Consider the following 56896-nt stretch of genomic DNA (forward strand, 5'->3'; position numbering starts at 1 on the left):
CTGTCGAACCGCACCACCCAGGTCGTCTACGAGGGCACACCGAATTTCCCGGACGAGCACCGGCACTGGAACATCGTCGAAAAGTACGGTGTCACCATCTATTACACGGCACCAACACTCGTGCGGACCTTTATGAAGTGGGGCAAGGAGATTCCCGGCGCCCACGATCTGTCCAGCATCCGGCTGCTCGGCAGCGTCGGCGAGCCGATCAATCCGGAGGCCTGGCGCTGGTACCGAGAGGTGATCGGCGCGAGCACCGCGCCCATTGTGGACACCTGGTGGCAGACCGAGACCGGTTCGATCATGATCTCCCCACTGCCCGGCGTCACCGCCGCGAAGCCGGGCGCCGCGATGACACCGCTGCCCGGTATCTCGGCCAAGGTCGTCGACGAGGAGGGCAGGGCGGTCCAGCTCGGCGAGACCGAGGCCAATGGCTATCTGGTGCTCGATCAGCCGTGGCCGTCGATGCTGCGGGGCATCTGGGGCGATATGGAGCGCTACCGGGCCACCTACTGGGAGCGCTACGCCGAACGGGGATGGTACTTCGCCGGTGACGGCGCCAAGCTCGACGCCGACGGCGATCTGTGGGTGCTGGGCCGCGTCGACGATGTGATGAACGTCTCGGGTCACCGCATCTCCACCGCAGAGGTGGAGTCCGCGCTCGTCGGCCACTCCGGGGTCGCCGAGGCCGCGGTCGTCGGTGCCAGCGACGTCACCACCGGACAGGGGATCGTCGCATTCGTAATACTCACCGCCGAGGCCAAGGACACCGGCGACGCCCTGGTCGACGAACTGAAGGCGGAGGTGTCGCGGGAGATCAGCCCGATCGCGCGGCCGCGGGAGATCCACGTGGTACCGGAGCTGCCCAAGACCCGCAGCGGCAAGATCATGCGGCGACTGCTGCGTGATGTCGCGGAGGGGCGCGAACTGGGCGATACCTCGACGCTGGTCGATCCGAACGTCTTCGAGGCGATTCGGGCCAGTCGCGCCTGAGTCGGCGCACCGAAAACGGCACATCGTACGGCCGGTGACGGACTTCGTCACCGGCCGTACCCGTTAGAATTGCGTAAGGTGTGCCGGGAAGCCTGGTCGGCATGCGGTCGTGTAGCTGAAGGCCGAATCGGTTGGATTGCGCGTCCGCAGCCACGCCCACCCTGCCGGAAGGTTTCCCGTGATCACCCAAGTGCGCTCAGAGCTCACGCGCTACCTACGGACCGAAACCGTTGGTGGTGCAATACTTCTGATCGCGGCCGCGGCCGCGTTGCTGTGGGTGAACTCGCCGTGGGGCGCCAGCTACGTCACCATCACCGAAACCGTCCTGCCCATCAGGGCACTGCATCTGAACCTCACCGTCGCGGAATGGACCAAGGACGGTCTGCTGGCGGTCTTCTTCTTCGTCGCGGGGCTGGAGCTCAAACGCGAGCTGGTGGTCGGTGAACTCGCCGATCCCAAGCGGGCCGCGCTGCCGATCATCGCCGCGGTCGGTGGCGTGGTCACTCCGGCACTGATCGCGCTGACGGTCGGATTCGGCATCGAGGGTATGGACCGGGGCTGGGCCATTCCGGTTGCGACCGATATCGCCTTCGCGCTGGCCGTGCTCGCCATGACCGGTTCCAGGATTCCGGCGAGTGCGCGGGTGTTCCTGCTCAGTCTGGCGGTGGTCGACGATCTGATCGCCATCATCCTGATCGCGGTGCTGTTCACCACGACGCTGTCGGCGCTGTGGCTGCTGGCCGCGGCGGCCTGTTTCGCGGGCTGGGCGCTGGCCCAGCGCAAGCGGATCTCCACTCCCCTGGTGTATCTGCCGCTGGCGCTGGTCTCCTGGTACGCGCTGCACGAGGCGGGCATCCACCCGACCCTGGCCGGTGTCGCGCTCGGCCTGCTGACCAGGGTGCGCAAGGATCCGGGTGAGGCACAGGCTCCGGCAACGCGGCTCGAACACCTGATCCAGCCGATCTCGGCCGGACTGTGCGTACCGCTGTTCGCCCTGTTCGCCTCCGGAGTTCCGTTGGACGGCAAGGTCTTCCAGCAGCTGGTCAGCGACCGGCTGGCGCTGGCCATCATTCTCGGATTACTGCTGGGCAAGACCCTCGGCATCTTCGGGATCAGCTGGGTGGCAATCCGATTGGGCATCGCCAAGCGTCCGGCGAGTCTGGGCTACCGAGACATGTTCGCCCTCTCGGTGCTCGGCGCGATCGGCTTCACCGTTAGCCTCTTGGTGGCAGAACTCGCGCTGGCGGACGTAGGCGATGGCTCGGCCGTCGAATTGGCGAAGGCCGCGGTGTTGGTGACATCAATGACGGCGTCGCTCGCGGGTTCGGCGCTACTGTTGCGGCGTGGGCGTGTCCACCAGGCGCGGCGGGATGCGCGTGCGATAGAACGAGAGAGCGAGGCCGATACAGTGCCGGGACAGGGAGAAGGGTCGACCAAGTGAGTTTCACAAACGGCGGTAACGGGGACGAGTCGCGTCGCGGCCGCACTGTCACCTCGATTCCCCTCTCGGATACCGATCCCGTCGGATCGGCGAGCTTCGGCACCCTAGTCCGTGATGCCACCGAACAGATGTCGACGCTGGTGCGCGCCGAGGTCGAACTGGCCAAGGCCGAGGTGACCGGTGAGATCAAGAAGGGCCTGCAGGGCAGCGTCTACTTCATCCTCGCGCTGACCGTCCTACTGTTCAGCACCTTCTTCTTTTTCTTCTTCCTCGGCGAGCTGCTCGATGTGTGGCTGGCGCGCTGGGCGGCGTTCCTGATCGTGTTCCTGTTGATGATCGTCGCGACGCTGGTGCTCGCATTGCTCGGCTATCTGCGGGTCAAGAAACTGCGGGCGCCGGAGAAGACGATCGATTCGCTCAAGCAGGCGCGCAGCGTGCTGCCGAGTGGGTTCGGCTCGCATGAGGAACACCTCACACTCGAGCAGCCGACGAAGTAGAACCCGAGGCGCGGCCGGGTCCGGCTGCGCCGACTAGGCGGCGAGGCAGCCACCACACTAGGCTCGATCGGCGTGTCGTCGAACTCGTTTCCCGATCCGTCCAGCGTCCGTTACGACGGACCGTGGACGCATCGGGACGTGCACGCCAACGGCATTCGCTTCCACGTTGTCGAGGCGGTGCCGGACCGCAGGGATGCACCGCTGGTCGTGCTGCTGCACGGATTCGCCGACCTCTGGTGGTCCTGGCGACATCAGCTGACCGGACTCGCCGATCTGGGCTACCACGCGGTCGCGGTGGATCTACGCGGCTACGGCGATAGCGATAAACCGCCGCGCGGCTATGACGGCTGGACGCTGGCCGGCGATATCGCCGGACTCATCCGCGCCATGGGCTACTCCGAGGCCACACTGGTCGGCCATGCCGACGGCGGGTTGGTCTGCTGGACGACCGCGGTGCTGCACCCGCGGCTGGTGCGCTCGATCGCGCTGGTGAGTTCCCCGCATCCGGTCGCGCTCAAGAGCGCGGTGCTGCGGGATCGGCGTCAGCGCCGGGCCTGGCTGCCGAATTTCCTGCGCTATCAGCTGCCCCGGTACGGCGAACATCTGCTCACCACCGGCAATGGCTTCGAGGTCGAGCGGCTGCTGCGCCAGCGGGTGAGCCGAAACTGGTCGGACAGCGCCGAATTCATCGATACAGCCAACCGGATGCGCTCGGCCATCCAGATCCCGGGCGCGGCGCACTGTGCGCTGGAATATCAGCGCTGGGCCTTCCGCAGCCAGTGGCGTCCGGACGGGCGCCGCTTCATGGCCACCATGCGCCAGCCGATCCGCATCCCGGTTCTCGCGATGCGCGGTGAACTCGACGGCTACCTGCTACCGGCGACCTTCCAGGCCGGCCGACGCTGGTCGCCACAGCGGCGGCAAGTCGTGATCCCGAGTGCGGGCCACTTTGCCCACCAGGAGAATCCGGACGCGGTCACCGCCGAGCTGGCCAAGTTGCTCGGCTGACACCGATCCCAGGGGCCGATCGCACGGACACAGGGGCGGTCGCACCCCTGTGTCCGCCGTCGATCAGCTCAGGACACACGCACCGGTATCCACCGCCATCACCGAGGCCGTTGCGGCATCGAGTTGCGGCCGGACCTCGGCCAGTGTCAGGACATATCCGGTGTCGTCGTCGGTCACCGCGGCACCGAATACGATGCCGAGCGCGCGGCCATCGGTATCCACCAGCGGCCCACCGGAATTGCCCGCGCGCACCTGTCCGCGGACCGTGTAGACCTCGCGTTCGACGGTGCCGTTGCGGTAGATCGTCGGTCCGGTCAGGTCCAGCGTTTCGCGGATGCGGGCCGCGCTGGCGGTATACCGGCCGCCACCCGGATAGCCGAGCACGATGGCATTCTCACCCGAGCGCGCGGGCGTCGGCGCCTGCTCGACCACCGGGGCGTTGAGCCCCGGCACCGCGAGGATCGCGACGTCCTTGGAGGGATCGAACAGCACGACCGAGGCGTTCAGCGGACCGGCGACGGCATCCACCGTAATGCTGGTGGTTCCGGCGACCACATGGGCGTTGGTCACTATCCGCTCGGGCGCGATCACGAAGCCGGAGCCCTCCAGTGCGCGCTGGCAGCTCGGGGCGACGCCGCGGATGCGCAGGACGCTCTGCTGTAGCGAAGCCGCCACCGGACTGGTCAGGACGCTGGGGTCCGGGGGTTCGACGGCCGCGATCGGGGCGCGGCCGAAGGGACCAATGACGTCCGGGAGCCCGGAAGTGTTGAGCAGCTTGGAGAATTCGTTGGGCAGGCGGCGCAACCAGTTCGGGGAGACCTCGTTGACGTCGGCCAGCACCTTCGAACCATTGATGGCCGAGGCGATGGCGGGCTGTGAGGAGGTGGCCAGCGGCAGTGCCAGCAGCCATGCGGTGACCAGCACCGCCACCGCTTGCAACAGCGCACCGATGACGCTGTCCACGCTGCGGGTGAACGGATGGCGCATACCGCCGCGCGCGGCCCGGCCCAGGACCATGCCCGCGACCTCGCCGACAATGACCAGCAGCACGATCAGCAGCACGCCGGTGAGCACCCGCGGTCTGCCCTCGTTGACGTGGATCAGAATGTGCGGGGCAATGAGAATGCCCGCGACCGCGCCGAGCACGACGCCGAGGAAGGCCAGGGCGGAGGCCACCGCGCCCTGCCGCCAGCCAGAGGAGGCAGCCAGCAGTGCGAGCAGGACCACCGCGATATCGAGCCAAGCCGATGAGGTCATAACGTCATCCCTACGGCCGCAAGCGCGGTCTCTAGATCACGGACATCGCTGTGGTCCCATTCCCGTTCCCACCCGGCGGCCTTGCAGATTCCGGCCAGAATGCCGCCGGTCAGCCCCCACACCAGCATGCCGTCGACCTGGAAAGCCGCGCTCTGATAGCCGAGGCTGCCGCGCACCATGAAGCGGTTCGCCGGTTCCAGCAGGTCGGCCAGCGGCACCCGCACAACCCGTTCGGTCTCGGTCTGATTGACCACCTGGACCGCCCGCGGGGTGTGCCAGTAGGCCACCACCGGGGTCACATCGAAGCGGGACGGGGGCACGAACAGTTTCGGCAGCACGGCGAAGGGTTCTACGCCATCGCGCGCCAGCCCGGTCTCTTCACAGGCCTCGCGCAGCGCGGTGTCGATCGGTCCGGAGTCGCCGGGATCGACGGCACCGCCTGGAAAGGCGACCTGACCGCGGTGCTGGCGCATGGTCGACGCGCGCTGGGTGAGCAGCACATCCGCGTCGGCGGGCAGGCCGCCGGGGGCGTCGGGATCCGGTTCGGGCGAGCCGCTGAACAGCACGAGGACGGCCGCTTGGCGTGGCGTGCTGTTGACGATCATCGCCCGTCGCAATGCGCGTGCCAAGGTCAACGTGTCGGTGGCGTCGGTATTCGGGTCCGCCGCCCGACGCAGCCACTTCGGGATGCTGTCGGGCGTGGGGCTCTCGGTCATGCCGCAACTCCCAGCTTGTTCGCGACCGTATCGGCGATATCGTCGACGCCGGTGAAGGCGCGCACGACCACCTCGGCGACCGAACCATCGGCACGCAACAGCACCGATACCGGTAGCACCGCGGGCGCGCCCACCGCGGCGCGGACCTTGGCGCGCGGATCGAGCACGCCGGGCAATGTCACCCGCAAATCGGTCAGCAACGCGAGCGCCCTCGCCTCATCAGGATCGCTGTGCACGGTCAGCACCGTAATCGCGTTTCCGGCGCGTCGCGCGTACTCCTGCACATCCGGCAACTCTTTGGCGCACGGTCCACACCAGTACGCCCACAGGTTCAGCAGTGCCGGCCGACCCGCAAGCGCGGCCGCCAGATCGACCGGCTTTCCGTCGGCCAGACAGCCGAGGCCGAGTCCGGCAAGCGGCCCGTGCCCCACCGCATCCGCCGCTGGCACCGGACATTGGGTGAGTCCGGCGGCACTGCGGGCGGTGAGTGCGGCCGTTGTCCCGGAATTCGCCGGATGGTCGCTGCCTGCCGCGGTGTCGTCGCCATGGCGCGGCCACAGCGCGACCGCCGAGGCCACCACGATGATCAACCCTGCCAGCGCCAAGCGCGCCCAGACAGGTATCCGTCTCACCGGCCCACCAGCTCGAGCAGATGCTCCGCCTCCGGACCCTTCACCAGCTTGGCCGCGGCCTCAGGATCGGTCGGCCCGGCCCCGAACGACGGGCAGTCCTTGGCCAGAATGCAGGCTCCGCATGCGGGTTTGCGGGCATGACAGACCCGGCGCCCGTGGAAAATCACGCGATGGGACAGCATCGTCCATTCCTTGCGCTCGATCAGCTCGCCGATGGCGTGCTCGACCTTCACCGGATCTTCCTCGGTGGTCCATGCCCAGCGGCGCACCAAGCGGCCGAAATGGGTGTCGACTGTGATGCCGGGCACCCCGAAGGCGTTGCCGAGGATGACGTTGGCAGTTTTGCGGCCGATGCCGGGCAACTGCACCAATTCCTCGAGGGTGTGAGGCAATTCACCGTCGTGACGTTCGACCAGTGCCTGTCCGAGCCCGATCAGGGAACTGGTCTTATTGCGGAAGAAGCCGGTCGGCCGGATGTATTCCTCCAGCTCAGCGCGGTTCGCCTCGGCGTAGGCGCGGGCATCGCGGTACTTGGCGAACAGCGCGGGTGTGGTCAGATTCACCCGCTCATCGGTGCACTGTGCGGAAAGTATTGTGGCGACCGCCAATTCGAGCGGAGTGGTGAAGTCGAGTTCACAGTGCGCGTTCGGAAAAGCCACCGCGAGCGCACGGTCCATCCGGCGGGCTCTTCGGGTCAGGCCCAGTTGGGTTTCCGCTTGTCGCGCTCGGGATTTGCGTTTCGGAACGGGGACCGCGGCGGGTTGCGCATCGGTCGCCTCGGCGGCAGGGGAAGGCCCGCTGACGGCGGCTGTGGAGGGGGAGACACGCACCCGTCCACCATACGGAACCACGCGACAACGGTGCCCTCCTAGATCTCTTGCCGTGTTCCATCTGAGACCTAGACCGTGTTTACTGCTCGTCATGCAAGGACTCGCTGTGGTGCTCTTCCCAGTGGTGCTGATGCTGTTTGCACTGGGCATGGAGCGGGTCGAGAATCGGCTCCGCAAACTTCTCGAACCCGACGAAGAGGTTCAGCAGTACCTGGACAAGGCAAGCAACGCCGAAGTGAAGGAGCTGACGAAGCTCGGACTGCCCGCCGCGGTGGCACGGATGCGCAGGCGCCGGTCCCGTAGTGAAGAACTGGACGTCGCACGCGCCAGCTGAAAGCCCTACCAACCGGTACCTGGCACGGCGCGCAATCCACTCGTTACGTGGTGTCTGTCACTACGCTGCTCTGATGCCGCGTAGACTGCGCTGTTGGCCGATTCGCTTCGGTCCAGGACAGAGCCATTTCCCATAAGGAGCACATTCGTGGACGAGGCCCTCGCCAGAGCAGGCATCTTCCAAGGCGTAGAGCCCACCGCGGTGGCGGCTCTAGCCAAACAACTGCAGCCCGTGGATTTTCCGCGCGGGCATGTCATCTTCAACGAGGGCGAGCCAGGCGACCGGTTGTACATCATCACCTCGGGCAAGGTGAAGATCGGACGGCGTTCCCCGGACGGCAGGGAGAACCTGCTGACCATCATGGGCCCGTCGGACATGTTCGGTGAGCTGTCGATCTTCGACCCAGGTCCGCGTACCTCGACCGCGACCACCGTGACCGAGGTGCGCGCGGTCACCATGGACCGTGACGCACTCAAGTCCTGGATCGACCAGCGGCCCGAGATCGCCGAGCAGTTGCTCCGCGTCCTCGCCCGCCGTTTGCGCCGCACCAACAATAACCTTGCCGACCTGATCTTCACCGATGTTCCCGGCCGGGTCGCCAAGGCATTGCTGCAGCTCGCACAGCGGTTCGGTACCCAGGAGGCCGGTGCGCTGCGGGTCACCCATGACCTCACCCAGGAGGAGATCGCCCAGCTGGTCGGCGCCTCCCGCGAGACCGTGAACAAGGCGCTGGCCGACTTCGCGCATCGCGGCTGGCTGCGGCTGGAGGGCAAGAGCGTGCTGATCTCCGACTCCGAGCGCCTGGCCCGCCGCGCGCGCTGACGCTCGACCGATATCGGCGACCGGATATCCGGCCGCCGCATTGGCGTGCTGCGGCGGATGTACGCGATGGCACAAATACGAAAGCACGCTGAGTTCAGCGCTCCACTGAACTCAGCGTGCTGTTGTGCTCTCCAGTTCTCCCGACGCCTAGTTCTACTCGGCGCGCAGATACTCGAGCTGCGCCTCTACCGAACTGCGCGCGGCCAGCCACAGTCGCTTGTCGACATCGGCATAAACCTTGCGCACCACCGCCATCGCACCCGCGTTCGGACCGAGGACGCGCAGCGCCTCCCGCACCTGGTCGAGACGCTCCTGCCGATGCGCGATGTAGTACCGGGCGACCGGCTCCAGATCGGGGTGGTCCGGACCGTGCGCCGGTAGCAACGCACGTCCCGCGCCCACCTCGACCAGTCTGTCCAGCGATGCCAGGTAGTCGGCGAGGGTGCCGTCGCTGGAATCCAGCACCGTGGTGCCGGAGCCGAGGATGGTGTCACCGGTCAGCACCGCGTCGTCGAGGACGAAGCTCACCGAATCCTTGGTGTGGCCAGGGGTGTCGAGAACGGTGATCCGGAGACCGGCCGCCTCGATCACCTCGCCGTCGAGCAGCGGTGCGTCGGCGCCGTGCAGGAAGTCGGCGGTCCTGGCCCGCACCGGAGTACCCGTCAGCTGGACCAGCCGGTCGATGCCGCCGGTGTGGTCGTGATGCCGATGGGTGATCAGGGTGAGCGCGATATTGCCGTCGGTGGCGCGGGCGATGGTCTCGCTGTGCGCCGTATCCTTCGGTCCCGGATCGACGACCACATACTCCGATTGCCCCGGGGCGCGCAACAGCCAGGTGTTGGTGCCCTCCAGCGTCATCTGGCCCGGATTGTCCGCGAGTACGACCGCCGCGGTCGGCGTGACCTGGCGCAGCTGGCCGTATGCGGGATGGGTGAGCGTCATAGGAGTACCCCAGTCGATCGAAAACCTTGCCTGCGAACCTGTCTAGCGCACTTCCGCGATCAGTTCGACCTCGACGGGGGTGTTGCGCGGCAGCTCGGCAACGCCGACCGCGGAACGCGCGTGCACGCCCGCATCACCGAAGACCGCACCGAGCAGCTCCGAGGCACCATTGATGACCTGCGGCTGATCGGTGAATCCCGGTGCAGAGGCGACGAATCCGACAACCTTGACGATCCGCACCACCGCATCGAGCCCGACCAGATCATGTACTGCGGCGATCGCGTTCAGCGCGCAGAGCTTCGCCGCCTCCTTGGCCTGCTCGAGCGAGACCTCGGCGCCGACCTTGCCGGTCGCCGAGAGCTGCCCGTCCACGAACGGCAGCTGCCCGGAGGTGTAGACGAGCGAGCCGGTCCGGATCGCCGGAATGTATGCGGCGACCGGGGCCACCACCGGCGGCAGGGTCAGGCCGAGCTGGGCGAGATTCTTCTCCCACTGTGTCATTGCCGAATCCTTTCGCTTACTTGGGGCGCTTGAGGTAGGCGACATGCTGTTCGCCGGTCGGACCCGGGAGCACGGTCACCAGCTCCCAGCCATCGGCGCCCCACTGGTCCAGGATCTGCTTGGTCGCATGCGTGAGCAGCGGAACGGTGGCGTATTCCCACACCTTCGAATCACTCATGTCCGAGACTGTATCTTTGGCCGCGCGGGCGCGGCGTGTTCGCGGCCCCTAATGTCAGCATCGCGTAGCGATTCGATGAGGGGTGATGGTCGGGCGACGGGGCGGTCGCTCGTAAGACTCGCTCCGTGGTGGTCACCGAGGTGCGGATCGTTCACTTGCTTCGAGCGCTCAGGCGGTTGGTGCGAAGGTGTTCGGGCGCCGTCGACTATGCATGTGCCCGAAGTACACCGGCCTCGAGCAAGCCACTGGTGGGACCGACTCCCCGACGGTCGAAAAGGGCGAGGCTGTCACGGTGCCGTAAGAAGTGCACGTCTCACTGTCTGGGACGGAGCGGCTCAAAAAGCGACCAGTAACCATATCGCTGGGGCGTGATCTGAGGACGGGTTATAGGCTCGCGATCGTGGGAGTACCAACAGCAGTGCCCATTTCGGCGGAGCCGGGGCCAGAGACGGGTTGGCCGGAGCGCGCGGATAAGGCCCGCTTGCACTATGTCTCCGGCAAAGGGGGAACCGGCAAGTCGACGGTCGCTGCGGCGCTCGCGCTTGCGCTGGCCGCGGGCGGACGGCGGGTGCTGTTGGTAGAGGTGGAGAGCAGACAGTCCATTGCCCAGCTCTTCGATCTGCCGCCGTTGCCGCCCACCGAGACCAGGATCGCTACCGCGGACGGTGGCGGTGAGGTAGTCGCGCTGGCACTCGATATCGAGCACGCCTTTCTCGAATACCTCGATATGTTCTACAACTTAGGCTTCGCCGGACGGGCCATGCGCCGGGTCGGCGCTATCGAATTCGTCACCACGATCGCACCCGGTCTGCGCGATGTCATCCTGACCGGCAAGATCAAGGAATGCGCGGTCCGGGTGGATAAGCAGGGCAAGCCGGTATTCGACGAAATCGTCGTCGACGCACCGCCGACCGGACGGATCGCCAGCTTCCTCGATGTCACCCAGGCCATGGTCGAAGTGGCCAAGGGCGGGCCGATAGCCTCGCAGGCCGAGGGCGTTTCGAATCTGCTGCACTCCGATCAGACGATGATCCACCTGGTCACCCTGCTCGAGGCGCTGCCGGTGCAGGAAACCGCCGACGCCGTCGCCGAGCTCACCGCCAATGACCTGCGCATCGGCACCGTCATCGTGAACCGCACGACCAAGGGCCAGCTCCCGGCCGAGGTGCGCAATAGGGCCGCGCGCGGTGATATCGACCGCGACGCCATTCGCGCCGGACTCACCGAGGCCGGAATCTCGCTGCCGGATCAGGACTTCCAGGGTCTGATCACCGAAACCATCGAGCACGCGGCCACTCTGCAGGCACAGGACGATAGCGCCGCCGAACTCGCGAAGGTCGATGTGGCGCGGATATATCTGCCCGCACTCGCCGACGGCATGGATCTGGGCGGCCTATACGAACTGGCGGAAAATTTGAGTAAGCAGGGGGTCCGATGAGCAGTCCGAATGTGGCAGCGCCACTGGATATTTCGCGGATCATCGAGGATCCCACGGCGCGGGTGGTGGTCTGCTGCGGCTCCGGCGGCGTCGGCAAGACGACCACTGCGGCCGCCATCGGACTGCGCGCGGCGGAACAGGGCCGCAAGGTCGTGGTGCTCACCATCGATCCCGCGCGGCGACTGGCCCAGTCACTCGGTGTCGCCGATCTGGACAATAGCCCGCAGCGGGTGGTACTCGGCCCCGAGGCCAAGGGCGAACTACACGCGATGATGCTCAATATGCGTCGCACCTTCGACGATATGGTGCTCGAGCACACCAGTCCGGAGAAGGCGGAGCAGATTTTCGCCAACCCCTTCTATCAGACGGTCGCGTCCTCCTTCGGCGGCACGCAGGAGTACATGGCGATGGAAAAGCTCGGCCAACTGGCCGCGCGCAAGGAGTGGGACCTCATCGTGGTCGACACTCCCCCGTCCCGCAACGCACTGGACTTCCTCGACGCGCCCAAGCGTCTCGGAAACTTCTTGAACGGCAGGATGATCCGGGTCATCATGGCCCCCGGCCGCGGTGTCACCCGATTGGTTACCGGTGCAATGAGCCTGGCCGTGCGCGCTGTGTCGACCATTGTCGGCGGGCAGATGCTCAAGGACGCGTCGAACTTCCTGCAGTCGCTGGAATCGCTGTTCGGCGGCTTTCAGGATCGTGCGGACCGGACCTACGCGATGCTGTCCAAGCCGAGCACACACTTCCTGGTGGTCGCGGCGGCCGAACCGGACGCACTGCGCGAGGCGTCGTTCTTCGTCGACCGCCTCTCGACCGAACGCATGCCGCTGGCCGGATTGGTACTGAATCGAACCCATCCGGTGCTCAGCGCATTGCCCGCCGATCACGCGCTCACCACCGCCGATCAGCTGGCCGAATCCGATCCGCTCACCGCCGCGGTGCTGCGCATCCACGCGCAGCGAGTCGCCACCGCCAAGCGCGAACAGCATCTGCTGCACCGGTTCACCGGCGCGCATCCGCGGGTGCCGATCGCCTCGGTGACCGCGCTGCCCTTCGAGGTCTCCGATCTGGAGGCGCTGCGCGCGGTGGGTGTTCAGCTCACCGATGCGCATACGGTCGAGGTAACCGCCTGATCGTGACGTTCGAGCCGAAATCGCTTGGGCCACCGTGGCATTCTGATGCTGGATTGATATAGACCCACTAACGGAACCGAGCCCGCAAGCGCGGGCTCGGTTCCATTTTCCAGGGTTAGATTGCCACTTGATGCTGACGCTGGGCCTGGAAAAAGTCCGCCCAGGACGTCACCTCCGGGTGCTGCTTGAGCAGCGCACGACGCTGCCGTTCGGTCATTCCACCCCACACGCCGAACTCGACTCGATTGTCGAGCGCATCGGCCCCACACTGCATCAGCACCGGGCAGTGCCTGCAGATCGTCGCCGCCTTGCGCTGCGCTGCGCCACGCACGAACAGTTGATCAGGGTCTACTTCCTTGCATCGAGCCTGGGCAACCCAGGCGATCCTTGCTTCGGCCTGCTCCACGTCCAATCGAGCGATGGGGGTTGTCATGTGCATTTGGTGTGCCCCTTTGCAGTCCGAACACCGGGTCAACGGCGCTCCAGAATCGCGTGTCAGTACGCAGCAACCCAAACCCCGCTGCGAACTGCACCACATTCCACTTTGAGTGTTAGCTCTATCACACTGGGTTCTCAATCTAGGTAAAGGTATGGCCTCTGCGCAAGACCGTCCCGAGACTTTTTGGTACGTCCGTCCATGCAAACGTGATCGAGAACCGGGCGGTCGACCCGACAGGTGGTTCGCCCTTCAACGACACGCGGGATTCCATCCCACGACACGCCGATTCAGGCAGGCGAACCGCCAGATCCGAGGGACTGACAAACACACCCGAGAGCGCTGGATCGGCACCCCGTAGTCTTGGCATCGTGCCGATCACACATACGCTCGCGAGGCTGTGCGGCAGCTGCGCGCTGGCCGCCGTGCTCGTCGCCGGGTTGTTGTTCCCTCTCGCAGGCGGTTTCGGGTTCGTCTCCAACCGTGCCGCCGACGCCGTCGACAATGTGTCCTCAGAACTGGTGGAGGGCACCGTCCCCGCCGTCTCGACCATGGTCGATATCAATGGAACGCCCATCGCCTGGCTGTACGAGCAGCGCCGTTTCGAGGTCCCAAGCAACATGATCTCCAACGACATGAAGTTGGCGATCGTCTCCATCGAGGACCGGCGCTTCGCCCAACACGAAGGCGTGGACTGGCAGGGCACGCTACGCGCGTTCCTCACCAATACGAGCAGCGGTGAGGTGCAGCAGGGTGCGTCGACCCTCGATCAGCAGTATGTGAAGAACTTCCAGCTGCTCGTCGTCGCGAAGACCGATGCCGAGCGCCGGGCCGCCATCGAGACCACCCCGGCGCGCAAGCTGCGCGAGATCCGGATGGCGCTCACCCTGGACCGGGAGCTGACCAAAGACGAGATCCTGACCCGCTACCTGAACCTCGTCCCGTTCGGAAATGCCTCCTACGGCATCCAGGACGCGGCGCAGACCTACTTCGGCGTCGACGCGGTGAACCTGAATGTGCCCCAGTCGGCGATGCTGGCCGGCATGGTGCAGTCCAGCTCGAAGCTGAACCCCTACACCAATCCCGAGGGCGTGCTGCAGCGGCGCAATACCGTGCTGGACACCCTGATCCAGAACATCCCCAGCCGCGCCGAGGAGTTCCGCAAGGCCAAGACCGAACCGCTCGGCGTGCTGCCCGAGCCGAAGGGGCTGCCGCGCGGCTGCATCGCCGCCAACGACCGCGGCTTCTTCTGCGATTACGCAATGCAGTACCTGGCCGATGCCGGCATCAGCCGCGAACAGATCAATACCGGCGGCTATACGATCAAGACCACTCTCGATCCGGCCCTGCAGGATTCGGTGAAGCGCTCGGTCACCGAGGCCGCGAACCCGAACCTCGACGATGTCGCCCAGGTCATGTCGGTGGTCGGGCCGGGACAGGATTCGCATCCGCTACTCGCCATGGCCAGCAGCCGCACCTACGGCCTGAACCGGAATGCCAACGAAACGGTGCAGCCGCAGCCGTATTCAATGGTCGGTGACGGCGCGGGCTCGATTTTCAAGCTCTTCACCACGGCCGCCGCCATGGAGAAGGGCATGGGTATCAATGCCCAGCTCGATGTGCCGGGCCGGTTCGAGGCGAAGGGCATGGGTAACGGTGGTGCGCGCGGCTGCCCGCCGGCCACCTACTGCGTGCAGAACGCGGGCAATTACAAGTCGCCCATGTCGGTGACCGAGGCGCTGGCCACCTCGCCGAATACCGCGTTCGTCAAGCTGATCCAGGCCGTCGGCGTCACCCCGACCGTCGATATGGCGGTGCGCCTCGGCATGCGCTCCTACACCGAGGCGGGCACCTCGGGGCACGGCAACCAGAGCCTCGCGGACATGATCAAGGACCAGAACCTGGGCTCGTTCACCCTCGGCCCGGTCGCGATCAACCCGCTCGAACTCTCGAATGTGGCCGCCACCTTGGCTTCCGGCGGTCGGTGGTGCCCGCCGTCGCCGATCAAGGAGGTGATCGACCGCTCCGGCCGGACGGTGCCGCTCACCCAGCAGGCCTGCGAACAGGTCGTCGACGCCGGACTGGCGAACACCCTGGCCAACGCGATGAGCCAGGACGACATCAGCGGTACCGCCGCCGGTGCCGCGCGGGCCACCGGCTGGAATGCGCCGCTGTCGGCCAAGACGGGAACCACCGAGAGCCACCGCTCCTCGGCCTTCGTCGGCTTCACCAACTCGCTGGCGGCCGCGGCCTACATCTACGGCGACAGCCCGACGCCGGGCGAGATCTGCTCGTTCCCGCTGCGCGGCTGCGGCGACGGCAATCTCTTCGGTGGTAACGAACCCGCGCGCACCTGGTTCAACGCGGTCAAGCCGGTGCTCGGGAACTTCCCGCCGCCCGCACTGCCGCCGCTGGACGATAAATATGTGCGCGGGTCGAATCAGGCCCAGGTTCCCGATGTCACCAATATGTCGCAGGGCCAGGCGACTGCAGCCCTGGTGGCGGCTGGCTTCCAGGTCTCGCCGGTGAACGGTCCCGGTGCGCCGCCGAAGGGGACGGTGATGGGGACCGCGCCGAATGGATCGGCGATTCCCGGGTCGGTGATCACGATCTATATCAGTGATGGGACGCAACGGGTCCCGGCGCCCGCGCCCGGCCCCGCCGCGCCACCGGGAGTTCCGATTCCGGGCCTGCCCGGCATCCCCGGCTTCCCGAGTATCCCTGGATTCCCGGCCCCTCGATAGCGCCTCGACAAGATGAAACCGCCGACCCGGATTGATCCGGGTCGGCGGTTTCGTTTATCCGTCTCGGGACAGGTGTTACAGGCGCGCCTTCACGGCGGCCGAGAGCCGCGCGCCGTCGGCCTTGCCCGCGGCGATCGCGGTGGCGGCCTTCATGACCTGGCCCATCTGTCGCATGCCCGGCCGCTCGCCGAGTTCCTGGGCGACCTGGGCGATCGCGGTGTCGGCCACATCGGCGACCTCCGCGTCGGTCAGCTGGCTCGGCAGATATTCATCGATGATGCGCGCCTCGGCATGCTCATTGGCGGCCAGTTCGCCACGCCCGGCCTGGGTGTAGACCTCGGCCGATTCGCTGCGTTTCTTCGCCTCTTTCTGCAGCACGGCAATGACCTCGGCGTCGGAGAGTTCCCGCGCCTGTGCGCCCGCCACCTCGGCGGTCTGGATGGCGGCAAGCAGCATCCTGAGGGTGGCGAGGCGCAGCGTGTCCTTGGCTTTCATCGCGGCGGTCATATCCGCGCGCAGCTGCGATTTGAGTTCCGACATGTGCCACACGGTAGCCGCTTCCCTGTTCCCGGCCCACTACATTTGGCGTCCTGTCGTATTGGCAATGCTCCCGGGGGCCGCGGGTCCGAATTGACCGCACCACACCGCTAGCGATTGCTTGCAGGTCGCTCGAAAGAACCTGCCCGCTTGTGCGGAAACACACTCGGCGTTCCGCACCGGGGTCACCTATGCTGGGCAAATGCCCGTAATCTCGACCGCCGCCATCCGACGAACCGCCTTGGGAGCCGCCGGGGCTGCGGTGGCCGGTATCGGCTACGCCTCGCTGATCGAACGAAACGCCTTCGTCCTGCGTGAGGCCACGATGCCGGTACTACAGCCGGGCTCGTCATCGCTACGGGTGCTGCACATCAGTGATCTGCACATGATGCCAGGTCAGAAGCTCAAGCAGCAGTGGCTGCGGGAGCTGGACCGGCTGGAGCCGGATCTGGTCGTCAATACCGGTGACAACCTGTCGCATCAGAAGTCGGTGCCCGCGGTAGTTCAGGCCCTCGGCGGCTTGCTTTCCCGACCGGGCCTTTTCGTTTTCGGCAGCAATGACTACTTCGCGCCGGTGCCGAAGAATCCGGCGAAGTACTTCAAGAAGGACCACCGGCGGGTCTACGGCGCACCGCTGCCCTGGAAGGACCTGCGCGCGGCCTTCACCGAGCGCGGCTGGCTGGATCTGACCCACGTCCGCCGCGATGTCGAGGTCTCCGGCTTTCGGATCGCGAGCGCAGGCGTCGACGATCCACATCTGCAGCGCGACCGGTACGACACCATCGCGGGCGCACCCAACCCGCTCGCCGTGCTGAGCATCGGCCTGACCCACTCGCCCGAACCCCGGGTGCTGGACCGCTTCGCCGCGGACGGCTACGACCTGGTCATGGCCGGGCACACCCACGGCGGTCAGCTGTGCCTGCCCGGATACGGTGCGCTGGTCACCAACTGCGGTATCGACCGTTCGCGGGTGAAGGGCTCCTCCAAGTGGGGTGCGCACACTCAGTTGCATGTCTCCGCGGGTCTGGGCACCTCCCCGTGGGCGCCGTACCGCTTCTGCTGCCGTCCCGAGGCCACACTGCTGACTCTGGTCGCCGCGCCGCCGACGCGTCCCAATGCCGATAGCGGCCAGGGCGTTTCACCCTCGGAAGCCATCGCACGCTGAGTTCGACTAAGGTCCCTTGCCGAGACTGACGTCAGGCAGGGGAACCAGTGTGAGTGATTTCGACGACCGGCGCGGCGAATCGACGGATTCGGGTCGGCCCGGGACGCCGTATCAGCAACAGCATTACGGCGCCGGACAATTCGGTCCTGCGCTGGGACAGTCCGAGCATTCCACCCCCGCCGCTGACACCCGGCCGGCGCAGGCGCACAACACATTCGGTGCGCCGGTACACCTCGATCCGCCGGTATCGCCGCCGGGCGACGGTGCGCCGAACTGGCCCCACGGCACCAATGATGCGGCGGGTTCCTTGCAGTGGCAACCCGGCCACACCGGATCGACCCGAACGATAAGCGCGCAGGGACAATTCAAACCCACGACAGAGTGGGAACCCACAGCGACCGCCACGGCACCGCACAAATCCACCTCGGCATCGCAGACCGGCCGAGGCCAGTACGGCTCAACGGCGCAATTCCAGGCCGGTGCAACAGCATTCGGGCCACAGGGGCCAACCCGCGCGGCCCATGGACAAGACGTCGGCCTGAACGCGCTCTTCGGCGACCGCATCACACCGGACGCATTGCGCCCGAATCGCAGCCGGGACCGGCGCGGTATCGCCTGGGTCGCCGCCGCGGTGGCGGCGCTGGTGGTCGCGGGCGGAGCGACGGCGATCGTGTTCGCCAATAGCGGCCCGGATAACACCTCCGCGCAGAATCCGGCGCCATCGATGGTGAGCGCGCTCACGCCAACGGCGTCGCATACTCCGGCACACTCCAGCACCAGCCAGCCCAGCGCTCCGGCCAATCACGAAACCCCGGTCGTACCCGGCTATCAGGTGGTGGTGGCATCGGACCTCGGCGCCGCCTATGACGTGCCCGCCGACTGGACCGTGGCACCCGACGGCAAGGTCGGCGGTTTCGGCGAGCCGCCCAATGCCGTCACCGGTAAGGGCCTGGCGACCGAGGGGAAGAGCTACTGCCCCGGCTCCACCCGCACCGTGGCCTTCCTGACCGGTTCCCAGGACACCGATTCGGCAACCGCGGCAACCGAACTCGGCACCAGGACCGCCAAGATCGCGTACACGAACTCACCGGGCGGCACGCCGAGCCCCGCACAGCCGCTCACCTCCCTCGACGGCTCCCAGCACGGCATGTTCGTGGAGACCAGGGGCACCGCCACCAAGACCAATCCCGGCTGCGCGACGGAGTACGCCGTCTACACCTTCGCCACCCCCACCGATAACGGCAGCTTCGTGATGGTGATCACCGCCGATACCGGCGTACCCAATGCCGTCGATGCGGCGACCGCGCAGCGCATCTTCACCAGCATTCGACCCCATGAGGGTGATTGACCTGCCGGTTTAACGTCTGGACCTGAGCTGTTGTAAGCTACTGCAGGTTCGATTCACGGGGTGTGGCGCAGCTTGGTAGCGCGCTTCGTTCGGGACGAAGAGGTCGCAGGTTCAAATCCTGTCACCCCGACTCGTGGTTGAGACGAACGGCTCCGCCCCCGGCCCTCACAGGCCGGGGGCGGAGCTGTTTGCGCTGGTTGGCCCGACGGTACGGGGTCGGCCACCACACCGCGCAGGCGATGACCGCTAGTAGCCCGGATATCAGGGCCAGCAATCCGACGATCACGAACGCTTCCATCGCTACCTCCCGACACTGCTCGTAGGTGCACCCGGCGCCGAGGGCGGATCGCCACCGACGGACGGCGCGGGAGGGCTGTCGGCGGGTCATCTCCGCTGGCTCCGCTACCGCGCGCCGGGCCGCTCATCAGCCTGCTGCGGCAATGTGTCCTGCAGTGGCGCGGCGGCGTTGCCAAGGTGTTGCTGTCTGCTCCACCTCACTGTGCACCGCTGGTGAGAAGTTCCGGAAGGAGGCGCGCCGAGGACGGGACCGAATGACAGCACGGCTGTTCCGATATGTCCCTTGATGTCCCGTATGGGCGGTGAGCACACTCTTACCGCTTGCTAACTTGCGGACATCTCGACGAAACGCGAGGTCCATAGCGTATACACGCATGTCGACACGGGTGGCCACACAGGCGGATGCGGCGGGACGACCGTTGCGGGACGTGGTTTATACGACGCTGCGCGGCGAGCTGATGAACGGGGATATCAGGTTCGGCGAGCGCCTGACCGAACCCAAGCTGTCGGCTCGGTTCGGGATATCCAGGACGCCGATCCGCGAGGCGCTGACGGTGCTGTGCTCGGATGGGCTGTTGCAGCGCGAGGAGTACGGCTTCACCCCGGTGCGACCGAGCATTCCGTTGATTCGCGATCTCTACGAGTTACGAATCACCTTGGAGCTCAGTGGAATTCAGCGGGCCATCGACAATCCGGCGGTGCTGCACGATCACGCGCTGCTCGCGGCCGAGCGGGAGGCCTGGCGGGTCCTGCGGGCGGATCCGCCCCAGCAGGAGCCCGGTTTCGTGGTCCGGGACGAGGAATTCCACGTCACCCTGCTGACGGCGGCGGGCAATGCCGAGCTGGTCCGCTCGTTGCAGGCGGTGAATTCCCGGATCCGGCATGTGCGGATGTACGACTTCATGGTCAACAACCGCATCGAGACCACCATCTCCGAACATCTGGGAATTCTGGATGCCGTACTGGCACAGGATCTTCCGCTGGCCTACCGGCTACTGCACACCCATATCGGCGAATCGCTCGATGTGGTCCTCGATCGGGTCACGCGGGCCATTGCCGCGATGTCCCTGGCAACTGAATAGGGAGATTCCGGTGGCACTGGAGTTCGATACCGTCCTGGTCGCCAATCGTGGCGAGATAGCCTGTCGGATCATGCGCACGGCCCGCGCATTGGGCCTGAAGACCGTTGCGGTCTACTCGGATGCCGACGCTGGTGCGGCACATGTCGAAATCGCCGATGTCGCGATATATCTGGGGCCGAGCCCGGCCGCCGAATCGTATTTGCGAGCGGACCGGGTGATCGATGCGGCATTGTCGACCGGTGCGGGCGCGATACATCCCGGATATGGGTTCCTTTCGGAGAATGCGGATTTCGCTACGGCCGTCACTGAAGCGGGTATTGCGTTCGTCGGACCGACGCCGGAACAGCTGCGCATATTCGGCGATAAGCACACCGCCCGCGAGACGGCCAGATCCGTTGGCGTGCCGCTGATTCCGGGCAGCGGGCTGCTCGAATCGGCCGAACATGCGGTGGCCGAGGCCGAGCGCATCGGCTATCCGGTGATGCTCAAGGCGGTCGGTGGCGGCGGCGGTATCGGCATGCAGGCCTGCGGTAATGCCGATGAATTGCGCGCGGCGTATCGGCGGGTGCAGCGGCTGGCCGCGACGAACTTCTCCTCGACCGGCGTCTTCCTGGAGCGGTTCGTGGCGCGGGCCAGGCATATCGAGGTACAGCTTTTCGGTGACGGTCGCGGCCGCGTGGTCAGTCTCGGCACCCGGGATTGTTCACTGCAGCGGCGCAATCAGAAGGTGCTGGAGGAGGCGCCGGCGCCCGGGCTCCCGCCGGGGCTGTCTGAGCAGTTGCTCGCGGCCTCGCGTGAGTTGGCCAGGTCGGTCGGGTATCGGTCGGCGGGCACGGTCGAATTCGTTTATGACGTCGACCGCGGTGCGGCCTCATTCCTGGAGATGAATACCCGGCTGCAGGTCGAGCATCCGGTGACCGAGGCGGTGACCGGGGTCGATCTGGTCGAGTGGATGCTGCGGCTCGCGGGCGGGGACTCCGCGATGGTGGACGAACAGCCCGAGAGCGGACCGGCGATCACCGGCTGGGCGGTCGAGGCGCGGGTCTACGCCGAGGATCCGGGGCACGATTACCGGCCAAGTGCCGGATTGATCACCTCGGCGGCCTTCCCGGATCAGACCGCTCGATCCGCGCCCGGTATTCGGGTCGATACCTGGATCGCCACGGGGACCGAGGTCAGCCCGTTCTACGATCCACTGCTCGCCAAGGTGATCGCATCGGGGTCGAGCCGCGACGCCGCCTTCGCGGAGTTGCGCGATGCGCTGGCCGCGACGCGGATCTATGGCGTCCAAACCAATCTCACCCAATTGCGTGCCGCCGGCGCCGATGCCGTCGTGCTCGGCGCCGAGCATGTCACGACCACGCTGGCCGATATCCGGCTCGCCGGGCAGCGCATCGATGTGCTGCATGGCGGCACGATGACCACGATTCAGGACCATCCGGGTCGAATCGGCCTGTGGCAGGTCGGCATTCCGCCATCCGGTCCAATGGACGATCTCTCGTTCACCCTGGCCAATGCCGCCGTCGGAAACCCCTCGGGCGTACCGGCACTGGAATGCACGCTGCAGGGTCCGCAGCTGCGCTTCGCCGATACCACCGTGGTGTGCGTGACGGGCGCGCAGACGCCGGTCACGGTGGATGGACAGCCGGTTGCCATGTGGGAACCGGTGACCGTCCCGGCCGGATCAGTGCTCGATATCGGGGCACCCGCCGACGCCGGATTGCGCACCTACCTCGCGGTGCGCGGCGGCATCGATGCGCCGCTGTATAACGGTAGTGCCGCCACCTTCACCCTCGGCGGTTTCGGCGGCAGCACCGGCAAAGCCGTTGCGGCGGGCGATGTGCTGGGTGTTGTCGCGAATCGGACCGAACTCGATGCACCGCGCGCGGTGCCGGTCGACGAGCGACCCGAATTCACCCATATCTGGCGATTGGCCGTCGGAATCGGCCCGCAGACCGCACCCGCATACTTCACCGACGCGGATATGGACCAGTTTTATTCGCACCCTTGGAAAGTCGGCAGCCACGCGAATCGCACCGGCATTCGCCTGGAAGGGCCGAAGCCGACCTGGTCGCGCACCGATGGCGGCGATGCTGGACTGCATCCGTCGAATCTGCACGACAATCCCTACAGCGTCGGGACATTGAACGTCTCCGGCGATACCCCGATCCTGCTCGGACCGGACGGGCCGAGCCTCGGCGGCTTCGCCTGCCCGCTGACCGTGGTTTCGGCGCACCGCTGGAAACTCGGCCAGCTGCGCCCCGGTGACACCGTGCACTTCGTACCCGTCGACGACGATCGCGCCACCGCGCTGCGCCGTTCGAATGCCGCCCGCGCCCGTGCCGATATCCCCGACACCACCGGGGAGCTCACCGCGGCCCGGCGTCTGCGCACCGGTTCCGGCGCACCCGCCGGTCTGGACGATCGCGGCATCCTCGGCACGGTGGCGGCGGGCGCGGATCGCCCTCGGGTCGCCTATCTGCGCGGCGGCGATGACAATATCCTGGTCGAATACGGCGAGATGGTGCTGGATCTCGGGCTGCGCATGCGGGTGCACGCACTCGCACAGAAGCTGGCCGACACCGGACTGCCCGGCATCATCGATGTGACACCGGGTGTGCGTGCACTGCACATCCACTTCGATCCCGATGTGCTGCCGCAGTACCGGCTGCTCGGCACATTGACCGAGCTCGAGCTCGAATTGCCCGCCACCCACGATCTCGTGGTGCCGAGCCGCACCATCCGGTTGCCGCTGTCGTTCGACGATCCGTCCATCGCCGAGGCCATCGACCGCTACCGCAGCGGTGTCCGCGATACCGCGCCGTGGCTGCCCTCGAATACCGAATTCATCCGCCGCGTTAATGGACTCGACAGCGTCGAGGATGTCCGTGCCGCGGTCTTCGACGCCGAATATCTGGTGCTCGGCCTCGGGGATGTCTATCTCGGTGCGCCACTGGCGGTTCCGCTGGATCCGCGACATCGGCTGGTCACCACCAAATACAATCCGGCGCGCACCTGGACGCCATCGGATGCCGTCGGCATCGGCGGCAAGTATCTCTGCGTGTACGGCATGGCGTCACCGGGCGGCTATCAGCTGATCGGCCGGACAGTGCCGATCTGGTCCAGCTACCGGCAATACGCGCCGTTCGAACCCGGCACCCCGTGGCTGTTCCGGTTCTTCGACCGGATCGTCTGGGAGCCGGTGACCGCCGAGCAATTGCTCGAGCAGCGTGCGGCCGCGACGGCGGGACGTTTCGACGCCGAGGTCAGCGAGGGTACCTTCGCGCTCGCCGACCATCTGCGGATGCTCACCGAAAATGCCCCGGCCATAACGGAATTCGAGACCAAACAGGCCATCGCGTTCGAGGCCGAGAAGCAGGCCTGGCGCGCCGCGGGAGAGTTCGAGCGCAGCGCGACCGTCGCGAGCGCGCCGGAACCCGCCACCGACCCGCTGGCCGGATTGCCACCGGATGCGACCGTGGTCACCGCGCCGATGATCGGCAATGTCTGGCGGGTCGAGATCGAGGTGGGCCAGCGGCTCGGCGCGGGTGACCCGGTGGCCATCCTGGAAGCGATGAAATTGGAACTGCCGGTGCACAGCCCGGGCACCGGCACGGTATTGAAGGTGCTGGCCACCCCCGGCGCCAAGGTAGCACCGGGAACCCCACTAGCAGTGATCGGAGCCGTCGAATGACCTCGGGCGTCCTAGGTAATACCGAAATCCACGGCACGCCGACCGGGCGGGTCGCCGCCGCGTATCGGCGCATCGCCGAGGTCGATCGGCCGGAGGTGTGGATCACGCTGCGCGCGGAGGCGGATGTCGCCGCCGATGCCGCGGCCGTCGAGCGACGGCTCGCTGACGGCGAATCCTTGCCGCTGGCAGGGGTTTTGGTCGCGGTCAAGGACAATATCGATGTCGCGGGATTGCCGACCACCGCGGCCTGTCCGGAATTCGCCTACACCGCAGAGGTCACCGCGGCGGCGGTCGAGCGGTTGATCGCCGCGGGTGCCGTGGTGCTCGGCAAAACCAATCTGGATCAGTTCGCGACCGGACTGGTCGGGACGCGCAGCCCGTACGGCGCGGTCCGCCATGCCGAGAATCCGGAGTTGATCTCCGGCGGATCCAGTTCTGGGTCGGCGGTCGCGGTGGCATTGGGTATCGCCGATATCGGAATTGGTACCGACACAGCGGGTTCCGGACGCGTTCCAGCGGCACTGCACGCAATCGTGGGCATCAAGGCCACCTTGGGCATCATTCCGGCACACGGTGTCGTCCCGGCGTGTGCGGACTACGACGCCGTGACGGTCTTCGCCACCGATCTGGACCGCGCGGTCGCGGCCGCCGCGGTGATGGCCGGACCGGAACCGCGGGATCCGCGCAGCCGAGCTTGGCCCGCCGACGTGCCGCTCGCCGCACCGCAGGCACCTCGGCTTGCGATCCCCCGCGCCGCGGACCTCGCCGCGCTCAGCGAGCCGTACCGAGATGCCTTCGCCCGCACCTTATCCGCGGTGACCAGCGCCGGTATGGCAACCGAAGAGGTGGATATTTCCGGGATGCTCGATGCCGCGCGGCTGCTGTACGACGGCGCGATCGTCGCGGAACGCTATGCGGCCGTCGGCACCTTCCTCGACACCGCACCGGCGAGCGCCGACCCGACCGTGACCGCGATCATCAAGGCCGCACGGGCCACGACCGGTCCCGGATTCGCGGCCGATCTGGACGCGCTGGCCAGAGCCAAGGCCGCGGCCGCACTGACGTTGCGGGGATTCGCCGGCCTGCTGCTGCCGACGACCACCGAGCATCCGAGTATCGCTGCGGTTCAGGCGGATCCGGTTGAGATCAATCGCCGGATGGGCACCTACACGAACTTCTGCAATCTGCTCGATATGGCGGCGGTGGCCGTCCCCGGTCTGCCCACCGCGACCGGAGCTCCGTTCGGGGTGATGGTTGTGACGCCCGCCTTCGCCGATCAGATCGCCATCGATATCGCCGCCCGCATCCTCGGCGACGACGACGCGCCAACACTGATCGACAGCGGTGTGGAGCTCGCCGTTTTCGGCGCACATCTGCGCGGTCAGCCACTGCACTGGCAACTGGAGGAGATCGGCGCACGCTTCTGCGGGGAGGTCCGGACCACCGATGCCTACCGCCTGACCGCACTGGACACCACACCCCCGAAACCGGGACTGGTGCGCCACGGTCCCGGACTCGGCGCGCCGATTCTCGGTGAACTGTTCCGGGTATCGGCGGCAGGCCTGGGCAGCTTCCTTGCCGCGCTACCCGCGCCAATGGCACTGACCAGCATCGATATCTCCGACGGCCGTGCGGTCATCGGCTTCGCCTGTACCTACGACGCCGCCCGCACCGCCACTGACATAACCTCCTTCGGCGGCTGGAAGGCCTATCTGCAAAGCCAGAACTAGCCCGCGACCTCACTAAACGAATGTCTTACACATTTGTACTAGACAGACGTGCAACTCATCTGTTAGACATATGTGCAAGACAAACGAGTCAGTGAGGAACAGATCATGAGCACCAACCACTCCGCCACCACCCAGCCTCGGATCCTCGTGTGCGGCGGCGGGATCGGCGGTAATGCCGTTGCCCTGCAGCTGCTGCGGGCCGGGATCCGGGCGACCGTGGTCGAGCGTGCCGCCGAGCCGCGCCCGGGTGGGCAGGCCGTCGATCTGCGCGGCCCGAGCGTCGAGGTGGCGGAGCGGATGGGTCTCATGCCCGGCATCCGCAAGTCGCAACTGGATGAGCGCGGCATGGTCTTCGTGGACAGCGAGGGCAAGGAGCTGCTGCGCATGCCTGCCGAGGTATTCGAGGGCAAGGGGGCGGTCGCCGAGGTCGAGATCACCCGCGGCGATCTGAACCAGGTACTGCTCGATCTGCTCGCCGAGGCGGGCGGTGTGGATTACCGCTACGGCGAATGGGTCACCGAGATCAGCCAGGACGACGCGGGCGCCGATGTCACCTTCGCCTCCGGCACCACCGAGCGGTTCGACATCGTCATCGGCGCGGACGGACTGCATTCCGCGACCCGACGCCTGGTCTTCGGACCGGAGGAGCAGTTCTCCACCTACCTCGGCGGCTACATGTCCTTCTTCACGCTGCCCACGCCCAACTACGCGGAACCGCACTGGATCGCGATGAACTCGCTGGTCGGCGCGACCGGTGTCGGACTGCGCCCGGATGCCGATCCGTCCACCTGCAAGGCGCTGGTGGTCATTCGCGACGAGGCGAATCCGGCACTGCGCCGCGATGTCGCGGCACAGCAGCAGCTCATCCGCGAGCGGCTGGCCGACGGTGGCACGATCGCGAGCACCGTGTGCGACGCCATGGCCGAGGCGGATGACTTCTATTTCGACGAACTGGCCCGCATCGACGTCCCGAACTGGTCCAAGGGCCGGGTGGTGCTGCTGGGCGACGCGGGCTACTGCGGTTCGCCGCTCACCGGGCAGGGCACCGCGATGGCGCTGGTCGGCGCCTACGTGCTGGCCGGTGAAATCGCCTCGCACGCGAGCGATCCCGCGCAGGCGCTGGCCCGCTACGAAGAGGTGCTGCGCCCGTTCGTGGCGACCGCCCAGGAACTGCCGCCCGGCGGGCTGCGCTCGATGACGCCGCAGTCCAAGTTCGGTATTCGCGCTGGTCTGTTCGTCAGCAAGCTGATGACCACCAAGATCATGAAGCCGCTGATGATGAAGATGCTCACCAAGACCGAGAGCTACGACCTGCCCGACTACTCGGTTCAGACCGTCGGCTGAACACCGCGCTTCGCGAGGACCGGCACCGTCCGGTCCTCGCATTTTGCCGCGACATTGTGCGGACCCGCGGCAGACTTCGAACCGCCCGGCCGGGCCGATCACCCCTCGTGAACCGGCCCGGCCCATATCTGTGGATGGGATCGTCGGCGTGCACCCGATGGTTACCTTCGGCAGTGGCGAGCGCAGGTTCGCCGGTCAGCTCCGGGAAGAGCCATCCGAAATGGTTGCCCCGATAAAGCTCCAGCCGGGCCGGTCACCCCTCGTGGACCGACCCGGCTGGCGCTACCCCCGTGACGCGACCTGTTACCCCTCGTGAACAGATCGAGCCCGGTTCCCCACCCCCGGTGGTGGCTTGGTACCGCCGGTGTTGACACAAACAATGCCGCCGCGGGCTTGTTGGGCACTTAAGAAGACCTTGCAGATGAAAAACCGCAGGTAGAGACGCTACTTATGGGTGATCACGACAAGTTTGCAGCACGTCGGCGCGAATCGGCGGATGATGGGAAATGAGGGCACCTAGGAGATTGGAGCGGTGATGGAGACCCTGGTTGTCTGGGTGCTGGCCTGCCTGCTTTATTGGTGGGGCCTGTTGTAGTTCCGAAGCTCGGGGCCCGTCGAATCCTGCCCCCATATAACGAAACAGCTCCGCCTCCGACTGAAATGGTCGGGGGCGGAGCTGTTTTCGCCAGCGCTCGTCAGCGAGCGCGCATCGGCTCGGCTGGGTCAGCCCTCGAGTCCGGCGCGGACACCTTCCTCGACGCGCTTGCCGAGATCCTGGTCCACGTTCTTCCAGTACTCGAAGACACGGGACAGTACGGGCTCGCGCACGCCGCCGAGCACGTGCCCAACGATATTGCCCACCAGGCGATCCCGCTGATCGTCGTCGAAAACCTCACGCACCAGCGTGCCCGCCTGGGTGAAGTCGCCGTCCTCGGCGTGCTCGAAATACCCCGCCCGAACAGCGCTCGCCCACCCCGTCGGCTCCGCCGACTGCCGTCCCCCAGCGGTCGGGTCGAACTCCCAGATCCCGCCATCGGGCGCCTGCTCGGGGTCGGCGTGCGGGCCGCCGAACGAATTCGGCGCGTAGACGGGCACATTCGCCTCGTTGTAGTCGTAGCGCATCGCACCCTCCTTGGAGTAGGAGTTCACCTCCGCGGCCCTGGCCCGGTTCGGCGGCAGCTGCGCGTAGTTGGTGCCGATGCGGTAGCGGTGTGCGTCCGCGTAGGCGAATACCCGGCCGAGCAACATCTTGTCGGGTGAGAAGCCAATGCCGGGAACGACATTCGAGGGTTCGAAGGCGGCCTGCTCGATATCGACGAAGTAGTTGCCCGGATTGCGGTTCAGCGTCCACTTGCCGACCTCGATCAGCGGGTAGTCCCGATGCGACCACACCTTGGTCAGATCGAACGGGTTGAAGCGATAGCCCTCGGCCTCGTCGACCGGCATGACCTGCACATACAGCGTCCAGCTCGGGAACTCACCGCGCTCGATGGCCGCGTAGAGATCGCGACGGTGGTAGTCGCCGTCGGCACCGGCGAGGCGGTCGGCCTCGGCCTGGGTCAGGTAGTCGATGCCCTGATCGGTCTTGAAGTGGTATTTCACCCAGAAGCGCGCACCGTCGGCATTGATCCACTGGTAGGTGTGCGAACCGTAGCCGTTCATATGCCGATAGGTCTTCGGGATGCCGCGGTCACCCATCAGCCAGGTCACCTGGTGGGCCGTTTCCGGACGCAGGGTCCAGAAGTCCCACTGCATGTTGTTATCGCGGAGTCCGCTGCCGGGCAGGCGCTTCTGCGAACGGATGAAGTCGGGGAATTTGATCGGATCCTTGATGAAGAAGATCGGGGTGTTATTGCCGACGAGGTCGTAGTTGCCGTCCTCGGTGTAGAACTTCACCGCGAAACCGCGCGGATCACGCCAGGTGTCCGGGCTGCCCTGCTCGCCAGCGACGGTGGAGAACCGGACTAGCGATTCGGTTCGCGCACCCGGCTGGAACAGCTCGGCCTTGGTGTAGCGGCTGACATCGTTGGTGACAACCAGCTCGCCGAAGGCGCCGGCACCCTTGGCGTGCACGATGCGCTCGGGTACCCGCTCCCGGTTGAACTGGGCCAACTTCTCGATCAGGTAGTGGTCGTGCAGCAGGATCGGGCCCTGTGTGCCCGCGGTGAGCGATTCGTTATCGCTCTGGACCGGCGTTCCGGCATTTGTGGTTGTCGGCTTGGTCATTGCAGCCTCCTCAGCTCGTACGGCAATTCGGGCACAGTCCCCAGAAGACGACCTCTGCCTCGTCGATGACAAACCCATTGGCATCCTCGGGTTCCAGACAGGGGGCACTGCCCACGACACAGTCGATATCCACGACCATGCCGCAGCTTCGGCACACCAGATGGTGATGGTTGTCTCCGGTCCGGGTCTCATAGCGCGCGGGCGAACCGGCTGGCTCGATGCGCCGCAGGATGCCGGCGTGCACGCAGGCCCGGAGCACGTCGTAGACGGCCTGCGTGGATACCGATCCCAATTTCTCTCGGACGGCGGCGGCCACTCGATCGGCATCCGAATGCGGTCGTGCCGCGACCGCATTCAGCACCGCGACCCGCGCGGCCGTGACCCGCAGGCCAGCCGCACGCAGCTGGGCCTGTGGATCGGTGACGGTGGTGTGCATGGAACCGATGATGGCCCGCTTTTTTGAGTAAGTCAAGAAAGCGATCTTCTAAAGATTAGCGGGCAGACGGCCCATCGCACGCACTTCGGCGCACACCCGATCCGCCAGCCGAACGCCGATGTTCTCATCGGAAACCGCTGGCGCGCCTCCTCGAAATTGCCCACATTGCGATGGACATGCCCGAGTCCCCACGGCGACCGGACCTCAGACTCGAACCGCGGCCCGCGGTTGGGTTGATCCGGCCGAGCGCCGGTCCCACGCCGACCACACATTGTGATCCAGTTCACATTCGGCCACGCGGAATAAGTCGGGATGGTGGGTGGTTGATCAGCACTGTCGGCGTCCGGACAGCCCCGGGCCTCACCCCATTTGTCGCTTCGAGCGACCACTCGCCGAGAGGCGCTTGTGGGACGTCGGCACCGGAGTCGTGACGCTGGCGTGGCGTCCGGAGACTCAGCGCCGCCAGGTAACCGCAGGTTCCTGGCGGCGTTCTGCATTTCCCGGGCGGCCCGATTCGTGGTTCGCGGTGGTGTGACCGATGATGCAGCCATGGCAACGCACGGCGATGCGCTCCAGCGCAGGCTCGGGCTCATCGATTCGGTAATCATCGGGCTCGGATCGATGGTCGGCGCTGGCATTTTCGCGGCGCTCGCCCCCGCAGCTGCTGCGGCGGGCGACTGGTTACTGCTCGCATTGGCGGTTGCCGCGCTGCTCGCGTACTGCAACGCGACGTCCTCGGCGCGGCTGGCGGCGTTATATCCGGTGTCGGGCGGCACCTATGTGTACGGACGCGAGCGCCTGGGTGCGTTCTGGGGATATCTGGCCGGGTGGGGGTTCGTCGCGGGTAAGACGGCCTCATGTGCGGCGATGGCGCTGACGGTCGGCAGCTACGCGTGGCCGGAACATTCGCGGGTCGTCGCGGTCGCGGCGGTGGCCGCGGTCACCGCGATCAACTACACCGGGGTGCAGAAATCGGCGCTGGCCACGAGGATCATTGTGGCGGCGGTGCTGGCCGTGCTCGCGCTGGTGGTCGGGGTGGGATTGTTCGGAAGTCATTCCGCCGCAACGGATCTGCCGGACCGGATCGGGCCGCGCGGGGTATTGGAGGCGGCGGGTTTGCTGTTCTTCGCCTTCGCGGGATATGCCCGCATCGCCACCCTCGGCGAGGAGGTGCGCGATCCGCGGCGCACGATTCCGCGGGCCATCATGATCGCGCTCGGGCTCGCACTCGCGGTATATGCGCTGGTTGCGGTGGCGGTGCTCGAGGTACTCGGATCCGCAGGTCTCGCGCATGCGATCGACCCGCTGGCCAGGGTCGTCTCGGCTGCGGGGGTACCGGGCTCGGCACCGGTTGTCCGGGTCGGCGCGGTGCTCGCGGCGGCCGGATCGCTGCTCGCACTGATTCTCGGGGTCTCGCGCACCGTGCTGGCAATGGCGCGCGACCGCCATCTGCCGGGCGCGCTGGCCGCGGTGCATCCCCGCTTCGGCGTCCCGCATCGGGCGGAATTGGCGGTCGGTGCGGTAGTTGCGGTCGTGGCCGGAACCTTCGATCTGCGTGCGGCCATCGGCTTTTCATCGTTCACGGTGCTCGTGTACTACCTGATCGCCAATGTCTCGGCCGCGACATTGACCGCCGCCGAAAATCGTCCGGCACGCTGGGTGCCGATTGCCGGTGCGGCCGGATGCGTGATCGTCGGGCTGTCGCTACCCGTCGGCTCCGTACTGGCCGGGCTCGCGGTCCTCGCCGTTGGCGGCTGTTGGTACGCCGCACGTAGTCGGTCCGCGCACAGTTGAATTGCCGTGTGACAGCACCCGATGTCACACGGCATGACCGCTGACCGCGGCAGGAATCCGGCTCAGGCGGAACGGCAATCACCATTCGGAACCGGCCGTGCGCCGGGATGTGACTCGGTGATGGCAGCACCCGAGACGGGTGACCGCTGACCGCGGCACCTGCGTGTGACAGCAGCCGATCTCGCGCGGCGCCGATCCAGGGGCATCGAGATCCACGGCATTTGGCGCCCGGTATCGCAACCACACGACCGCTGAAGAGCGAGCAAGGGCGCGAATCCGGCGCGGCCGGCGGGGCAATCACCATTTGGGTCAGCCCCCGTCACAGACATCGGCGGCGGTGTCACCTGAGACGCCACTCGGCCCGCGCTATTCACGGCACATGGCTGCAACAGCACCCGGCGCCGCTCGGCATGACCGCCGAAGGCGAGCGTCGGGAATGCGCTGGGGCCACATCCGCCTGTTGCGCAGTGTGGCGGGGACCAGCGCGATAGCCTCATGCGCATGGGGCGCATCTACGGATTCCTGGCCGGAATTGCGGCGGTATCGCTGGTGGCGGGGGTTGTTTTCGCAGGCGGGGCGCAGGCGGAGACGGGTTCTCAGGTGACGTGCGGGGTGTCGTCCGGGCGGGAGTTGGAGCGGGCGGCGCCGGAGCAGGTTGGATTGGATTCCGAGCTGCTGGCGCAGGCAATGGCGTTCGCGGCTGGGCGCAATCGGTTGAATGTGCAAGTTTTCCGGCACAATTGCCTGGTCGGCGAGGGGCCGACGAATGAGCAGACCGGGAATGTCGCCTGGAATATCTGGAGCGCCACCAAGAGTATTGTTTCGCTACTCGCCGGAATTGCATGGGATCAGGGCAAACTGGATATCGATGCGCCGATCGGCCGGTATCTGCCGCCGGGGCTCGGTGATGCGCAGCACCGGTCGATCACGGTGGAGGATCTGCTCACCGAGACCTCCGGAATGAAGGTGGGTGTGCTCACCGAGGGCGCCACCGGCGTGATTCCGGTCGATCCGAATAGTGCCGTGCAGGCGCTCGGGGTACCGCTGGACAATCCGCCGGGTGCAGTATTCAGCTACAGCCAGCGCAATGTCGACCTGCTCTCCTATGTCATCGAGTTGGCCGTCGGTGAGCCGTTGCAGCAGTTCGCCCAGCGTGAGCTTTTCGATCCGCTCGGCATCGAACGCGCGGATTACTACTGGGCGCGCGATCGTGCCGGGCACACCTACGGATACGCCCATCTGATGATCCCGCCGAACGATTTCGCCAAACTCGGTCTGCTGGTGAGCAATAACGGACGCTGGGGCGCACAGCAACTCGTCTCCCAGGCGTATCTGCGCAAGGCACACCAGCCGTCGCGCGCGAACAAGTGCTACGGCTATCTGTTCTGGGTCGGGCCGGGATGTGCGGAGACCCCCGGCTTCCTGCCCGCCGATGTGTACATGATGGCCGGACTCGGCATGCAGAACGTCTTCGTCGTGCCGAGTCTGGATTTGACGGTGATGTGGACCGGCGTCTTCGGAAATGTCAGCAGCGAGGGCATTTTGGGGAGCGTGCAGGACACCGCGGAATTGCCGCACGAATTCTTCCGCCGGCTGTTCGCGGCGTTCCAGGACAATCGGGTGCCCGATCCGGGTCCATATGTGGCGCCGCCGCTGGTCCTGGATCCGAACCGATTCGTGGATACGAATATCCTGCTCGCGGTCTTCGGCGTCGGACCGGCCGCGTATCCGGGCTGCAACGTCTTCAGCTGCCTGAACTATCCGCTGTCGCCACCGTTCGCGGATACCGCACCCGGATGTGTCATTACGGTCTGCCTGGGTCCGGATCCGCGCACGCCGGGGATCCGCTGAATCACACGCAGTGCGATGCCGTCCGCCGCGCGTTTGCGTGGTCCGCAGCCGAAGCAGGTCCATATGCAGGCGGCAAGGGCCGTCGGACATGGCGTGATTCAGGGATTGCGCTGATGCGCAGCTCGGCGCGCTGCGCCTCGGTGAGACCGGATCCGAAACGGGTAGCGACGATTTCGCTGGCCCGGTGCGCGGTGGCTAGGACGAAGAAGTAGGCCTCGGGTTCCCATGCGTGATAGCGCCGACCGACGTGGTCGACGCCGCCGATGCCCTTGTGCATGGCCCGGACATCGCGGCCGTAGGCGGCGGTGTCGTCGCCGTAGCAGGGCAGGGCGAGGCGTGACTACTTCGCACACGGTAGACCTTGTGCCCGATAGGCACTCGATAGGCGGGAGCCGAATTCCCCACGGTCGGCGCGCGAGTCGGACGGGCCGCGCTCTCGACCATCCACTGGCCCGAAAGCACTGCGTCACCCTTATCGCACGCAGGCTTTCGTCCCACACATAACGTGACTGCCTCGCACACGATAGAACTCCGTAGAGCTTGTGCGAGGTAGTCACGGCTTATGCGGGAAGTCACAGGGGGGTGAGCCAGGCGTGGTGGGTGTCGGTGCGTAGGGCGGCGGTGTGGCGTTTGCGGAGGGTTTGGGTGAGGGGGCCGGGGTGGCCGTTGGCGATAAGGCGGCCGTCGACTTCGGTGACGGGGGAGGTTCCGGAGGAGGTGCCGGTGACGAAGACTTCGTCGGCGATGTAGAGCTCGGTGAGGTCGATGGTGCGCTCGACGACCGGGATGCCGTCCTCGGCGGCGAGGGTGAGGATGGTGCGGCGGTTGATGCCGTCGAGGATGTCGCAGGACACATCCGGGGTGATCAGGGTGCCGTTGCGGACGAGGAAGATATTGGCGGCGCTGAGTTCACAGACGTGGCCGTTGCCGTCGAGGAAGATGCAGTCGTCATAACCGCTGTCGATGGCATCCTGTTTGGCGAGCACGGAATTGACGTACGCACCATTGACTTTCGCCCGTGAGGGAATCGCATTGTCCGGAATGCGCCGCCACGGACTGGATTTCAGGCGCATACCGTCCTGGGGCACGATCGGCACCGCTGCGTAGACGAAAATGCTCACCTGAATCGCGCATCCACGGACCCGGGTGCCAGGAATCGATTCGACGACATGCACTGTCGCGCGAACGAATACATCCTCGGTCGGCGCATTGGCGGCGATCAGATCGATGACTGCGGTGCGGAATCTGGCAAAGTCCCATTCGGCGGCGAACCGGTCGATGCCGATGATCTTGCAGGATTCCTCGAGTCGCCGGAAATGGTCGTCGAGTCGAAATGCGGTGCGTGCCGATCCATCCACATGCACTGGGAACACGGTGTACACACTCAGGCCGTACAGCACTGCCGACGATGCCACACCGACCGACGCCGCCTGCGCGTCAATGATCCGGTCCCCGAAGTACACCTGTGGATAAGGATTCGCCATCGGCGCAGGCTAGCAGTCGGAACCCGGGCGGTGCGACGGTATTTTCGGACCCCGGGCGCCAGTACCCCGTCCAGACAAATCGCTGCACTGCCCACTTCGGCTGCTCGCCGAGCGTAGTCATGTGGCGTCGAATACGGCGGCCTGGGTGACCACCATTCGACTACCGTCGACCGCCCCCTGCACCCAGGGGGCGATATGGCAGGAGCTATCTGGACGCGGCACTAGCCGGTACACGAGCTGGGCGAGGCACGCCTGTATCCGGGCGGCCACGAGACAGTTCGACCTTGTCGTCCTGGATGCCGGGGGATGCGTATGGGGATCACCCGGGCGCTGATCACTAATCGACCAGACGGGCGAACCACGCCGCATCCATGTGGCCACAAAACAATCTGACCTCAGCCCCTGGACGCCGGGGGAGGCGCATACGAATCACCCCGGCGCTGATCACTTCTCCACAAGACGGGCGAACCGCGCGGTATCCATGTAGTCGCGGAACAGCGTGACCTTACCGTCGCGCACGCGAATCACATTGACGGAAGTGCGAACCCGCGCCCGCTCGGCACCGGGCATCGTCATATCCACCTCGTTCTCCACGAAAACCACCTCGGGATCGGCTGTTTCGTACACCTGTGGATAGATCCCGTGCACCTCGATAGCCGAAGTTCCGGACCAGCGCTGCGCGAGATGCGCCCGGATCTCCTCGCGCCCGACCAGCCGGTTGGGCATTCCAGGTATGACGAAGGGGATCTCGAATACCGCATCCGGTGCCATCAACTCGACGAATGCGTCGGCATCACGGGCAGGCAACTCGCGAAAGATCCGTTCGACCAGCTCACGCGGGCCTTCCACCGAAGTCTCGACCATGAAAACACCTTCTTCAGTTAAGCGGAACGTTTACCCCGCTTATGATCCGGAACGATCGCCCCGCTTGTCAATGGTTTCGGTAAACTCGTCCCTCGTGACCGGGCGCAGCAACAGAACCCAAGACACCACACCACCGGTCGCAGCGGAATCGAGCGCCAGCGAGGTGCGAGCTGTGACCGATCGCGAGGAACCACGCCCGTTGCGCGCCGACGCACGCCGCAATCGCGACCGGGTACTCGCCGCGGCGCAGGCGGCATTCGCCGAGGAAGGCATTTCGGTGCCGCTGGATGAAATCGCCCGCCGCGCTGGCGTCGGCGCGGGCACCGTCTATCGCCACTTCCCCACCAAGGAAGCCCTTTTCCAGGCCGCGATCGTGGACCGCGTCGAGCGCATGATCACCCACGCCCGCGACCTGTCCACCGCCCCCGACCCCGGCCGCGCCTTCTTCGATTTCCTCGACAGCATGGTCACCGAGGGCGGCGTCAAACGCGACCTCGCCGACGCCGTCGGCGGCCACGACTCCCCCGGCTACCTCGGTCCGGTCCACGACCTGAACGCCGCCATCAGCGAACTACTAACCCGCGCACAACAATCCGGTGCCGTAAGACCCGACATGGACATAAACGACCTGATGCGCCTCCTCAAAGGCGCCTTCCTGGCCGCCCACGAAACCGGCGCCACAAAGGAACAACGCCACCGCACCTTCGCCATCGTCTTCGACGGAATGCGCCCCCACCCTCAGTCCCACCTGGACAGGTGATCACCATGCTCTGATGCAGGCAAACATCGAGAAGGCCCTGCATCAGCGCATTCTCGAGAGATCTGGGGGTTGTTGTGGGTGATCGATTGGTTATGCGAGCAGTGAGGGTGTCCCATGTGGAGGTCGTTGTAGTTCAGGCCCAACCGGTGCGGTAGGTGGAATGTCTCGGTGGGCAGTCAGTTCCTTGCGCGATCGATCCACCAGATCCCGACTGGGCGGGCGGGTCTGCAACTCGGTCGCGGTGGGTGGACAGCCATATTTCCCATGCGTTGATGCGGACCGATCCGTCTCGGGTGATGGAGTATGTCGGGCATGGGCAGCGACCAGCACGAACATTGGGATCAGACCTACCGATCCCATCCCGGCATGTACGGCGAACAGCCCTCCGAAGCCGCCGTCCACGCCAGCGACGTTTTCCGCGCCGCCGGGGTCCACGATGTTCTGGAACTGGGTGCCGGGCACGGACGCGATGCGCTCTACCTGGCCCGATCCGGGTTTCAGGTCACGGCTACCGATTTCAGCACGGTCGGTTTGACTCAACTACAGGCCGCTGCCGAAACCACCGGCGTCAGCACCCGGGTGCAGGCGATCGAACACGATGCGCGCGAACCGATCCCCTTGCCCGACAACACATTCGACGGCGTGTTCGCCCACATGCTGCTGTGCATGAACCTGTCGACCGAGGACATCCTCGCGCTGACCGCCGAAATCCGCCGAGTCCTGCGACCGGGAGGAACCTTCGTCTACACCGTCCGCCACGTCGGCGACGCACACTACGGCAACGGCATCGCATACGGGGACGACACCTACGAGCACGGTGGATTCGCCGTCCATTTCTTCACCCGGGCCCTGGTCGACCAGGTCGCCGAAGGATGGCACCTGACCCAGATCCACTCCTTTGAGGAAGGCGAATTGCCCCGCCGCCTGTGGCGCATCACCCAAACCCTGCCAACGTAGCGGTGAGCCTCATCGACAGCCCGTGGGTCGATCGAGTCCAGATCGGATCACATCCCGCGGCTCGGCCGACATCTCGTCGCGCGACCGGTGCGCCGAAGTCCGCACCCGACAGCAGGACTCGATGTTCATGATCCGACAATGTCATTCGCGGTGCACGCCACCATGAACTGCTCTGTACAGCACGGTACGCAAGCGTTGCAATGGAAGAAGGCGAACTGCCCCGCCGCCAATGGCCATCACCCAAACCCTGCCAACGTGGCCCTGCACAGCGAGCCTCATCGGCAGCCCGCCAGGTCGATCCTGGGCCCAGTCCAGCTCGGATCACATGGCGCGGCCGGGAGCTCGCCGCGCGACCATTACGCCATCGTCATGATTCGACGATGCCATTCGCAACGCACACCGCCACCATGAACTGCTGCCAACGTAACCCGCACGGCGAGCCTCATCGACCCTATGGGCTGCTCCGTATAAGCGTTGCGATCTTCGGAGCGCCGCATACCGCGCGGGCCGTTCGGATCTCGCGATCGGAACGGCCCGCACGGTCAGAGGTCAGCGCTGGGCCAACAGGACTTCGGCGATTTGAATGGTGTTGAGGGCGGCACCCTTGCGGAGGTTGTCACCCGAGATGAACAGCGCGAGGCCGCGGCCATCGGGGACGCCCGGATCCCGGCGGATGCGGCCGACGAGCGAGTCGTCCTTGCCTGCGGCGGCCAAGGGGGTGGGCACGTCGGTGAGCTGGACACCGGGGGCCTTGGCGAGGATTTCCTTGGCGCGCTCGACCGAAATCGGTTCGGCGAATTCGGCATTCACCGACAGCGAGTGGCCGGTGAAGACCGGGACGCGCACGCAGGTGCCGCTGACCAGCAGGTCGGGCAGGCCGAGGATCTTGCGGCTCTCATTGCGCAGCTTCTGGTCTTCGTCGGTTTCGAAGGAACCGTCGTCGACCAGCGAACCGGCAAGCGGGATTACATCGAAGGCGATCGGCGCGACGTACTTGTTCGGGGCCGGGAACTGCACCGCACTGCCGTCGTGCACCAGCTTTTCGGCATCGTCGACCACGGCGCGCACCTGCGAGGCCAACTCCTCGACACCGGCCAGACCGCTGCCGGAGACCGCCTGGTAGCTCGAAACGACCAGGCGCTGCAGTCCGGCCACGTCGTGCAGCGGCTTGAGCACCGGCATCGCAGCCATGGTGGTGCAGTTCGGGTTGGCGATGATGCCCTTGACCAGATTGCGGGTCTGCTCCGGATTCACCTCGCTGACGACCAGCGGGACCTCGGGATCCTTGCGCCAAGCCGACGAGTTATCGATCACGGTGACACCGGCCGCCGCGAAGCGCGGGGCCTGCACCCGGGACATGGTGGCGCCCGCAGAGAACAGCGCGATATCCAGGCCGGTGGGATCGGCGGTCTCGGTGTCCTCGACCACGATTTCGCCGCCGCGCCACGGCAGGGTCTTACCCGCCGAGCGGGCCGAGGCGAAGAAACGCACCTCATCGGCCGGGAAGTTGCGCTCCTCCAGCAGTTTTCGCATGACGGCGCCGACCTGTCCGGTCGCGCCGACGACTCCTACCCGTACGCCCATCAGTGTGCCCCTTTCGACTTGACCTGGAGCGCTGCGTGGTTGCGCCGCGCTGCCGCCTCCGCGCTCGACCCGGTCAAGTCAGCGTCCTGTTCCCGCGTGGACGACGGCGACCTCGTCGCCGCCCAGATCGAAGGCCTTGTGCAGCACCTGCACGGCCTCGTCCAGTTCGGTGTCCTTGACCAGCACCGAGATCCGGATCTCGGAGGTGGAGATGAGATCGATGTTCACACCCGCATTCGCCAGCGCCTCACAGAAGGTGGCGGTGACGCCCGGATGGCTCTTCATACCCGCGCCGACCAGCGAGACCTTGCCGATGTGGTCGTCGTAGAGCACCTGCGAGAAACCGATCTCGTCCTGACGCTTGGTCAGCATCTCCACCGCACGCGCGCCCTCGGTCTTGGGCAGGGTGAAGGTGATATCGGTCTTGCCCGTCTCGATCTTGGAGATGTTCTGCAGGACCATATCGATATTGATCTCCGCGTCGGCGATCGCGCGGAACACCTTGGCGGCGTAGCCCGGTTCGTCCGGCAGTCCGACCACGGTCACCTTGGCCTCGCTGCGGTCGTGCGCGACGCCCGTGAGGATTGCTTGCTCCAAGGGGATGTCCTCCATCGATCCATAGACGTAGGTGCCGGGCTTGTCGGTATAGGACGAGCGCACATGCACCGGAACGTTGTAGCGGCGCGCGTATTCCACGCAGCGCAGCATGAGTACCTTCGCGCCGCAGGCCGCGAGCTCGAGCATCTCCTCATAGGAGACCTGCTCCAACTGCTGGGCGTCGGGCACGATCCGCGGGTCGGCGGTGAAGACGCCGTCCACATCGGTGTAGATCTCGCAGACGTCGGCGTGCAGCGCCGCGGCCAGCGCGACCGCGGTGGTGTCGGAACCGCCGCGGCCCAACGTGGTGACATCGCGGCTGTCCTGGCTGACGCCCTGGAATCCGGCGACCAGCACGACCAGCCCCTCGTCCAGCGCGGCGCGGACCCGGCCGGGGGTGACGTCGATGATCTTGGCGTTACCGTGCGATCCGGTGGTGATCACACCCGCCTGCGAGCCGGTGAACGAGCGGGCCTCGGCACCGAGCGAGTGAATGGCCATGGCGACCAGCGCGTTGGAGATGCGCTCGCCGGAGGTGAGCAACATATCCATTTCGCGGGCGGGCGGCGCTGGCGCCACCTGCTGGGCCAGATCGAGCAGTTCGTCGGTGGTATCGCCCATGGCCGAGCAGACGACCACCACATCGTGGCCCTGCTTCTTCGTTTCGACGATCCGTTCAGCGACGCGCCGGATGCGCTCGGCGGTTGCTACCGAGGATCCTCCGTACTTCTGAACCACGAGAGCCACGACAGGGTCCTCCAAGATCGACAAACAGCTGCTAACAGCTCCCCAGAGTACCGGCCGAGGTCTATCTAATTTGCTGGTACCTCCCCGCCCGGCAGCGTCGAGGGGGCCTGACGCGAGTCGATCTTGATGCCGATCGCTGCCATGAGCGGGTGCGTTTTCGTGTTCTGGAACGCGGCGATCAGCCACTCGCCATGCTCGCGAACGACAACCGTCGTCTGCACCTTCATGGCGCGGCGGGTGCGGCGCTGCCGAGGCTCGAGCACCCAGCCCCGGCCATGCACGAGCGCCACATCCGGCGTGAGAAACCGCAACTGGGTGATCTCGCCTTCCAGGTGGGTGTTCTTCAGGTATTTGACGAACAGCGGGGTGTGCGAATCGCGGATGGCCGCGCGTCCCTTGAAATGGGTGCCGATCCAGGTGACGTAGTCGGCGTCGGGCGTGAACACCGTTGCGTACGCCTCGGCATCGCCCGCCGCCCACGCCGCGTTCTGACGTTCGAACAACGCGTGAATCGCGGCCTCATCGGCCTGCTGATCAACGGACATGACAACCTCCGGAACAGGATCCGACCAGCGTAAGATCTGAGCAACTCAGTAACTGATCGAGTAAATAGTTGACTGAGTAAGATATTGACCGAGTGAGAAGAGGATGTCAAGGGATGCCCGAACGCGTGGATTTGGCGACGGCACTGACCATCGCGGCCCAGCAGAGCGCCAATGACGGCGTGATGATGCATCAGGCGGTCGCCGATCGGCTCGGCATGCACGTGACCGATCTGCGCTGCCTGAACATGCTCCGACTCGACGGTCCCGCCACGGCCGGTGAACTCGCGACCCGCACCGGTCTGACCACCGGTGCCGTCACCCGGATGATCGACCGGCTGCTGAAGGCCGGATACGTACGGCGCGAACACGACGACCAGGACCGCCGCCGCGTCGTCATCACCGCGGTCCGGGAGCGCATCGATGAGATCGCGCCGCACTACGAGGTGCTGGCCAGGGAATTCAGCGCGGCGATGGCCGACTACACCCCTGAGCAGCTGGAGCTCGTACTGAATGTGTTCCAGCGGCTGCACGAGACCGCGGTGCGCGTCACCGCTCTGCTGCGCGACACCGAATCCGGATAGCTCCACCGCCACATCCGAGGAGGACGATGGACGCCATGAAGAGCACGGTGATCGAGGTGACCACGGGACGATCCGAGGTCGTATACGACCTCACCCCGCAGTGTGCGTCATTCGCGCGGGAGGCGGGCGCGGACGGACTCCTGCACATCTTCGTACCGCACGCCACGGCCGGAATCGCCATTATGGAACTCGGTGCGCGCAGCGATGATGATCTACTCGCCGCACTGCGCGATCTGCTGCCCGCCGATGATCGCTGGCGGCACGCGCACGGCTCGCGCGGGCACGGGCGCTCACATGTGATGCCCGCGCTGATCCCGCCCTACGCCACCGTTCCGGTCATCGGCGGTGCGCTGACATTGGGCACCTGGCAGTCGATCGCGCTGGTCGATCTGAATGTCGACAATCCGGATCGGGAAGTGCGCCTGTCGTTTCTGCGCGGCTGACCGGCGCCGGCGCCGGGTGCGAGCCGGGCGAGTTCGGTGCGATCGACGATCCCGAGCGCGCGGCGTAGACATGGGCCAGATGCGTTGCGACGGTGCCCCGAACGTTCCTCCAAAAGGCCCGCTCCAGAGCCTTCATATCCGCGGCTGCGCGGCGATCTGCGGATCGGTCAGGCCGGAGACGGCATGATCGTCGGAAGGCCGCTGCTGCCAACGCCCTTCGCGCCGACACCAGACCATCGCATCGGCGGGCCGTCCGGAATCGAGTTCCCGCAGGGCGTGCACCCGCTCCCAGCCGGGGACGAATGGCGGTGTCTCCGCACCATCGACGAGCCGACGCCTCAGGCCCTGGTCAGCCAGGTGATCTGGGTGCCGTTGCCGAGCTCCGTGCGCTCGGTCGGCGCGAACAGTGTCGGATCGAATTCACCTGCGAAAGCCGGGGTTCCGCTACCGGCGACCACCGGATAGCTCTTGATGACGAGTTCATCGATCTCGCCGAGCAGTTGCGCGGCGAGTTTGCCACCACCCGCCAGCCAGATGTCCATGCCGTCCTCCTGCTTCAGGCGACGAACCAGCCCGACGGGATCGCTGTCGACCAGCTCCACCGTCGGATCGTCGATGCGGCCGAGGGAGCTCGACACGATGTACTGCCGCAGATGGGCGTATGGACTGGTCAGGCCGACGGCCAGGGCCGGGGCGTAGGTGCCCCGGCCCATGACCAAGGTGTCGAACTTCTGGTTCGGAGCATCGACCGCCAGTCCGATATGCGGGCGCACATGGCTGGGCAGTGTCTCCGGGTAGTCGGCTTTCAGCCAGTCCCACATGTCATCACCGACCGGATAGAAGCTGACGTCATCGCCGGGACCCGCGATGTAGCCGTCGAGGGACATGCCGACGAAGTAGACGAGTTTTCGCATACCGATACCTCTTTCGTGCCGCTGGATGATCAGGCCCGGGAGAACCAGGTGACCTGGGCGCCATTGCCGAACTCCCGGCGCTGGGTGGGTGTGAACAGGGTGGGGTCGAATGCGCCCGAGAAGGCGGAGATGCCGCCACCCGCGACGACCGGATAGCTCTTGATGATCATCTCGTCGAGCTCGCCGAGCAGCGCCCCGGCCAGCTTGCCGCCGCCGCACAGCCAGATATCGCCGCCCTCTTCGGTTTTCAACCGCCGCACCAGAGCGACCGGATCGCTCGCGACCACCTCGACCTTCGGATCGTCGATCGGTCCGAGGGTGCTCGAGATGACGTACTGCTGCATATGCGCATATGGGCTGGTGACGCCCTCCGACAGCGCGGGTTCATAGCTCGCCCGTCCCATCAGGACGGTGTCGAAGCGCTTGGCCGGTTCGTCCACCGCTCTCCCGAAGTGCGGTCGCGCGGGACTCGGCACGAAGTCCGGATACCGCTCGTTGATCCAGGTCGTCATCTCGGCGTCCATTGGATAGAAGTCGTACTCCCCCGCCGGACCCGCGATGTAGCCGTCGAGCGATACGGCCACGTAGTAAACAAGCTTTCGCATATCAAAACCGCCTGATCCGTTGTACTCTGTATGTAGTGATTTGAAATGTAGTACTACGAATGGAGTGGTGTCAAGTGGTGCGGACGAATCCCGAGCGACGGCAGGCGCTGCTCGACGCGGCGCTCGAGGTACTGGCCAAGGAGGGAGCGCGCGGGCTCACCTTCCGGGCGGTGGACAAGGAGGCCGCGGTGCCCGCGGGTACGGCGTCGAACTACTTCGCCAGCCGCGACGACCTGCTCACCCAGGCGGGCGGCCGCTTCTATGAGCGCTTGGCGCCGAGCGCGGCGACCATGGCCGAACTCACCACCGGCCCGAAGACGCGTGCGCATATCACCGACTTGATGCGGGAGCTGGTCGGCCGCATCGAGGCGTTCCGCACCGGCTACCTGGCCATGCTCGAGCTGCGCCTGGAGGCAACCCGGCGACCGGAGCTGCGCGCGGTCATGACCGAGGCGGTGCGCGCGGATCTGGAATTCAATGTGCGCAACCACCTCGAGGCCGGAATGCCCGGCGACGAGAAGTCGGTGATTCTGCTCTATCTGGCACTGAATTGGCTGATCGTGGACCGGCTCACGCTGCCGGGGATCTTCACCGAGGAGCACAGCCAGGAGCTGATCGAAGCGGCGGTCGATCGGCTCATCGGAAGCGAGTGAAACGCCGCGTTATGCGGCAGCCCTTGTGATACACGTCACTGCCATTCGATAATGGGGCCATGATGGCGAATGTCGGAGACCGGCTCCTCGTGCATGGACACGTTGTGGGACAGGGCGATCGCCATGGCGAAATCGTCGAAGTCCGGGGGCCCGAGGGAGCGCCGCCCTACGTGGTGCGATTCGACGACGGGCATGAATCGCTCGTCTACCCGGGCCCGGACGCGATTATCGAACCCGCAATGCCCTGAGCCGCGAAGCCCGAGGGCCCGCTAGCGGCGGGCCCGTTCTTTGCTGCGCGGCCACGCCCGGGCCGGAAATCCCGCGATCGGCACCCGGCCGGCCGTCGCGATCACCGTCGGCCGGATGCCGGTCGGCTTTCCGGCCCGGCGGACGAATACCCCGACCGGTCCGATGGCAAGTCCACTGGAACCCACGATTTCGCCGTTTGATCGAATTTGAATCGGAACACGTTCTGGCAGTTCATAATCGATCGTGATCACCCCGAGATATGCAGCGGGAACTGCCCCATGTGGTCCCGAGCACCGGACGCTCGGTTGACTTGCGAATGTGTCGCTGGGCACAATTTGCCGATGTAGTTGGGTGGGGGCGGAGGTATGGAATGCGTACAAAGACCGATATCCGTTTCGTCGTCGACGCCGATCCCGAGCAGGTAATGGATGCATTGGCCGCGGTAGAGATGCTCCCGGAGTGGTCGACCTCCTACACCGACGCGCGAGTCGCGAGCCGCGACGACGAGCTACGCCCGCGCCGGGTATTCGTCAAAGCGGAGCTGATGGGCAGTTCGGATCTACAGGTGCTGGAGTACGAATGGACCGACATCCGGTCCTCCTGGGAGGTCACCGACAGCACGCGCGGCGTCAAGGGCGGTGGCTGGTTCGAGGTCACCGCGGGCGCGGACGGCACCGACGTCTGGTACCACGTGGAGCTCTACGTCCCGATCCCCATTCCGGGCATGCTGGTGAGCCGGACCATGCGCCGCTCGAACGAGACCATCGTGCAGAACTTCATCGAGTTCGCCGAGGGCTTCACCGAGAACGAGAACTTCCAAGCCGTGTAACCGAGCTCTTTCGAGCAACCGGCAACGGTGCACCGGTCGTATTCGGATGCGACCATGTGCACCATGATCGGTTCCAAACGGGCGCGACTTCTGCCAACAGCCGAGGACGCGTCGGTCACCCAGCTCGAGCTGTTCTTCGACCTCGTGCTCGTCTTCGCCTTCACCATGGTCACCGACCTGGCCGCACACGACACCAGCGCCAAGAACATGTTGCGCGCCGGGCTGGTACTCGCCGTCATGTGGTGGCTGTGGATCGCCTACTCCTGGCTGGGCAATGTGATACGCGCGGACGAGGGCATCGCCCGGGTCGCCATGTTCGTCGCGATGGGCGGCGGCTTCCTGGCCGCGCTCACCATCCCCGAGGCATTCCGCGATCTGTCCGGCGGATGGTTCGGGCCGCTGGTCTTCGCGATCGCGTATCTGATCGTGCGCCTGGTGCACCTGGGCATGTTCCTGCTGGCCAGCGCCGAGGATTCGCAACTGCGCAACCAGGTTCTGAAGTGGAGCCTGGGTTCGATCACCATCGGCACCTCCCTGCTCGTCATCGCCGCCATGACCACCGGAACCGTGCAGATCGTGCTGTGGATCGCAGCGATCGCCGGAGATATGGGCTGGACCCTGCTGGCGGGCGAGGACTGGCGAGTGAATTCGCCGAGCCACTTCTCCGAGCGCTACGGACTGATCATCATTGTGGCGCTCGGCGAATCGATCGTCTCGATCGGCATCGGCGTTGCCGGACTGCCGATTTCGTGGCCGATCGCGGTCGGATCGATGCTGGGGCTGGCGGTATCGGGTCTGCTGTGGTGGGCGTATTTCGATGTGGCGGCACTGTCGGTGGAGCACGAGTTGCGGCGGGCCGAGGGTGAACGACAGATCAAGATCGCCCGAAACTCCTACACGTTCTGGCATTTCCCGATGATCGCCGGGATCATCTTGCTCTCGCTCGGGCTGAAGAAGGTGCTCTACTACGTCGGCGACGAATCGGCGCACACCTTGCACGACGCGCTCTACGGCATCCCGCTGTTCTCGCTGTACGGCGGTGTGGCGCTGTATCTGATCGCGCTGGTCGGATTCAAGCACTACGCGACCCGCAATGTCACGGTGCCGCGACTGGTGGCCGCGGTGGTGCTGCTCGCGCTGATCCCAGCGGCCTGCGCGCTGCCCGCACTGGGCGCACTGGCGCTACTGTGCGGTGTGCTGGTGCTGCTGATCGTTTGGGAGACAATGCGTTACGCACAGCCGCGCGATGAGATCAGGCACGCGACACACGGCTGAGCTGGTGCCGCACGCTCGCTTCGGACGGCGTCGGGCCGTGGTTGGACGGCTCGACGCGCACCCCGGCGTGCACCGCGTCCCGGATCTGATCCACGTTCTCGCGGATCACGTCCGAGACCAGTTCGTCGGTGCGCGGATCGGCGAGCACCTGGAACACGATGCGAAATGTGGTGTCGGCAATGAGCCGGATGATCTCGTCGTGGAACGGGATGTAGCGGACCCGACCGGCCTGCGGATCGTTCTTGATGAGTTCGAGGATCATCTCGTCCATTTCGGCGCGGTTCTCCTCCAGCGCCGCGGCGATATTGCGGGTGTAGTGGCCCGCGCGCAGCACCTGCGCGACCTCGTCGAGTATGGCGATGGTCATGGGGCGCTTGATGACATCGACGATGGTCGTCACGAAGCGGTTCACCACCGCCGCGGTCACCCGCTCACCGAGCGCCCGATCGGCCACCCGGCCGACGCGGACCGCGATCGCCACTATCCGCAGTAACCGGAACCCTCGGAAGAACGGGCTGGTCACCGGGATCATGCCGAGCACTTCGTACCAGTAGATAAACGGGAACGTCCACGACCAGCCCACACGCCGCCAGCGCCACAGGAATTCGGCGGCGAAGATCGCGCATACCGAATAGTCGATGACCACGATCACCCGGTAGGTGTGCGCGGTGACGTCGAAGAAGGTGACCCAGGTGACCAGCGCGACCGAGACGATGGCCAGCGCCAACATCACCAGATCCGACCACAGCGCGGGTGGTTTGCGCGGAAAGTCCAGCTTCGGCCCTTCATCGAGGCCGTACCGGGTCGGCCTGGTTGGAGTTGCCACGTGAGGATCCCTTCGACGCCGAACGGTCCCGCCGACAGTAATACGCGCCGCGCCGGGCTACTTCCCAGCGCGGATGATCGCCTCGATATTGCGCTCGGCCAGCGCGGCAATGGTGAGCGACGGATTGACCGTGCCGGTGCTGCCGGGAATGGCCGCACCGTCCATCACGTACAGGCCGGGATGGCCGTGTACGCGGCCATTGCCGTCGGTGGCCCGGCCGAGCACCGCACCACCCAGCGGATGCGCGGTGAACAGGCTGTTCGCGTCGTAGCCGAGGGCACCGTATTCGACAAGGGCATTGGCGCGTTCGGCGATCCGGTGATCGACCGCGCGGGCGGCCGCCACGATATCGTCACGGTTCTTGGTCGACCAGGACAATCCGACCGCATTGCGGGCGCGGTCGTAGCCGAAGCGCGCGCGGGCCGGATCGAGCACCATGCCCAGTGAGGCGAGCGCACCGGTCTCGAACGGAATGCCCGGGATATACCAACTTTCGAGGGTGAGCGGCACCGCGGATTCGTCCAGGATCCGGCTCACGCTCGGCACGCCCTGACCGAAGCCGGCGAGCTGGCTGGCGCCGCGGGCCAGCACCACATCGCCGTTGGTGCCCCAGCCGTCGCCGATGTGCTCGTTGAGGTTCGGCAGTGCGCCGGTGGCCTGGGCCCGGACCAGCAGTTCCGAGGTTCCGACCGAACCGGCGCCGAGGAAAAGGCGGTCGCAGGTGAGAGTGCGGGTGCCGATCACCTCGCCGGTCGGCGCAAGTTTGGTGACGGTCACCGCGTAGCGGCCGCCGGATTCCTGCGCGATGGAGTCGACGCGGTGGCCCGGATACGTGGCGGAATTGCCGGTGTCCTGGGCATAGCGCAGGTAGTTCTGGTTGAGGTCGAACTTCGCGCCATTGGAGTTGCCCAGATTGCTGCGCGCCACCGTCGCGGAAGGCCTTGTGGTGCCAGCGATTTCGCCGCGTACGATATCCCAGTTGAAGATCGAGTCATTGGCGAGCGGCTGGTAGCCCGCCTTGCGCACCTGCTCGTCCCAGGCCCGAGAATGCGCGAACGGCGATGCCGCGTAGAGGTCGCCGGGAATCGGGCTGAGCCGCAACATCTCCCGCACGCGCGGGTAATAGACGCTGTCCATTTCGCCGTAGTCGACGGTGCCGCCGAAGACGTGGTCGAAGAAGCGGCGCTCGGGCGCGACCATCGCACCGGAGAAGATCACCGAGCCGCCACCGACCGCGGCTGCACGCCATACGTCGATGCCCGGGTACTGGGTGCAGTCGAGCACCCCGCCGAAGCTGGCGAAATGCATCGGCACCTTGGTGACGCCGGTGAAGTTGGTGCGATGCCAGAAGCCGCGGCCGTCGGGCAGATCGTCGCCCGTAAAGATCTCCCGCCACGGGTCATTGGGCCAGCGCGAACCGCGCTCCAGCACGGTATTGGCGATACCGGCCTCGGCCAGGCGCAGCGCGGTGACCGCGGCGCCGAAGCCGGAGCCGATCACGATCGCGGGCGAATGCGCGGGCGGATCGGGAAGTGGCGCAAAGATTTCCGGCACCCACATGCGGAAAAGGTTGTCCCACATGGGATCTACGGCACCGGATGGGCCCGTACCCATTGCAGCACCCGCGACACCCAGCATCGCGGCCGTACCTGCTGCCTTGAAAAAGGCACGTCTGTGCACCCGGCCACCTCCCTCGTCACGCATGGCCGAGCGCAGACTACCGGGATTCCGGTGCGCTGAACAGTGCTGGGAATGATCTTGGTCGACCGAGGGGATGCGCCGGCGGCGGCAGCGGTTGCCGAGACCGCCGTGCACCCCGAAACCGGAAGGCCGCGCGGCCTGTTCAGTCGGCGAAAGGTGCCCTATCCGGCTTGCAGGTCGCACCGGGTGCGGGGAGTTGCAGGTCGACGAGATAGTGCTCCTGGAGACGGCCCGCGCAGTCGCCCACCACCTCGTGACCATAGCCGCCCTCGATGACCACCAGTCTGGCGTTGACCAATTCCTGCTGGGCCCGGCGGGCGGCCGTCAGCGGGGTGACCGGATCGAATCGGTTGTTGAACAGCAGGGCTGGCTTATCCGAGCGCAGAATCCACGGACCGGTGATGCGCTGCGGATAGCCCTTGGCGGATGCGGGCCAGGCCCCACAGGCCTGGCGCAGATACAGCCACATGGCACCGTAATGCGGTGCGGTGTTCGCGAGTTCGGTTGCCAGCGTTGGCCATTGCTCGGGTTCGTGACCAAAGTTGTTGTCCGCGCAGCTGATCGCGGTGTAGGCGTCGAGGAAGTCATCGGTGAAACCGCCAGCGGACAGAATCTGCTGTACCGCATCGGGATTGCCCGCCGGACCGCGCTCGAGTTCGGTGAGCAGCTCGGCCAGCGCGGGCCAGCCTTCCTTCGGGTCGTAGAGCATGGTGGCGTGGGCGGGCAGCACCTCGGCCAGGGTCACCGCGCGGGCGCGCTCACCCTGTCCGACCTCGATCGGGCCCTGACGCAGCCGGTCGAGCACGGCCTCGTTGCGGGTGCGCAGTGCGGCGGCGTCGGTCTTGGCCGGGCCCGCGAAGGCGCACCGCGGCTGGCCCGCTTCGGCGCACAGCCGCAGGAATTCGGTCAGCACCTCCTCGGTACCCGCCGCGGAGTCGGCGATCTGGGCGGACGAATCGTTGGTGTAGGCGTCCGGGTCGATCATCGAACCGAGTTTCAGTGCCCGGACCCGGTCACCGAAGAGCGCGCCGTAGACCTCGCCCAGATAACTCGCGTAGGACCCGCCTTCATAGGTCATCGTCGCGTCGCCGACCGCGCGGCGCAGCAGATCCAGATCGCGGGCGGCATCGACGGTGGTGAGATGCGGCAGCAGCTCCGGACTGTTCGCGGCGCATCCGGCGGCCAGCGCACGGGCATTGCGCGCGGCGATGCCCTCCTGTTCGGCGGTGGTCGGCGGCAGTAGGAATTCGGACCAGAACCGGTGCTGCTCTTCGGCATTCGGGAAGCAGCGCACCCGTCCGCTGCGGCCGATGCCGCGCTGGTCGAAGCTGATCACATCGAATCGGCGGGCCACCTCACCGGAGAACAGCTCGCCGTGGCTGGCCCATTTGAAGCCCGAACCGCCCGGTCCGCCGACCGCGGTGAACAGGGTGCCGATGCGCCGGTCCTTGTCGGTGGCGGGCTGTTTGATGATCGCGAGGGCCAGCGTCGGGCCGCTGGGTTGCGCATAGTCGATCGGGACCGCCGCGGTGGCGCACTGATACCTGCTCAACTCGGGTTCGGTGCACTGCGCCCAATCGAGTTTCGGGGTCGGCGCCGCATCGGCCTGTGCGACGAGTTCGGCGATCTGCGATACCGCCTCGCTCTGCCGGGTGCACGCGACCAATGACGGCACCAGGACGAGCACTGCCAACCCGACGATCTTCCACCCACGCATACCGATCATCCTGCGTTGCGGACCCGGTCCGCGTCGTCCTCCTTTCGGACCAATCCTGCTCCGCCGCAAGTACGTCCGCACTAGGGGCTGCGCATCTCGAGTGCCACGTACTTCCTCCACCTCAGGTCGAACTCACCCGGTCGACAGGACTATTGCCGCTCGGCCCTCGGACCGACCACCGCGCCGCTCGGTGCTAGGTCATCAGCAATCGGACGACGGCAATGCTGCCCACCACCACGATGACCCCGCGCAGGACATTGGGCGGCATCCGCCTGCCCAACTTCGCGCCCAACTGCCCGCCGATGATCGAGCCGACGGCGATCAGCGCCGCCACCCGCCAGTCGACATCGGCGATCAGCGTGAAGATCACCGCGGAGACCGCGTTGACCAACAGTCCGAGCACATTCTTGACGCCGTTCAGCCGCTGGATGTCCTCGTGCACGAACACCCCGAGTAAGCCGATCAGCAGCACACCCTGCGCCGCGCCGAAATAGCCGCCGTAGATGCCGCACGCGAAGATCGCGAGGAACAGGATCAGGCCACCGTGTTCGGGTTGCGGACCGATATCGGCCGCGCGGCGCTGTTTCACCCAGCGCGCCAGCCGCGGCTGAACCACGACCAGGATCAGCGCCACGATGATCAGCGCCGGGACAATGGCCTTGAAGGCCGACGCCGGAAGCGTGAGCAGCAGGATCGCACCGGTGATGCCGCCGAGCAGGGATGCGGTGCCGAGTCGGACCAGCCTGGCGCGCTGTCCGGTGAGTTCGCGCCGGTAGCCGTGCGCGCCGCTGATTCCGCCGGGGACCAGCCCGATGGTGTTCGAGACATTCGCCGTGACCGGCGCGATCCCGAAGGCGAGCAGCACCGGGAAGGTGATGAGGGTGCCCGATCCCACGATGGTGTTGATGCCGCCCGCCGCGATACCCGCGCCGAAAACGGCCAGTTGTTCCAACCAAGTCATCTGAACTACCTCTTACGTCCCGTCGGAGCCTGTGGTTGACCTCACAGGGATCCGTACCGGCGTTCACCAGCCGGTCGGAACGCTAATCGTTACGTCGGATGACCGGACGATGGGGACCGGACTTTCATCGACGCATTGCCGCACTGTAAACTCGCCGACATCATGCAGCGGGCACTTCTTCTCGGCCGCCGCGACGGGGTCTGATCGGACCGGCTTCCCGTCGCGGGGTTCTGCGGCGCCGGTCGACCCCATAACTGGGATCCACCACACCCTGGAGAAATCGCATGTCCCCCGCTGACGCTTTCGTATCCGGCACGCGCACCATCACACCCCCATCCAAGCCCGCGCCGGCCGACCAGCCCGCCTGGAACCGGCAGCAGAACTCGTCCATGCCGACCTTCCGGTACCGGCCCTTCGCCGAGGAAGTCGAGCCGATCACGCTGCCCGGCCGCACCTGGCCGGACAAGATCATCGACCGCGCCCCCGGCTGGTGCGCCGTCGACCTGCGCGATGGCAACCAGGCGCTGATCGATCCGATGAGCCCCGCTCGCAAGCGCCGCATGTTCGACCTGCTGGTGCGGATGGGCTACAAGGAGATCGAGGTCGGCTTCCCGTCGGCCAGCCAGACCGATTTCGACTTCGTCCGCGAGATCATCGAGGACGGGGCCATTCCCGAGGACGTCAGCATCCAGGTGCTGACCCAGTGTCGCGCCGAGCTGATCGAGCGCACCTTCGAGGCGTGCGCCGGTGCGGCCAATGTGATCGTCCACTTCTACAACTCGACCTCGGTGCTGCAGCGGCGTGTGGTGTTCCGCGCGGACCAGGAAGCGGTGAAGAAGATCGCGACCGATGCCGCGAAGCTGTGCCTGGAGATCGAAAAGAATTACCCGGACACCAACTGGCGCTACGAGTACAGCCCGGAGTCCTACACCGGCACCGAGCTGGCCTACGCCAAGGAGGTCTGCGACGCGGTCACCGAGATCATCGCGCCGACCCCGGATAAGCCGATGATCATCAACCTGCCCGCGACCGTCGAGATGGCGACCCCGAATGTGTACGCCGATTCGATCGAGTGGATGAGCCGCAACCTGGCCCGCCGCGATTCGATCGTGCTGTCGCTGCACCCGCACAATGACCGCGGCACCGCGGTGGCCGCCGCCGAACTGGGCTACCAGGCCGGAGCCGATCGCATCGAAGGCTGTCTGTTCGGCAACGGTGAGCGCACCGGCAATGTGTGCCTGGTGACGCTGGGGATGAATATGTTCTCCCGCGGCGTCGATCCGCAGATCAACTTCTCCGATATCGACGAGATCCGCCGCACCGTCGAATACTGCAACCAGCTGCCGGTGCACGAGCGCCACCCGTACGGCGGCGATCTGGTCTACACCGCGTTCTCCGGATCGCACCAGGACGCGATCAACAAGGGTCTGGACGCGATGAAGGTGGCGGCCGACGCAGCCGATTCGGATGTCGATGACATCGTCTGGGAGGTGCCCTACCTGCCGATCGACCCGAAGGATGTCGGACGCACCTACGAGGCCGTCATCCGGGTCAACTCGCAGTCCGGCAAGGGCGGCGTCGCCTACATCATGAAGACCGACCACGGGCTGGTGCTGCCGCGGCGGCTGCAGATCGAGTTCTCCCAGGCGATCCAGAAGATCACCGACGGTGAGGGCGGCGAGGTCTCGCCCAAGGAGATGTGGGACGTCTTCGCCGAGGAGTACCTGAGCCCGATCCGCCCACTGGAGCGGATGCGCCAGAAGGTCACCGCCTCGGAAACCGACGGCGGCGTCGACTCGATCGCCGCGGTGGTGAAGGTCGACGGCGTGGAGCAGGAGATCACCGGCGCGGGCAATGGCCCGCTCGCCGCCTTCGTCGACGCGATTGCCGCAGTCGGTTTCGATGTGCGGGTGCTGGATTACTCCGAGCACGCAATGTCGGCCGGTGACGACGCGCAGGCCGCGGCGTATGTGGAGTGCGCGATCGGCGACAAGGTGGTTTGGGGTGTAGGTATCGCCACGTCCATTACGACCGCGTCGCTGCGGGCTGTTGTTTCGGCGGTCAACCGGGCGCACTGAGGCGGTCTTGCCGCGCTGAAGCGCTGCTATGTCAGCGGCGCGCAACCACTTCCCGAACTCGGCCCGAGCCCCATTTGGTAGGGCTCGGGCCGAATTCCCCTCATGGACCGGTTCACAGCCTCGCGGTTTGAGGTGGTCACCACGCCACAGGTCCGAGGCGGTCGACGAAGATCCCGGTCGGACCGTCTGCGTCGATCATCGCAAGTCCGACGATCGAGTCGGTGCCCTCGGTGACCGTCAGCTGACCGGTGTGATTGTTCATATCGGTGGCGGCGAAGGTGTGGTTGGCGACTTCTCCGGGAGTCGCGACATTGAACTTGATCTGCGGCAGCGCCTGGGCGTACCGAACGGTAATCATGTTCAGCGCCGCTTTCGACGAGGTGTAGGCGAGCTCGTGCATTTTCGACACGGGCTGCTCAGGATCGGTCACGACCGCGAAGGAACCGGCGGCGCTGGACACCATCACCACCCGCGGATTGTCCGCCTTCTGCAGCAAGGGCAGGAATGCACGCGTGACCCTGATCGGTCCGTACACGTTGGTGTCGTAGACCGAGTGAATTTCGTCGACCGTCGCGTCCGCGGGCGCGATGATCTGCCCGGGCGCGCCGGCATTGTTGATCAGCACATCCAGCCGGTCGGTGTGCTCGCGGACGAGGCCGACCGCGTCGGCCACCGACTCGTCCGAGGTCACATCCAGCGGCACCAGGACCACGTTCGCGCCATCGGCGGTCAGCCTCTCGGCCGCCGCTCGTCCTCGGGCTTCGTCACGCGATCCGAGGAAGATCGTCCAACCCTGTTCGCCGAGCCGCCGGGCCGCCTCGAGTCCGAGTCCCTTGTTCGCCCCGGTGATCAGCACCGAGGTCTGTTCCGTATTCGTCATGGCCACAAGACGCCGGGCGGCACTCGGCTGTGACGAAATGTGATCGCCCTCATACCGATGTGGACTCGCTGTGCCGGTCACCGCGTCAGCGAATCAGGATGCGCTGCTACACATTCGCTCGAGCCGAGTTCATGGACCCGGGCTTCGTTGGGGCCGAGGTCGTTCGGGCCGGGTCCGAGCGATCCGGCACCTCGGCTGAGCCCGGGGAGTACGGTGAGACCAGGATGCCCATTGGTGACGATCTGTTGTCGATTCGGGCGTCCGAGTCTCGAACTCGCTGTTGGATCAGTGTTTTCGAGCCACCTGCTAGCAGTGGTAGTGGCGGCGTGTCACCCGGCGCGTCTGCTGTATACACCACGGCGCGGGGGCATGAACCCCGTGCTAGCGTTGATTCGCATTCAAGCGCCGAGCTCTCTGCTCGAATTCCGAGCAGATGGGGGAACAGTGACAACTAACGACCACAACCCGACTTCTCCGCCCTGGCTGCAGAGTCACTCGGTGGATACGGCCGAGGTCACCACCGACTCCTCGGGTCAGCACGCGGCGCAGGACGAGGCGGCCGAATCCGCAAGCGCCGACGCGGCACCCGAGCACGCAGGCGACGGGCACGAGACCGCCGAGGCCACCGACCAGCACGAATCCGAGCAGCCCGACGAGCCCGCACAGTCGGAGCCCGGGCAGTTCGCCGGATACCCCGCGGGGCCGATGGATCAGACCACGACCTACCCGCAGGCCGGGATGCCACAGCAGTACGGACCGCCCGACGGCTTCGCGCCGCCCGGTGCGCCGGAGCCGTACGGGCCTTACAGCACCAGCCAATTCGCGCAGCCGGGTCCTGGGCAGAGTGGTAGCCACCCGGTGCAGCCCGAGCCGTCCTATGGTGAGTTCCGGCAGGAGATCGGGCCCGATGGGCTGGTCCGGCGGGTCTCGCAGGATGGTCACGGCGAACCGCAGAGTGGGCCGATCTACAGCTGGGCGCCGCCACCGCCGGTGCAGCAGCCGCCGATGTATCAGCAGCCGCCCATGGGGCAACCGCCGATGGGGCAACCGCCCATGGGTCAGCCACACGCCGGGCAGCTGCCCTATGCGGAACAGGGTCCGCCGGGCTATGTGGATCAGGGGCCGAATACCGGTCAGATGCCGTACGCCGAGCAGGGGCCGCCGCCCGGATGGCAAGGCGGGCCGCCGAATCCGTATCAGCCGCAGCAGCCGTTCCAGCCGCAGCATGTGCCGCAACCTGGGCAGCCAGGGCATTCGGTCAATGATCTGAATCTGCTCAAGCGGGCCCGCAAGGCACCGCGCAGTGGCTGGCGCCGGGCCGTGCACAAGGCCTCCGGCGGCATGATCAATCCGGGTGAGTCCGCGGCGGATGTCGTCTACCGCGATCTCGTCGACCGGGTAAATCAGCCGGTGCGCGGCGACTATCGGATCGCGATCCTCTCGCTCAAGGGTGGCGTCGGCAAGACCACGACCACGGTCGGGCTCGGATCGACGTTCTCCTCGCTGCGCGGCGACCGGGTCATCGCGATCGACGCCAATCCCGACCTCGGCACGCTCGCGCACCGGGTGCCGCGGCAGACCCGCTCCACCGTGCGCAACCTGCTCGAGGACAGCCACATCACCAGGTACTCCGATGTCCGGGCGCATACCTCCCAGGCGCCGAGCCGACTGGAAGTGCTTGCCAGTGAACAGGATCCAGCGGTTTCCGAGGCCTTCAGCGAGGCCGACTACCGCCAGGCCATCGGTATCCTGCAGTCGTTCTACAACATCATCCTCACCGACTGCGGCACCGGCCTGATGCACTCGGCAATGGCCGGTGTACTGGACATGGCCAGCTCGCTGGTGCTCGTGACCTCCCCCGCCATCGACGGCGCCCGCAGCGCCTCCGCCACCCTGGACTGGCTCGACCACCACGGCTACGGCAAGTTGGTCGAACGAACCGTGGTGGTGGTCAACGCCTCTCGCCGCGGCGCCTCCACCGTCGACCTGGACCAACTACGCAAACTCTTCCTGGACCGCACCCGAGCAGTCCAGGTGGTCCCCTTCGACGACCACCTCGCCGAGGGCGCCGAAATCGACCTGGAACTGGTCAGCAAACCAACCCGCCGAGCCCTCCTCGAACTGGCCGCCATGGTCGCCGACGACTTCAGCTACATGGGCTCCCAGCAGTACCGCCCGAGCCCACCCCGCCACTACTAGCCCCACAAACCGGCCGCCCCGCTCCTCCGGCACTGGCG

The 56896-nt window shown here is 66.1% G+C and carries 53 protein-coding genes and 1 tRNA gene; 28 read left to right on the forward strand and 26 right to left on the reverse strand.

The window, feature by feature from the left end:
- The 4 genes from ACWEO2_RS11020 to ACWEO2_RS11035 all read left to right on the forward strand — a co-directional run.
- Window positions 1-993 (forward strand): AMP-binding protein (locus ACWEO2_RS11020; protein WP_452405146.1); only part of this gene is annotated, 993 nt, incomplete at its 5' end.
- Between the two features lie 181 nt (window positions 994-1174).
- Window positions 1175-2434 (forward strand): Na+/H+ antiporter NhaA, encoded by a 1260-nt coding sequence (gene nhaA, locus ACWEO2_RS11025; protein ID WP_452405420.1) that lies wholly within the window; start codon window positions 1175-1177, stop codon window positions 2432-2434.
- Window positions 2431-2931, forward strand: a complete 501-nt coding sequence (locus ACWEO2_RS11030) for a phage holin family protein (RefSeq protein ID WP_452405147.1) — start codon at window positions 2431-2433, stop codon at window positions 2929-2931. Before nhaA ends, ACWEO2_RS11030 begins: the two co-directional genes overlap by 4 nt.
- A 72-nt stretch (window positions 2932-3003) precedes the next feature.
- Entirely contained in the window at window positions 3004-3939 is a 936-nt protein-coding gene (locus ACWEO2_RS11035; protein WP_452405148.1) for an alpha/beta fold hydrolase, read from the forward strand.
- Between the two features lie 63 nt (window positions 3940-4002).
- On the opposite strand, the gene ACWEO2_RS11040 is transcribed toward ACWEO2_RS11035, so the two are convergent.
- From ACWEO2_RS11040 to nth, 4 genes are read right to left on the reverse strand one after another with little or no spacing between them, the layout of a single operon-like run.
- The gene (locus ACWEO2_RS11040) at window positions 4003-5196 is read right to left on the reverse strand and encodes a MarP family serine protease (protein ID WP_452405149.1); all 1194 of its coding nucleotides are present in this window, start codon (window positions 5194-5196) and stop codon (window positions 4003-4005) included.
- The gene (locus ACWEO2_RS11045; RefSeq protein ID WP_452405150.1) at window positions 5193-5912 is read right to left on the reverse strand and encodes an NUDIX hydrolase; all 720 of its coding nucleotides are present in this window, start codon (window positions 5910-5912) and stop codon (window positions 5193-5195) included. Before ACWEO2_RS11045 ends, ACWEO2_RS11040 begins: the two co-directional genes overlap by 4 nt.
- The gene (locus ACWEO2_RS11050; protein ID WP_452405151.1) at window positions 5909-6544 is read right to left on the reverse strand and encodes a TlpA family protein disulfide reductase; all 636 of its coding nucleotides are present in this window, start codon (window positions 6542-6544) and stop codon (window positions 5909-5911) included. Before ACWEO2_RS11050 ends, ACWEO2_RS11045 begins: the two co-directional genes overlap by 4 nt.
- Window positions 6541-7248 (reverse strand): endonuclease III, encoded by a 708-nt coding sequence (gene nth, locus ACWEO2_RS11055; RefSeq protein WP_354960410.1) that lies wholly within the window; start codon window positions 7246-7248, stop codon window positions 6541-6543. The genes ACWEO2_RS11050 and nth overlap by 4 nt, the downstream gene beginning before the upstream one ends.
- A 217-nt stretch (window positions 7249-7465) precedes the next feature.
- Between nth and ACWEO2_RS11060 the strand changes: the two genes are divergently transcribed.
- Window positions 7466-7708: a hypothetical protein gene (locus tag ACWEO2_RS11060; protein WP_452405152.1), complete on the forward strand. Its 243-nt coding sequence runs from the start codon at window positions 7466-7468 to the stop codon at window positions 7706-7708.
- Window positions 7709-7855: 147 nt separating this feature from the next.
- Window positions 7856-8530: a Crp/Fnr family transcriptional regulator gene (locus tag ACWEO2_RS11065; RefSeq protein ID WP_011206875.1), complete on the forward strand. Its 675-nt coding sequence runs from the start codon at window positions 7856-7858 to the stop codon at window positions 8528-8530.
- Window positions 8531-8683: 153 nt separating this feature from the next.
- Here the strand turns inward: ACWEO2_RS11065 and ACWEO2_RS11070 are convergent, their stop codons facing one another.
- The 3 genes from ACWEO2_RS11070 to ACWEO2_RS11080 are packed head-to-tail and all read right to left on the reverse strand — an operon-like array spanning window position 8684 to window position 10151.
- On the reverse strand, window positions 8684-9472 hold the full coding sequence (locus tag ACWEO2_RS11070; protein WP_452405153.1) for an MBL fold metallo-hydrolase: 789 nt from the start codon (window positions 9470-9472) through the stop codon (window positions 8684-8686).
- 42 nt (window positions 9473-9514) lie between these two features.
- Window positions 9515-9973: a RidA family protein gene (locus ACWEO2_RS11075; RefSeq protein WP_355183684.1), complete on the reverse strand. Its 459-nt coding sequence runs from the start codon at window positions 9971-9973 to the stop codon at window positions 9515-9517.
- Between the two features lie 16 nt (window positions 9974-9989).
- Window positions 9990-10151, reverse strand: coding sequence for a DUF4177 domain-containing protein (locus ACWEO2_RS11080; protein WP_085998464.1), 162 nt, complete (start codon window positions 10149-10151; stop codon window positions 9990-9992).
- 418 nt (window positions 10152-10569) lie between these two features.
- Here ACWEO2_RS11080 and ACWEO2_RS11085 point away from each other — a divergent pair, with 418 nt between their 5' ends.
- Both ACWEO2_RS11085 and ACWEO2_RS11090 read left to right on the forward strand, forming a co-directional pair.
- The gene (locus tag ACWEO2_RS11085) at window positions 10570-11589 is read left to right on the forward strand and encodes an ArsA-related P-loop ATPase (protein ID WP_452405421.1); all 1020 of its coding nucleotides are present in this window, start codon (window positions 10570-10572) and stop codon (window positions 11587-11589) included.
- Window positions 11586-12725 (forward strand): ArsA family ATPase, encoded by a 1140-nt coding sequence (locus tag ACWEO2_RS11090; RefSeq protein WP_452405154.1) that lies wholly within the window; start codon window positions 11586-11588, stop codon window positions 12723-12725. Before ACWEO2_RS11085 ends, ACWEO2_RS11090 begins: the two co-directional genes overlap by 4 nt.
- A gap of 115 nt (window positions 12726-12840) precedes the next feature.
- Here ACWEO2_RS11090 and ACWEO2_RS11095 read toward each other — a convergent pair whose 3' ends face one another.
- Complete coding sequence (locus tag ACWEO2_RS11095) at window positions 12841-13164, reverse strand: WhiB family transcriptional regulator (protein ID WP_330251089.1); 324 nt, start codon at window positions 13162-13164, stop codon at window positions 12841-12843.
- Between the two features lie 368 nt (window positions 13165-13532).
- On the opposite strand from ACWEO2_RS11095, the gene ACWEO2_RS11100 reads away from it, so the two are divergent.
- Entirely contained in the window at window positions 13533-15905 is a 2373-nt protein-coding gene (locus ACWEO2_RS11100) for a penicillin-binding protein (RefSeq protein WP_452405155.1), read from the forward strand.
- A gap of 75 nt (window positions 15906-15980) precedes the next feature.
- Here the strand turns inward: ACWEO2_RS11100 and ACWEO2_RS11105 are convergent, their stop codons facing one another.
- Complete coding sequence (locus ACWEO2_RS11105) at window positions 15981-16445, reverse strand: GatB/YqeY domain-containing protein (RefSeq protein ID WP_354960401.1); 465 nt, start codon at window positions 16443-16445, stop codon at window positions 15981-15983.
- Between the two features lie 199 nt (window positions 16446-16644).
- On the opposite strand from ACWEO2_RS11105, the gene ACWEO2_RS11110 reads away from it, so the two are divergent.
- The 7 genes from ACWEO2_RS11110 (at window position 16645) to ACWEO2_RS11140 (ending at window position 27102) form a co-directional block, all read left to right on the forward strand.
- Window positions 16645-17607 (forward strand): metallophosphoesterase, encoded by a 963-nt coding sequence (locus ACWEO2_RS11110; RefSeq protein ID WP_355183678.1) that lies wholly within the window; start codon window positions 16645-16647, stop codon window positions 17605-17607.
- Between the two features lie 49 nt (window positions 17608-17656).
- A complete protein-coding gene (locus ACWEO2_RS11115; RefSeq protein ID WP_452405156.1) occupies window positions 17657-18955 on the forward strand; it encodes a hypothetical protein in 1299 nt (432 codons plus the stop codon).
- Between the two features lie 56 nt (window positions 18956-19011).
- A tRNA-Pro gene (locus ACWEO2_RS11120) sits at window positions 19012-19085 on the forward strand.
- Window positions 19086-19626: 541 nt separating this feature from the next.
- The gene (locus tag ACWEO2_RS11125) at window positions 19627-20334 is read left to right on the forward strand and encodes a GntR family transcriptional regulator (RefSeq protein WP_452405157.1); all 708 of its coding nucleotides are present in this window, start codon (window positions 19627-19629) and stop codon (window positions 20332-20334) included.
- Window positions 20335-20344: 10 nt separating this feature from the next.
- Complete coding sequence (gene uca, locus ACWEO2_RS11130) at window positions 20345-24028, forward strand: urea carboxylase (protein ID WP_452405158.1); 3684 nt, start codon at window positions 20345-20347, stop codon at window positions 24026-24028.
- Window positions 24025-25758 carry an allophanate hydrolase gene (atzF, locus tag ACWEO2_RS11135; RefSeq protein WP_452405159.1) on the forward strand — a complete coding sequence of 578 codons (1734 nt, stop codon included), beginning with the start codon at window positions 24025-24027 and terminating at the stop codon, window positions 25756-25758. The genes uca and atzF overlap by 4 nt, the downstream gene beginning before the upstream one ends.
- A gap of 105 nt (window positions 25759-25863) precedes the next feature.
- The gene (locus ACWEO2_RS11140) at window positions 25864-27102 is read left to right on the forward strand and encodes an FAD-dependent monooxygenase (protein WP_452405160.1); all 1239 of its coding nucleotides are present in this window, start codon (window positions 25864-25866) and stop codon (window positions 27100-27102) included.
- A gap of 723 nt (window positions 27103-27825) precedes the next feature.
- Here ACWEO2_RS11140 and ACWEO2_RS11145 read toward each other — a convergent pair.
- Together ACWEO2_RS11145 and ACWEO2_RS11150 are read right to left on the reverse strand one after the other, a co-directional pair.
- Window positions 27826-29328 carry a catalase gene (locus ACWEO2_RS11145; protein ID WP_452405161.1) on the reverse strand — a complete coding sequence of 501 codons (1503 nt, stop codon included), beginning with the start codon at window positions 29326-29328 and terminating at the stop codon, window positions 27826-27828.
- 10 nt (window positions 29329-29338) lie between these two features.
- On the reverse strand, window positions 29339-29764 hold the full coding sequence (locus ACWEO2_RS11150) for a Fur family transcriptional regulator (RefSeq protein WP_452405422.1): 426 nt from the start codon (window positions 29762-29764) through the stop codon (window positions 29339-29341).
- A gap of 549 nt (window positions 29765-30313) precedes the next feature.
- Here ACWEO2_RS11150 and ACWEO2_RS11155 point away from each other — a divergent pair.
- A complete protein-coding gene (locus ACWEO2_RS11155; RefSeq protein ID WP_452405162.1) occupies window positions 30314-31558 on the forward strand; it encodes an APC family permease in 1245 nt (414 codons plus the stop codon).
- 501 nt (window positions 31559-32059) lie between these two features.
- Window positions 32060-33409: a serine hydrolase domain-containing protein gene (locus tag ACWEO2_RS11160; RefSeq protein WP_452405163.1), complete on the forward strand. Its 1350-nt coding sequence runs from the start codon at window positions 32060-32062 to the stop codon at window positions 33407-33409.
- A 1-nt stretch (window position 33410) separates the two neighbouring features.
- On the opposite strand, the gene ACWEO2_RS11165 is transcribed toward ACWEO2_RS11160, so the two are convergent.
- The 3 genes from ACWEO2_RS11165 to ACWEO2_RS11175 form a co-directional block, all read right to left on the reverse strand.
- Window positions 33411-33686: an oxygenase MpaB family protein gene (locus ACWEO2_RS11165; RefSeq protein ID WP_452405164.1), complete on the reverse strand. Its 276-nt coding sequence runs from the start codon at window positions 33684-33686 to the stop codon at window positions 33411-33413.
- Between the two features lie 295 nt (window positions 33687-33981).
- Window positions 33982-34893: an aminotransferase class IV gene (locus ACWEO2_RS11170; protein WP_452405165.1), complete on the reverse strand. Its 912-nt coding sequence runs from the start codon at window positions 34891-34893 to the stop codon at window positions 33982-33984.
- A gap of 444 nt (window positions 34894-35337) precedes the next feature.
- Window positions 35338-35757: a nuclear transport factor 2 family protein gene (locus ACWEO2_RS11175; protein WP_452405166.1), complete on the reverse strand. Its 420-nt coding sequence runs from the start codon at window positions 35755-35757 to the stop codon at window positions 35338-35340.
- A 172-nt stretch (window positions 35758-35929) separates the two neighbouring features.
- On the opposite strand from ACWEO2_RS11175, the gene ACWEO2_RS11180 reads away from it, so the two are divergent.
- Both ACWEO2_RS11180 and ACWEO2_RS11185 read left to right on the forward strand, forming a co-directional pair.
- Window positions 35930-36517: a TetR/AcrR family transcriptional regulator gene (locus ACWEO2_RS11180; protein WP_452405167.1), complete on the forward strand. Its 588-nt coding sequence runs from the start codon at window positions 35930-35932 to the stop codon at window positions 36515-36517.
- Between the two features lie 312 nt (window positions 36518-36829).
- Window positions 36830-37474 carry a class I SAM-dependent methyltransferase gene (locus ACWEO2_RS11185; protein WP_452405168.1) on the forward strand — a complete coding sequence of 215 codons (645 nt, stop codon included), beginning with the start codon at window positions 36830-36832 and terminating at the stop codon, window positions 37472-37474.
- 549 nt (window positions 37475-38023) lie between these two features.
- On the opposite strand, the gene ACWEO2_RS11190 is transcribed toward ACWEO2_RS11185, so the two are convergent.
- From ACWEO2_RS11190 to ACWEO2_RS11200, 3 genes are all read right to left on the reverse strand, one after another.
- Window positions 38024-39058: an aspartate-semialdehyde dehydrogenase gene (locus tag ACWEO2_RS11190; RefSeq protein ID WP_452405169.1), complete on the reverse strand. Its 1035-nt coding sequence runs from the start codon at window positions 39056-39058 to the stop codon at window positions 38024-38026.
- Between the two features lie 78 nt (window positions 39059-39136).
- Window positions 39137-40402 (reverse strand): aspartate kinase, encoded by a 1266-nt coding sequence (locus tag ACWEO2_RS11195; RefSeq protein WP_062980733.1) that lies wholly within the window; start codon window positions 40400-40402, stop codon window positions 39137-39139.
- Window positions 40403-40467: 65 nt separating this feature from the next.
- On the reverse strand, window positions 40468-40947 hold the full coding sequence (locus tag ACWEO2_RS11200; RefSeq protein WP_452405170.1) for an SgcJ/EcaC family oxidoreductase: 480 nt from the start codon (window positions 40945-40947) through the stop codon (window positions 40468-40470).
- 113 nt (window positions 40948-41060) lie between these two features.
- On the opposite strand from ACWEO2_RS11200, the gene ACWEO2_RS11205 reads away from it, so the two are divergent.
- Together ACWEO2_RS11205 and ACWEO2_RS11210 are read left to right on the forward strand one after the other, a co-directional pair.
- Window positions 41061-41528: a MarR family winged helix-turn-helix transcriptional regulator gene (locus ACWEO2_RS11205; RefSeq protein WP_452405171.1), complete on the forward strand. Its 468-nt coding sequence runs from the start codon at window positions 41061-41063 to the stop codon at window positions 41526-41528.
- 35 nt (window positions 41529-41563) lie between these two features.
- Window positions 41564-41971: a YjbQ family protein gene (locus ACWEO2_RS11210; protein WP_354954638.1), complete on the forward strand. Its 408-nt coding sequence runs from the start codon at window positions 41564-41566 to the stop codon at window positions 41969-41971.
- Between the two features lie 132 nt (window positions 41972-42103).
- Here ACWEO2_RS11210 and ACWEO2_RS11215 read toward each other — a convergent pair whose 3' ends face one another.
- Genes ACWEO2_RS11215 through ACWEO2_RS11225 form a run of 3 tightly spaced genes read right to left on the reverse strand, consistent with a single transcriptional unit; the run spans window position 42104 to window position 43490 of the window.
- Window positions 42104-42253: a hypothetical protein gene (locus tag ACWEO2_RS11215; RefSeq protein ID WP_452405172.1), complete on the reverse strand. Its 150-nt coding sequence runs from the start codon at window positions 42251-42253 to the stop codon at window positions 42104-42106.
- Between the two features lie 56 nt (window positions 42254-42309).
- The gene (locus ACWEO2_RS11220) at window positions 42310-42885 is read right to left on the reverse strand and encodes a dihydrofolate reductase family protein (protein WP_452405173.1); all 576 of its coding nucleotides are present in this window, start codon (window positions 42883-42885) and stop codon (window positions 42310-42312) included.
- Window positions 42886-42914: 29 nt separating this feature from the next.
- Window positions 42915-43490, reverse strand: a complete 576-nt coding sequence (locus tag ACWEO2_RS11225; protein WP_452405174.1) for a dihydrofolate reductase family protein — start codon at window positions 43488-43490, stop codon at window positions 42915-42917.
- 59 nt (window positions 43491-43549) lie between these two features.
- On the opposite strand from ACWEO2_RS11225, the gene ACWEO2_RS11230 reads away from it, so the two are divergent.
- A complete protein-coding gene (locus tag ACWEO2_RS11230) occupies window positions 43550-44143 on the forward strand; it encodes a TetR/AcrR family transcriptional regulator (protein WP_452405175.1) in 594 nt (197 codons plus the stop codon).
- A 62-nt stretch (window positions 44144-44205) separates the two neighbouring features.
- Window positions 44206-44391 carry a DUF1918 domain-containing protein gene (locus tag ACWEO2_RS11235; protein ID WP_452405423.1) on the forward strand — a complete coding sequence of 62 codons (186 nt, stop codon included), beginning with the start codon at window positions 44206-44208 and terminating at the stop codon, window positions 44389-44391.
- Between the two features lie 21 nt (window positions 44392-44412).
- Here the strand turns inward: ACWEO2_RS11235 and ACWEO2_RS11240 are convergent, their stop codons facing one another.
- On the reverse strand, window positions 44413-44577 hold the full coding sequence (locus tag ACWEO2_RS11240) for a hypothetical protein (RefSeq protein ID WP_452405176.1): 165 nt from the start codon (window positions 44575-44577) through the stop codon (window positions 44413-44415).
- 185 nt (window positions 44578-44762) lie between these two features.
- Between ACWEO2_RS11240 and ACWEO2_RS11245 the strand changes: the two genes are divergently transcribed.
- Together ACWEO2_RS11245 and ACWEO2_RS11250 are read left to right on the forward strand one after the other, a co-directional pair.
- The gene (locus ACWEO2_RS11245) at window positions 44763-45221 is read left to right on the forward strand and encodes an SRPBCC family protein (protein ID WP_452405177.1); all 459 of its coding nucleotides are present in this window, start codon (window positions 44763-44765) and stop codon (window positions 45219-45221) included.
- A 63-nt stretch (window positions 45222-45284) separates the two neighbouring features.
- Window positions 45285-46496 carry a low temperature requirement protein A gene (locus tag ACWEO2_RS11250; RefSeq protein ID WP_452405178.1) on the forward strand — a complete coding sequence of 404 codons (1212 nt, stop codon included), beginning with the start codon at window positions 45285-45287 and terminating at the stop codon, window positions 46494-46496.
- On the opposite strand, the gene ACWEO2_RS11255 is transcribed toward ACWEO2_RS11250, so the two are convergent.
- The 4 genes from ACWEO2_RS11255 to ACWEO2_RS11270 form a co-directional block, all read right to left on the reverse strand.
- The gene (locus tag ACWEO2_RS11255) at window positions 46474-47322 is read right to left on the reverse strand and encodes an ion transporter (RefSeq protein WP_452405179.1); all 849 of its coding nucleotides are present in this window, start codon (window positions 47320-47322) and stop codon (window positions 46474-46476) included. The two genes, ACWEO2_RS11250 and ACWEO2_RS11255, sit on opposite strands and share 23 nt — an antisense overlap.
- A 57-nt stretch (window positions 47323-47379) precedes the next feature.
- Window positions 47380-48903: a GMC oxidoreductase gene (locus ACWEO2_RS11260; protein WP_452405180.1), complete on the reverse strand. Its 1524-nt coding sequence runs from the start codon at window positions 48901-48903 to the stop codon at window positions 47380-47382.
- A 262-nt stretch (window positions 48904-49165) separates the two neighbouring features.
- Window positions 49166-50740, reverse strand: coding sequence for an alpha/beta hydrolase (locus tag ACWEO2_RS11265; RefSeq protein ID WP_452405181.1), 1575 nt, complete (start codon window positions 50738-50740; stop codon window positions 49166-49168).
- 193 nt (window positions 50741-50933) lie between these two features.
- Window positions 50934-51701, reverse strand: a complete 768-nt coding sequence (locus tag ACWEO2_RS11270) for a sulfite exporter TauE/SafE family protein (RefSeq protein ID WP_452405182.1) — start codon at window positions 51699-51701, stop codon at window positions 50934-50936.
- 284 nt (window positions 51702-51985) lie between these two features.
- On the opposite strand from ACWEO2_RS11270, the gene leuA reads away from it, so the two are divergent.
- Complete coding sequence (gene leuA, locus ACWEO2_RS11275; protein ID WP_452405183.1) at window positions 51986-53779, forward strand: 2-isopropylmalate synthase; 1794 nt, start codon at window positions 51986-51988, stop codon at window positions 53777-53779.
- A 136-nt stretch (window positions 53780-53915) separates the two neighbouring features.
- Here the strand turns inward: leuA and ACWEO2_RS11280 are convergent, their stop codons facing one another.
- Entirely contained in the window at window positions 53916-54659 is a 744-nt protein-coding gene (locus ACWEO2_RS11280; protein ID WP_452405184.1) for an SDR family NAD(P)-dependent oxidoreductase, read from the reverse strand.
- Between the two features lie 498 nt (window positions 54660-55157).
- Between ACWEO2_RS11280 and ACWEO2_RS11285 the strand changes: the two genes are divergently transcribed.
- On the forward strand, window positions 55158-56858 hold the full coding sequence (locus tag ACWEO2_RS11285; protein ID WP_452405185.1) for a nucleotide-binding protein: 1701 nt from the start codon (window positions 55158-55160) through the stop codon (window positions 56856-56858).
- The last annotated feature ends 38 nt before the right edge of the window (window positions 56859-56896 follow it).

Source organism: Nocardia sp. NPDC004278 (genome assembly GCF_053602975.1).

What these genes read in the sequence shown, in the direction of transcription:
- ACWEO2_RS11040 (WP_452405149.1), bottom strand. Translation starts at nt 5,196, where the DNA reads ATGACCTCATCGGCTTGGCTCGATATCGCGGTGGTCCTGCTCGCACTG.
- ACWEO2_RS11045 (WP_452405150.1), bottom strand. Translation starts at nt 5,912, where the DNA reads ATGACCGAGAGCCCCACGCCCGACAGCATCCCGAAGTGGCTGCGTCGG.
- ACWEO2_RS11060 (WP_452405152.1), top strand. Translation starts at nt 7,466, where the DNA reads ATGCAAGGACTCGCTGTGGTGCTCTTCCCAGTGGTGCTGATGCTGTTT.
- ACWEO2_RS11070 (WP_452405153.1), bottom strand. Translation starts at nt 9,472, where the DNA reads ATGACGCTCACCCATCCCGCATACGGCCAGCTGCGCCAGGTCACGCCG.
- ACWEO2_RS11075 (WP_355183684.1), bottom strand. Translation starts at nt 9,973, where the DNA reads ATGACACAGTGGGAGAAGAATCTCGCCCAGCTCGGCCTGACCCTGCCG.
- ACWEO2_RS11080 (WP_085998464.1), bottom strand. Translation starts at nt 10,151, where the DNA reads ATGAGTGATTCGAAGGTGTGGGAATACGCCACCGTTCCGCTGCTCACG.
- ACWEO2_RS11090 (WP_452405154.1), top strand. Translation starts at nt 11,586, where the DNA reads ATGAGCAGTCCGAATGTGGCAGCGCCACTGGATATTTCGCGGATCATC.
- ACWEO2_RS11095 (WP_330251089.1), bottom strand. Translation starts at nt 13,164, where the DNA reads ATGCACATGACAACCCCCATCGCTCGATTGGACGTGGAGCAGGCCGAA.
- ACWEO2_RS11105 (WP_354960401.1), bottom strand. Translation starts at nt 16,445, where the DNA reads ATGTCGGAACTCAAATCGCAGCTGCGCGCGGATATGACCGCCGCGATG.
- ACWEO2_RS11110 (WP_355183678.1), top strand. Translation starts at nt 16,645, where the DNA reads ATGCCCGTAATCTCGACCGCCGCCATCCGACGAACCGCCTTGGGAGCC.
- ACWEO2_RS11125 (WP_452405157.1), top strand. Translation starts at nt 19,627, where the DNA reads ATGTCGACACGGGTGGCCACACAGGCGGATGCGGCGGGACGACCGTTG.
- atzF (WP_452405159.1), top strand. Translation starts at nt 24,025, where the DNA reads ATGACCTCGGGCGTCCTAGGTAATACCGAAATCCACGGCACGCCGACC.
- ACWEO2_RS11140 (WP_452405160.1), top strand. Translation starts at nt 25,864, where the DNA reads ATGAGCACCAACCACTCCGCCACCACCCAGCCTCGGATCCTCGTGTGC.
- ACWEO2_RS11145 (WP_452405161.1), bottom strand. Translation starts at nt 29,328, where the DNA reads ATGACCAAGCCGACAACCACAAATGCCGGAACGCCGGTCCAGAGCGAT.
- ACWEO2_RS11150 (WP_452405422.1), bottom strand. Translation starts at nt 29,764, where the DNA reads ATGCACACCACCGTCACCGATCCACAGGCCCAGCTGCGTGCGGCTGGC.
- ACWEO2_RS11155 (WP_452405162.1), top strand. Translation starts at nt 30,314, where the DNA reads ATGGCAACGCACGGCGATGCGCTCCAGCGCAGGCTCGGGCTCATCGAT.
- ACWEO2_RS11160 (WP_452405163.1), top strand. Translation starts at nt 32,060, where the DNA reads ATGGGGCGCATCTACGGATTCCTGGCCGGAATTGCGGCGGTATCGCTG.
- ACWEO2_RS11165 (WP_452405164.1), bottom strand. Translation starts at nt 33,686, where the DNA reads ATGCACAAGGGCATCGGCGGCGTCGACCACGTCGGTCGGCGCTATCAC.
- ACWEO2_RS11170 (WP_452405165.1), bottom strand. Translation starts at nt 34,893, where the DNA reads ATGGCGAATCCTTATCCACAGGTGTACTTCGGGGACCGGATCATTGAC.
- ACWEO2_RS11175 (WP_452405166.1), bottom strand. Translation starts at nt 35,757, where the DNA reads ATGGTCGAGACTTCGGTGGAAGGCCCGCGTGAGCTGGTCGAACGGATC.
- ACWEO2_RS11185 (WP_452405168.1), top strand. Translation starts at nt 36,830, where the DNA reads ATGGGCAGCGACCAGCACGAACATTGGGATCAGACCTACCGATCCCAT.
- ACWEO2_RS11190 (WP_452405169.1), bottom strand. Translation starts at nt 39,058, where the DNA reads ATGGGCGTACGGGTAGGAGTCGTCGGCGCGACCGGACAGGTCGGCGCC.
- ACWEO2_RS11200 (WP_452405170.1), bottom strand. Translation starts at nt 40,947, where the DNA reads ATGTCCGTTGATCAGCAGGCCGATGAGGCCGCGATTCACGCGTTGTTC.
- ACWEO2_RS11205 (WP_452405171.1), top strand. Translation starts at nt 41,061, where the DNA reads ATGCCCGAACGCGTGGATTTGGCGACGGCACTGACCATCGCGGCCCAG.
- ACWEO2_RS11210 (WP_354954638.1), top strand. Translation starts at nt 41,564, where the DNA reads ATGAAGAGCACGGTGATCGAGGTGACCACGGGACGATCCGAGGTCGTA.
- ACWEO2_RS11220 (WP_452405173.1), bottom strand. Translation starts at nt 42,885, where the DNA reads ATGCGAAAACTCGTCTACTTCGTCGGCATGTCCCTCGACGGCTACATC.
- ACWEO2_RS11225 (WP_452405174.1), bottom strand. Translation starts at nt 43,490, where the DNA reads ATGCGAAAGCTTGTTTACTACGTGGCCGTATCGCTCGACGGCTACATC.
- ACWEO2_RS11230 (WP_452405175.1), top strand. Translation starts at nt 43,550, where the DNA reads ATGGAGTGGTGTCAAGTGGTGCGGACGAATCCCGAGCGACGGCAGGCG.
- ACWEO2_RS11235 (WP_452405423.1), top strand. Translation starts at nt 44,206, where the DNA reads ATGGCGAATGTCGGAGACCGGCTCCTCGTGCATGGACACGTTGTGGGA.
- ACWEO2_RS11245 (WP_452405177.1), top strand. Translation starts at nt 44,763, where the DNA reads ATGCGTACAAAGACCGATATCCGTTTCGTCGTCGACGCCGATCCCGAG.
- ACWEO2_RS11250 (WP_452405178.1), top strand. Translation starts at nt 45,285, where the DNA reads ATGATCGGTTCCAAACGGGCGCGACTTCTGCCAACAGCCGAGGACGCG.
- ACWEO2_RS11260 (WP_452405180.1), bottom strand. Translation starts at nt 48,903, where the DNA reads ATGTGGGACAACCTTTTCCGCATGTGGGTGCCGGAAATCTTTGCGCCA.
- ACWEO2_RS11265 (WP_452405181.1), bottom strand. Translation starts at nt 50,740, where the DNA reads ATGCGTGGGTGGAAGATCGTCGGGTTGGCAGTGCTCGTCCTGGTGCCG.
- ACWEO2_RS11270 (WP_452405182.1), bottom strand. Translation starts at nt 51,701, where the DNA reads ATGACTTGGTTGGAACAACTGGCCGTTTTCGGCGCGGGTATCGCGGCG.
- leuA (WP_452405183.1), top strand. Translation starts at nt 51,986, where the DNA reads ATGTCCCCCGCTGACGCTTTCGTATCCGGCACGCGCACCATCACACCC.
- ACWEO2_RS11280 (WP_452405184.1), bottom strand. Translation starts at nt 54,659, where the DNA reads ATGACGAATACGGAACAGACCTCGGTGCTGATCACCGGGGCGAACAAG.